The organism is Streptomyces sp. H27-C3 (genome assembly GCF_030063415.1).
GTDB lineage: Bacteria > Actinomycetota > Actinomycetes > Streptomycetales > Streptomycetaceae > Streptomyces.
On the sequence record NZ_JASITA010000019.1, the window covers coordinates 1 to 57051 of the forward strand.

The 57051-nt window shown below is 68.9% G+C and carries 50 protein-coding genes and 6 pseudogenes (1 of these 56 only partly in view); 24 read left to right on the forward strand and 32 right to left on the reverse strand.

Annotated elements, in window-relative coordinates; genetic code table 11:
• Window positions 1-7 precede the first annotated feature (7 nt).
• From QMK30_RS19995 to QMK30_RS20015, 5 genes are all read right to left on the reverse strand, one after another.
• Window positions 8-1096 (reverse strand): ornithine cyclodeaminase family protein, encoded by a 1089-nt coding sequence (locus QMK30_RS19995; protein ID WP_283519656.1) that lies wholly within the window; start codon window positions 1094-1096, stop codon window positions 8-10.
• Window positions 1097-1111: 15 nt separating this feature from the next.
• Window positions 1112-2887 carry an ABC transporter ATP-binding protein gene (locus QMK30_RS20000; protein ID WP_283519657.1) on the reverse strand — a complete coding sequence of 592 codons (1776 nt, stop codon included), beginning with the start codon at window positions 2885-2887 and terminating at the stop codon, window positions 1112-1114.
• Window positions 2888-2936: 49 nt separating this feature from the next.
• The gene (locus QMK30_RS20005; protein ID WP_283519658.1) at window positions 2937-4628 is read right to left on the reverse strand and encodes an ABC transporter transmembrane domain-containing protein; all 1692 of its coding nucleotides are present in this window, start codon (window positions 4626-4628) and stop codon (window positions 2937-2939) included.
• Between the two features lie 114 nt (window positions 4629-4742).
• Entirely contained in the window at window positions 4743-5444 is a 702-nt protein-coding gene (locus tag QMK30_RS20010; protein WP_283519659.1) for a thioesterase II family protein, read from the reverse strand.
• A 53-nt stretch (window positions 5445-5497) separates the two neighbouring features.
• Window positions 5498-6229 carry a thioesterase II family protein gene (locus QMK30_RS20015; RefSeq protein ID WP_283519660.1) on the reverse strand — a complete coding sequence of 244 codons (732 nt, stop codon included), beginning with the start codon at window positions 6227-6229 and terminating at the stop codon, window positions 5498-5500.
• 831 nt (window positions 6230-7060) lie between these two features.
• Between QMK30_RS20015 and QMK30_RS20020 the strand changes: the two genes are divergently transcribed.
• From QMK30_RS20020 to QMK30_RS20035, 4 genes are read left to right on the forward strand one after another with little or no spacing between them, the layout of a single operon-like run.
• On the forward strand, window positions 7061-7855 hold the full coding sequence (locus QMK30_RS20020; RefSeq protein WP_283519661.1) for an SDR family NAD(P)-dependent oxidoreductase: 795 nt from the start codon (window positions 7061-7063) through the stop codon (window positions 7853-7855).
• A gap of 4 nt (window positions 7856-7859) precedes the next feature.
• Window positions 7860-8357, forward strand: a complete 498-nt coding sequence (locus tag QMK30_RS20025) for a GNAT family N-acetyltransferase (RefSeq protein WP_283519662.1) — start codon at window positions 7860-7862, stop codon at window positions 8355-8357.
• A 59-nt stretch (window positions 8358-8416) separates the two neighbouring features.
• On the forward strand, window positions 8417-10108 hold the full coding sequence (locus QMK30_RS20030; RefSeq protein ID WP_283519663.1) for a carbamoyltransferase N-terminal domain-containing protein: 1692 nt from the start codon (window positions 8417-8419) through the stop codon (window positions 10106-10108).
• 8 nt (window positions 10109-10116) lie between these two features.
• Window positions 10117-10749 (forward strand): amino acid kinase family protein, encoded by a 633-nt coding sequence (locus tag QMK30_RS20035; RefSeq protein ID WP_283519664.1) that lies wholly within the window; start codon window positions 10117-10119, stop codon window positions 10747-10749.
• 97 nt (window positions 10750-10846) lie between these two features.
• Here QMK30_RS20035 and QMK30_RS20040 read toward each other — a convergent pair whose 3' ends face one another.
• Together QMK30_RS20040 and QMK30_RS38490 are read right to left on the reverse strand one after the other, a co-directional pair.
• Window positions 10847-12541 carry a DUF885 domain-containing protein gene (locus QMK30_RS20040; protein ID WP_283519763.1) on the reverse strand — a complete coding sequence of 565 codons (1695 nt, stop codon included), beginning with the start codon at window positions 12539-12541 and terminating at the stop codon, window positions 10847-10849.
• A gap of 123 nt (window positions 12542-12664) precedes the next feature.
• Window positions 12665-13078 (reverse strand): annotated as a pseudogene (locus tag QMK30_RS38490) (MFS transporter); the annotation flags it as partial.
• Here QMK30_RS38490 and QMK30_RS20045 point away from each other — a divergent pair.
• Window positions 12969-13637 carry an endo alpha-1,4 polygalactosaminidase gene (locus tag QMK30_RS20045; protein ID WP_502963173.1) on the forward strand — a complete coding sequence of 223 codons (669 nt, stop codon included), beginning with the start codon at window positions 12969-12971 and terminating at the stop codon, window positions 13635-13637. The pseudogene QMK30_RS38490 and the gene QMK30_RS20045 overlap by 110 nt on opposite strands.
• Window positions 13638-14552: 915 nt before the next feature.
• Here the strand turns inward: QMK30_RS20045 and QMK30_RS20050 are convergent.
• Genes QMK30_RS20050 through QMK30_RS20065 form a run of 4 tightly spaced genes read right to left on the reverse strand, consistent with a single transcriptional unit; the run spans window position 14553 to window position 16969 of the window.
• Window positions 14553-15065 (reverse strand): GNAT family N-acetyltransferase, encoded by a 513-nt coding sequence (locus QMK30_RS20050; protein WP_283519665.1) that lies wholly within the window; start codon window positions 15063-15065, stop codon window positions 14553-14555.
• Window positions 15062-15475, reverse strand: a complete 414-nt coding sequence (locus tag QMK30_RS20055; protein ID WP_283519666.1) for an arsenate reductase ArsC — start codon at window positions 15473-15475, stop codon at window positions 15062-15064. The genes QMK30_RS20050 and QMK30_RS20055 overlap by 4 nt, the downstream gene beginning before the upstream one ends.
• Window positions 15468-16580, reverse strand: coding sequence for an ACR3 family arsenite efflux transporter (arsB, locus tag QMK30_RS20060; RefSeq protein WP_502963174.1), 1113 nt, complete (start codon window positions 16578-16580; stop codon window positions 15468-15470). Before arsB ends, QMK30_RS20055 begins: the two co-directional genes overlap by 8 nt.
• A complete protein-coding gene (locus tag QMK30_RS20065) occupies window positions 16577-16969 on the reverse strand; it encodes an ArsR/SmtB family transcription factor (RefSeq protein ID WP_283519667.1) in 393 nt (130 codons plus the stop codon). The genes arsB and QMK30_RS20065 overlap by 4 nt, the downstream gene beginning before the upstream one ends.
• A gap of 79 nt (window positions 16970-17048) precedes the next feature.
• Here QMK30_RS20065 and QMK30_RS20070 point away from each other — a divergent pair, with 79 nt between their 5' ends.
• Entirely contained in the window at window positions 17049-17531 is a 483-nt protein-coding gene (locus tag QMK30_RS20070) for an ArsI/CadI family heavy metal resistance metalloenzyme (protein ID WP_283519668.1), read from the forward strand.
• Window positions 17532-17569: 38 nt separating this feature from the next.
• Window positions 17570-17722: a hypothetical protein gene (locus QMK30_RS20075; RefSeq protein ID WP_283519669.1), complete on the forward strand. Its 153-nt coding sequence runs from the start codon at window positions 17570-17572 to the stop codon at window positions 17720-17722.
• Between the two features lie 334 nt (window positions 17723-18056).
• Here the strand turns inward: QMK30_RS20075 and QMK30_RS20080 are convergent, their stop codons facing one another.
• On the reverse strand, window positions 18057-19322 hold the full coding sequence (locus QMK30_RS20080) for an APC family permease (protein WP_283519670.1): 1266 nt from the start codon (window positions 19320-19322) through the stop codon (window positions 18057-18059).
• Window positions 19323-19763: 441 nt separating this feature from the next.
• On the opposite strand from QMK30_RS20080, the gene QMK30_RS20085 reads away from it, so the two are divergent.
• Window positions 19764-20261 (forward strand): hypothetical protein, encoded by a 498-nt coding sequence (locus QMK30_RS20085; RefSeq protein ID WP_283519671.1) that lies wholly within the window; start codon window positions 19764-19766, stop codon window positions 20259-20261.
• Window positions 20262-21086: 825 nt separating this feature from the next.
• On the forward strand, window positions 21087-22661 hold the full coding sequence (locus tag QMK30_RS20090; RefSeq protein ID WP_283519672.1) for a substrate-binding domain-containing protein: 1575 nt from the start codon (window positions 21087-21089) through the stop codon (window positions 22659-22661).
• A gap of 72 nt (window positions 22662-22733) precedes the next feature.
• On the opposite strand, the gene QMK30_RS20095 is transcribed toward QMK30_RS20090, so the two are convergent.
• On the reverse strand, window positions 22734-23027 hold the full coding sequence (locus QMK30_RS20095) for a hypothetical protein (RefSeq protein ID WP_283519673.1): 294 nt from the start codon (window positions 23025-23027) through the stop codon (window positions 22734-22736).
• 119 nt (window positions 23028-23146) lie between these two features.
• Here QMK30_RS20095 and QMK30_RS20100 point away from each other — a divergent pair, with 119 nt between their 5' ends.
• On the forward strand, window positions 23147-25129 hold the full coding sequence (locus QMK30_RS20100; RefSeq protein ID WP_283519674.1) for an APC family permease: 1983 nt from the start codon (window positions 23147-23149) through the stop codon (window positions 25127-25129).
• A gap of 15 nt (window positions 25130-25144) precedes the next feature.
• On the opposite strand, the gene QMK30_RS20105 is transcribed toward QMK30_RS20100, so the two are convergent.
• Entirely contained in the window at window positions 25145-25684 is a 540-nt protein-coding gene (locus QMK30_RS20105; RefSeq protein WP_283519675.1) for a hypothetical protein, read from the reverse strand.
• Between the two features lie 187 nt (window positions 25685-25871).
• Between QMK30_RS20105 and QMK30_RS20110 the strand changes: the two are divergent.
• Window positions 25872-26096: pseudogene (locus tag QMK30_RS20110) on the forward strand (amino acid permease); the annotation flags it as partial.
• A gap of 105 nt (window positions 26097-26201) precedes the next feature.
• On the opposite strand, the gene QMK30_RS20115 reads toward QMK30_RS20110, so the two are convergent.
• From QMK30_RS20115 to QMK30_RS20135, 5 genes and pseudogenes are all read right to left on the reverse strand, one after another.
• On the reverse strand, window positions 26202-26666 hold the full coding sequence (locus QMK30_RS20115) for an SDR family NAD(P)-dependent oxidoreductase (protein ID WP_349362089.1): 465 nt from the start codon (window positions 26664-26666) through the stop codon (window positions 26202-26204).
• A 136-nt stretch (window positions 26667-26802) separates the two neighbouring features.
• Window positions 26803-27276, reverse strand: a pseudogene (locus QMK30_RS20120) (potassium-transporting ATPase subunit B); the annotation flags it as partial.
• Window positions 27249-27602 (reverse strand): hypothetical protein, encoded by a 354-nt coding sequence (locus QMK30_RS20125; RefSeq protein WP_283519676.1) that lies wholly within the window; start codon window positions 27600-27602, stop codon window positions 27249-27251. The pseudogene QMK30_RS20120 and the gene QMK30_RS20125, both read right to left, overlap by 28 nt.
• Before the next feature lie 579 nt (window positions 27603-28181).
• Window positions 28182-28349: a hypothetical protein gene (locus QMK30_RS20130; protein WP_283519677.1), complete on the reverse strand. Its 168-nt coding sequence runs from the start codon at window positions 28347-28349 to the stop codon at window positions 28182-28184.
• Window positions 28350-28389: 40 nt separating this feature from the next.
• A complete protein-coding gene (locus QMK30_RS20135) occupies window positions 28390-28986 on the reverse strand; it encodes a hypothetical protein (RefSeq protein ID WP_283519678.1) in 597 nt (198 codons plus the stop codon).
• A gap of 206 nt (window positions 28987-29192) precedes the next feature.
• Between QMK30_RS20135 and QMK30_RS20140 the strand changes: the two genes are divergently transcribed.
• The 3 genes and pseudogenes from QMK30_RS20140 to QMK30_RS20150 form a co-directional block, all read left to right on the forward strand.
• Window positions 29193-29816, forward strand: coding sequence for a TetR/AcrR family transcriptional regulator (locus tag QMK30_RS20140; RefSeq protein ID WP_283519679.1), 624 nt, complete (start codon window positions 29193-29195; stop codon window positions 29814-29816).
• Between the two features lie 51 nt (window positions 29817-29867).
• Entirely contained in the window at window positions 29868-30935 is a 1068-nt protein-coding gene (locus QMK30_RS20145; protein WP_283519680.1) for a questin oxidase family protein, read from the forward strand.
• Window positions 30936-30946: 11 nt separating this feature from the next.
• Window positions 30947-31151: pseudogene (locus tag QMK30_RS20150) on the forward strand (transposase); the annotation flags it as partial.
• Between the two features lie 40 nt (window positions 31152-31191).
• On the opposite strand, the gene QMK30_RS20155 reads toward QMK30_RS20150, so the two are convergent.
• The 4 genes from QMK30_RS20155 to QMK30_RS20170 form a co-directional block, all read right to left on the reverse strand.
• Window positions 31192-31632: a hypothetical protein gene (locus QMK30_RS20155; RefSeq protein ID WP_283519681.1), complete on the reverse strand. Its 441-nt coding sequence runs from the start codon at window positions 31630-31632 to the stop codon at window positions 31192-31194.
• Window positions 31633-31707: 75 nt separating this feature from the next.
• Entirely contained in the window at window positions 31708-32136 is a 429-nt protein-coding gene (locus QMK30_RS20160; RefSeq protein WP_283519682.1) for a cupredoxin domain-containing protein, read from the reverse strand.
• Between the two features lie 96 nt (window positions 32137-32232).
• A complete protein-coding gene (locus QMK30_RS20165) occupies window positions 32233-33066 on the reverse strand; it encodes a ferritin-like domain-containing protein (RefSeq protein WP_283519683.1) in 834 nt (277 codons plus the stop codon).
• Window positions 33063-33845, reverse strand: a complete 783-nt coding sequence (locus tag QMK30_RS20170) for a ferritin-like domain-containing protein (protein ID WP_283519684.1) — start codon at window positions 33843-33845, stop codon at window positions 33063-33065. The genes QMK30_RS20165 and QMK30_RS20170 overlap by 4 nt, the downstream gene beginning before the upstream one ends.
• Window positions 33846-34418: 573 nt before the next feature.
• Here QMK30_RS20170 and QMK30_RS20175 point away from each other — a divergent pair.
• From QMK30_RS20175 to QMK30_RS20205, 7 genes and pseudogenes are all read left to right on the forward strand, one after another.
• On the forward strand, window positions 34419-34637 hold the full coding sequence (locus QMK30_RS20175; RefSeq protein ID WP_283519685.1) for a hypothetical protein: 219 nt from the start codon (window positions 34419-34421) through the stop codon (window positions 34635-34637).
• Window positions 34638-34743: 106 nt separating this feature from the next.
• Entirely contained in the window at window positions 34744-35229 is a 486-nt protein-coding gene (locus QMK30_RS20180) for a peroxiredoxin (protein WP_283519686.1), read from the forward strand.
• 702 nt (window positions 35230-35931) lie between these two features.
• A complete protein-coding gene (locus tag QMK30_RS20185; protein ID WP_502963179.1) occupies window positions 35932-37443 on the forward strand; it encodes a DUF4331 domain-containing protein in 1512 nt (503 codons plus the stop codon).
• A 138-nt stretch (window positions 37444-37581) separates the two neighbouring features.
• A complete protein-coding gene (locus QMK30_RS20190; protein WP_283519688.1) occupies window positions 37582-38934 on the forward strand; it encodes a tetratricopeptide repeat protein in 1353 nt (450 codons plus the stop codon).
• Window positions 38931-40628 carry a nickel/cobalt transporter gene (locus tag QMK30_RS20195; RefSeq protein WP_283519689.1) on the forward strand — a complete coding sequence of 566 codons (1698 nt, stop codon included), beginning with the start codon at window positions 38931-38933 and terminating at the stop codon, window positions 40626-40628. Before QMK30_RS20190 ends, QMK30_RS20195 begins: the two co-directional genes overlap by 4 nt.
• Before the next feature lie 59 nt (window positions 40629-40687).
• Window positions 40688-40932: pseudogene (locus tag QMK30_RS20200) on the forward strand (hypothetical protein); the annotation flags it as partial.
• A complete protein-coding gene (locus QMK30_RS20205) occupies window positions 40857-41165 on the forward strand; it encodes a DF family (seleno)protein (RefSeq protein ID WP_283519690.1) in 309 nt (102 codons plus the stop codon). The pseudogene QMK30_RS20200 and the gene QMK30_RS20205, both read left to right, overlap by 76 nt.
• Before the next feature lie 65 nt (window positions 41166-41230).
• Here QMK30_RS20205 and QMK30_RS20210 read toward each other — a convergent pair whose 3' ends face one another.
• The 5 genes and pseudogenes from QMK30_RS20210 to QMK30_RS20230 all read right to left on the reverse strand — a co-directional run bounded on the left by QMK30_RS20210 (window position 41231) and on the right by QMK30_RS20230 (window position 47545).
• Window positions 41231-41488, reverse strand: a complete 258-nt coding sequence (locus QMK30_RS20210) for an AMP-binding enzyme (protein ID WP_283519691.1) — start codon at window positions 41486-41488, stop codon at window positions 41231-41233.
• A 13-nt stretch (window positions 41489-41501) separates the two neighbouring features.
• Window positions 41502-42920, reverse strand: coding sequence for a serine/threonine-protein kinase (locus tag QMK30_RS20215; RefSeq protein ID WP_283519692.1), 1419 nt, complete (start codon window positions 42918-42920; stop codon window positions 41502-41504).
• Complete coding sequence (locus QMK30_RS20220; protein ID WP_283519693.1) at window positions 42917-43729, reverse strand: FHA domain-containing protein; 813 nt, start codon at window positions 43727-43729, stop codon at window positions 42917-42919. Before QMK30_RS20220 ends, QMK30_RS20215 begins: the two co-directional genes overlap by 4 nt.
• A gap of 245 nt (window positions 43730-43974) precedes the next feature.
• Window positions 43975-46005 carry a DUF8189 domain-containing protein gene (locus QMK30_RS20225; RefSeq protein WP_283519765.1) on the reverse strand — a complete coding sequence of 677 codons (2031 nt, stop codon included), beginning with the start codon at window positions 46003-46005 and terminating at the stop codon, window positions 43975-43977.
• A 17-nt stretch (window positions 46006-46022) separates the two neighbouring features.
• A pseudogene (locus QMK30_RS20230) lies at window positions 46023-47545 on the reverse strand (DUF8189 domain-containing protein).
• A 309-nt stretch (window positions 47546-47854) separates the two neighbouring features.
• Between QMK30_RS20230 and QMK30_RS20235 the strand changes: the two are divergent.
• Both QMK30_RS20235 and QMK30_RS20240 read left to right on the forward strand, forming a co-directional pair.
• Window positions 47855-50242 carry a penicillin acylase family protein gene (locus QMK30_RS20235; RefSeq protein WP_502963175.1) on the forward strand — a complete coding sequence of 796 codons (2388 nt, stop codon included), beginning with the start codon at window positions 47855-47857 and terminating at the stop codon, window positions 50240-50242.
• Window positions 50243-50315: 73 nt separating this feature from the next.
• Window positions 50316-51359, forward strand: coding sequence for an alpha/beta hydrolase (locus QMK30_RS20240; protein WP_283519694.1), 1044 nt, complete (start codon window positions 50316-50318; stop codon window positions 51357-51359).
• A 108-nt stretch (window positions 51360-51467) separates the two neighbouring features.
• On the opposite strand, the gene QMK30_RS20245 is transcribed toward QMK30_RS20240, so the two are convergent.
• A complete protein-coding gene (locus tag QMK30_RS20245) occupies window positions 51468-53129 on the reverse strand; it encodes a PLL family lectin (RefSeq protein ID WP_283519695.1) in 1662 nt (553 codons plus the stop codon).
• A gap of 172 nt (window positions 53130-53301) precedes the next feature.
• Here QMK30_RS20245 and QMK30_RS20250 point away from each other — a divergent pair, with 172 nt between their 5' ends.
• Window positions 53302-53964 (forward strand): cutinase family protein, encoded by a 663-nt coding sequence (locus QMK30_RS20250; protein WP_283519696.1) that lies wholly within the window; start codon window positions 53302-53304, stop codon window positions 53962-53964.
• Here the strand turns inward: QMK30_RS20250 and QMK30_RS20255 are convergent, their stop codons facing one another.
• The 3 genes from QMK30_RS20255 to QMK30_RS20265 all read right to left on the reverse strand — a co-directional run.
• Complete coding sequence (locus tag QMK30_RS20255; RefSeq protein ID WP_283519697.1) at window positions 53965-55050, reverse strand: AfsR/SARP family transcriptional regulator; 1086 nt, start codon at window positions 55048-55050, stop codon at window positions 53965-53967.
• A gap of 329 nt (window positions 55051-55379) precedes the next feature.
• Complete coding sequence (locus QMK30_RS20260) at window positions 55380-56564, reverse strand: Rossmann-fold NAD(P)-binding domain-containing protein (RefSeq protein WP_283519698.1); 1185 nt, start codon at window positions 56562-56564, stop codon at window positions 55380-55382.
• Window positions 56565-56587: 23 nt separating this feature from the next.
• Window positions 56588-57051: the 3' end of a radical SAM protein gene (locus tag QMK30_RS20265; protein ID WP_283519699.1), read on the reverse strand. 1213 nt of this gene lie beyond the right edge of the window; only the last 464 of its 1677 coding nucleotides appear in the window; the start codon falls outside the window, past its right edge — the gene reads right to left on this strand; the stop codon is at window positions 56588-56590.

The window sequence follows — 57051 nt, forward strand, 5'->3', positions numbered from 1 at the left end:
GCTGGGGTCACGACCGTGACCCCAGCCGCGCGGCCCAGGAATGTGTGACCGCTCCGGGCAGGAACGAATAGGGGTCCTGCGGGTCGTCGGCCGTGGCCTCGATCGCGATGCGATGACCGACACCGAGTTCTCGCGCCAGTTCCTCGAACACCTCGACCATGACAAGGTCCTGCACCGCGAGGCCGGTCGAGTCATAGACGGTGGTGACCGGAGACAGCCTGCGGTGCGCGTCGGTGTCCTGGAGAATCTCGGAGAGCGGGGGCCCGATCTCCTCGGGAGCGAGCTGCTGGCAGTCGCCCTCGGCCCTCGCCTGTTCCAGGTGGTCGGGGACGACGACCGCCTTACGAAGGAGGTCCAGCGGCAGCTCCGTCTTTCCGGGCATGTCGGAGCCGATGGTGTTGACGTGCACCCATGGCTTGAGCGCGGTTCCGCGGATGACCGGGCCCTCGTGCGGAGCGACCGAGGTGGCGGTGCACAGCACGTCGGCCAGCTCCTCCACCTCGTGCAGCGCCGCGACCCGCACGACTCCCTCGGGCAGCCGGGCCCTGGCCGCGAAGGAATTCTCGGCCCGCACATCCGTGTCGCAGACCAGCACCTCGGCGAACGGGAAGACGCGCGAAAGGGCGTGCAACTGTGTGACGGCCTGCGCGCCACAGCCCACCAGCCCGAGCACGGCGGAGTCCGGCCGGGCGAGCACCCGGCTGGCCAGCGCGGATGCCGCGCCCGTGCGGATGGCCGTGGCGAAGGTCCCGTCGACGACCGCCCGCAAGTGGCCGCTGTCCGCGTCGAAGGCGCACAGGGTCGACAGGATGGTGGGGAGCTGGTTCTTGACGGGGTTGTGCGGGTTGTAGCCGACCATCTTGATGGAGACCGTGGCACCGTGCCGGACCGCGGGCATCCACTCCAGCAGACCCAACTGCGGAGTGGTCAGAAGGAATCCGTCCCGCTGTTTCATCTCCACTGTCGCGCCGGAGCCACCCGTGAGGACGGCGGCCATGCGCTCGATCGTCAGATCGTACAGCTGCCCAAGCCCCACCTTCGCGACAATGGCGGAGATGGCTTCGGCGTCGACTATGTGTGTGTGCTCACCATGCAAGGGTCTCTCCTGGCCTCAGTGTTCCGACTTGTCGGAGGTGTTCGAATGGGCTGAAGGGGCGCGTCCGTGCCAGGACTGCCACAGGCCGGCGTAGGCGCCGCCCGCTGAGACGAGTTCAGTGTGGGGCCCCTGCTCGGTGATGCGGCCTTCCTCCATCACGACTACGCGATCCGCGTCGTGGGCCGTGTGGAGTCGGTGGGCGATGGCGATGACGGTGCGTCCGCGCAGCACGGCGGCGAGCGAACGCTCCAGGTCGCGGGCGGCCCGCGGGTCCAGCAGGGAGGTGGCCTCGTCGAGTACCAGGGTGTGCGGGTCGGCCAGCACGAGCCGGGCCAGCGCCAGCTGCTGGGCCTGGCCGGGCGACACCGGGCTCTCCTCGGTGCCCAGCTCGGTGTCGAGACCGTTCGGCAGCGCGGTTACCCAGGCCACCGCGTCCACGGCGGCCAGGGCCGCTGTCACCTGTTCGTCGGTGGCGTCCGGCGAGGCCAGTGCGACGTTCTCGCGCACCGTGCCGAGGAACACATGGTGTTCCTGCGTGACCAGGGCCACGTGGCGCCGCAGTTCTTCCAACGGCAGTTCGTGGAGAGGTACGCCGCCCAGCGTGACCGACCCGGTGCGCGGCTCGTGGATCCCGGCGAGGATCCGGCCGAGGGTGGTCTTCCCGGCCCCCGAGGGGCCGACGATGGCGATGCGCTCACCGGGGCTGGTGCTGAGGCTCACGTCTTCCAGCACGTCGTGACCGTCGCGATAGGAATAGGTGATGCTCTCCGCGGCGAGCTGGTCGCCGTCGGGCCGCCGGGCGGAGTCGCCCCCCGGGGCGGGTGCGGCCCCGACGCCGATCAGGCGGGCCAGTGAGGCATCGCCGACCTGCAACTCGTCGAGCCAGCCGAGCAGTTCGTCCAGGGGGTCGATCACGGCGCGGGTGTAGAGGGTCGCGGCGGTCACCTCGCCGAGGCTCACCCAGCCCTCGATGTAGAAGAGTCCGCCGAACAGCAGCGTGGCGGCGACCGGCAGGATGTACCCGAAGTCCATCAGCGGGAACCAGACGCTGCGCAGGAACAGCGTGTGCCGCTCGGCCCCGTTCGAACGCTCGACGTCCTTGTCCGTGCGGCGAACGCGCGAGCCGGCCCGGCGCAGCGACTCGACCGTCCGGGCGCCGGTCACTGTCTCGGAGAGTCCCTGGGTGAGCTCGGAGTAACTGGCAGCCTCGGCCAGGTAAGCCTCCCGGGCGCGCGCCAGGTACCAGCGCGTCGAGAAGACGATGAGCGGTACGGCGACGAGGCACGGCAGCACCATGATCGGACTGGTCACGATCAGGGCGACCAGCGTCAGCGCCACCGAGAGGCTCGCCACCAGGATCGACGGCGCGCCCAAACGTACCGCCCGCGACAGCGAATCCACGTCGCGGGTACTGCGGGTCAGCAGGTCACCGGCGCCGGCCTTCTCCACGGTGGACATGGGCAGCGTCAGGACCCGCCGGATGAATCCTTCCCGGATGTCCGCCAGTACCAGTTCCCCGAGCCGGGCGCCCTGGAGCCGGGCGACGCGGGTGAACACACCCTGGATCAGGAGGAGTCCGGCGATCACCGCGACAGTGACATCCACCTCGGTGGTGGTGATGCCCTTCTCCACGTCCTCGACCAGAGCGCCAAGCAGGGCGGGAACGACCAGGCCGCATGCCGTGGCGAGGACGAACCAGAACACGGTGCGGGTCAGTAGGCCGGTATGACTGCGCACCAACTCCCGTACGTGACGGCGGACCGTCTTCGCATCGGCTACCGGAAGACTCACTGTGCACTCCTTTGGGGGCGGCTGTCGGAAGGGTCGGGGCAGGAGACGGTCACGTCTCCTCCCGCATGACGACGGCCGCGTACTGGGACGTCCCGGAAGCCAGTTCACGGTGTGTGCCGATCACGACGACCTTGCCGTCCTCGACGAAGGCGACCTCGTCGGCCTGGTCGAGCAGCAGCGGGCTGTTGCTCACGACCACGGTCGTGAGCCCCTCCCTGGAGCTGTGCAGCCGTTCGGCGATGATCGATTCGGTGTGCGCGTCCACGGCGCTGGTCGGGTCGACCAGGACGAGCACTCCGGGAACGGAGGCCAGGGCCCGCGTCAGCCGCAGGCGCTGCTGCTGGCCGCCCGAGAAGGTGGAGCCCCCCTCGGTGACGAGGGTGTCCATACCGTCCGGCAGGGCTTCGACGATGTCCTCCGCGTTGGCCGTGTGCAGAGCCTGGGTCCGCACCCGGTCCGAGGACCCGCCCAGTTCCTCGCTCAGGACTCCGGAGAACAGGGTGTCGTCGTTGCGGGCCACCAGTACGAGATCCCTCACCTGCTCCAGCGGCAGGGTCTCCAACGGAACGCCCCCGACGGTGACCTGGCCCTGGGCGTAGCGCCCGAGCCGGTCGGCGATTTCGGCGCCTTCCTCCGGTGTGGCGGCGGCGATCGCGGTCAGCAGCCCCGGCCGGATCCGCAGTCCCGATGCCGCGTCGTACAGGTCCGGCGCCTCGCTGAGGTCGACCCGGGGGGTGCCTGCGGTGGGGTCGGGCTCCAGGGCCAGTACCCGCACGACCCGCTCCGCGGCCACGCCGGCGCCGACGAACGACTGCACCGCCGAGGTGACGGTGCGCATCGGCATCATGAGGAACGCGGCGTATCCGTAGGCGGCGACGAGGTCACCGGCCGAGAGCCCGCCCCCGACGGCGAGACGTGCCCCGATCCAGACGACCGCCACCACGAAGATCCCGGGGAGCAGCACCTCGGCGGCGGGCAGCACCGATTCGACCTTCGCCACGCGCACTCCAGCGTGGCGCACCCGCTGCGAGTCCTTGCGGTAGCGCTCGCCGAACGAGGCCTCGCCGCCGATGCCGCGCAGGACACGCAGACCGGACACGATGTCGCTGGCCCGGGCGGTCAATTCGCCCTGGAGGTCGCGGTAGTTGCCGATTCGCTTGTGAAGTGGGCTGAGCAGCGGGCCCGTTCCGGCGAGCAGGGCGGGGACGCCGATCAGGACCAGTAGCCCCAGGGTGAGTGACGTGGAGAGCAGCACCGCGGCGACGAGCACGATGGTGACCGCGCTACCGACACCTCGGGCGACGGCTCCGGGCAGGGCTCCGATGCGGGCAATGTCCGCCGTACCGATGGCGACCACTTCGCCGGCGGAGACCCGCTTCGGCAGCCCGGCGCCCAGTCGCGCGGCCTGGGCGGCCACGAGACGGATCGTCAGGTAGTTGGCCTTGAGTCGGCCGATCGTGTCACAGCGGTGCCGGCACACGCTGCCGACGGTGGTCACCAGGGCGAGCCCGATGATGACCCCCGTCCAGACCAGTAGTCCGTCGGTGTCCTTGTCCGACATGGCGTCGATGGCCCGGCCGATGGCGAAGGGACTCAGGCCCATGCTGGCCATCCACAAACAGCCCCAGAACACTCCGAGGGACAGTGTGCTCGACTGCCTGCCGATGAGCCATCGGAGATAGCTCTTGGGTGAGCGGAGATCCGGATCTCCCAGCTCGGGCAGTGGATTGTTGCTCGGCAATGCGACTTCCTTCGGGTTGTCCCGACCTCCGGATGTCCGGGGTCGGGCGGGGTGGCTGAGAGGAGTGGAGGTGGGGCGTCGTGCGTCGGGGGGGACGCCCTGGGACGTCGTCGGTCAGCTACCCGGTCCCAGCTGGCCCGCGATGAAACTCCGCAGCTCAGAGGTCACCTTGTGGGGGTCGGCGAGATGGTAGAAGTGGTCTCCTGCGAACGTCCGTACCGTGCTGGTTCCGGTGGAGCACCTACTCCACCGGTGGACGTGATCTTCGGTCACACCCGTATCTTCCTGCCCTCTCCATGCGCTGATCGGACAGGGGAGGAGGGTGTCCGCGACGGGCGGTGTGTAGGAGTCGCACATCGTGATGTCACCGCGCAGGGGCCGTGCGATCGCCGCTGCCAGACGGCCGTTGGCCGCTACGGCCGCGGGCACGGCCCCGTCGGCGACCAGTTCCGCGACGAGCTGCTGATCGCTCAGTTCAACCGCGCGGGACGGGCCCCCCTGGGCATCCGGCGCCCGGGCCGCCGACGCGACGAATCCGCTCGGCCACCGGCTGTGTGCCCGGCCCAGGACACGGGCCAGCTCGTACCCGACCAGAGCTCCCATGCTGTGGCCGAACACCATGTAGGGCCGGTCGAGCCGTGCGGCGAGCGCCGGGGCCAGTTCGTCGAGCACCTCCGCCATGGTGGTCGCGGGCTCCTCCCGCCACCGGTTCTCCCGGCCCGGCAGTTGTACGGCCAGCAACGCCACGTCGGGACCGAGCAGTTCCTGCCACGGGCGGAACTGATAGGCGCCGGAACCGGCGTGGGGCAGACACACCAACAGAGCCCTCGCGCCGCGTGGCGGCTCCCACTCCACGAGCGGACCCGGCTTCACAGCCACTCCCGTACGTCGTCGGCGAGCCCGCCCAGGACCTCAGGCAGTGTGTCATCGGCGTAGAAGTGCCCACCGGGATGGCGGCGCATGCGGAAGATCCCCGTGGTTTCCACCTGCCAGGCCTGCAGTCCGGTGGTTCCCACATGGGCATCGGCCTCGCCCGCCATGACGGTGATCGGGCAGGCGAGCGGTGCGTCGGCCCGGTAAACATGGTTTTCCAGCCATGCGCAGTCGGCGCGCAGGACGGGCAGCACCAGCTCGTGCATCTGTGGTTCCGCCACTATCCAGGCCGGCATCCCGCCGAGGGCGACAGCCCAGGCGAGCAGGTCCGTGTCGGACAGTTGGGAGACGGTTGGGTCGGTGTGCGGTTTCGCGGCGGGATGCGCCGAGCCGGAGACGAACAGCCCGGCGAGAGCCGGCCCACTGTCTCTTGCGAGCAGCCGAGCGACCTCGAAGGCGAGCAGACCCCCCATGCTGTGCCCGAACAGCACGATGGACCGGTCCGGATGCGCGCTCAGGTCGGCCGCTACGGCGGCCGCCGTGTCCTCGGGGGAGACCGCCGAGGGCTCGGCCACCCGGTTCTCCCGGCCGGGCAGTTGCACCGCCACGACCTCCAACCAGGCGGGCAGATATGCGGACCAGTCGCGGTATGCCGAAGCGGCGCCACCCGCGTGGGGCAGGCAGTACAGGGTGGTGTGGGCGTCCGGGCGCGGTGCGGTGCGCACCATGCTGCGGGAAGCGCCTGTCGTCGATGCGTGGGGGGCAGTCATGGGCGCGGGGGCTCAGGAACGCACGCGGTCGGCCCGCACACAGAGGACTTCTGCCACCACAGCCCGGTCGGCGGCCAGTTCCTCCGGCTTGAGCCCGGGACTCTCCGGTCCGCCAGGAGCAGCGGAGTGGTGCCCCGGGTTCAAGTGTGGCCTGGTGTAACGCCGATGAGGCAAGGGCCGGGCGACGACGGACGCGCGAAGGTGACGTTTCTGAATGGCAGACACACTGTTTCCCTTGCGAGTCGAGAGTGACGTTCAGCGGCAGAGTGCGGTCCATGGCTCGGCAGCCGGACACGACATCAACGGCACACGCAGCACAGGGAGATGGTGGCACGGCTCGGCCGCACCTGCTGCTCGGACACAGCCGCAATCGTGAATTCGCATGCCCCCTACCCCGTCGCCAACATTCCTATCACGGAGCGCACTTCGACGGGCAAGAGATATATCTCGACCGTCCGTTGTGTCCGAGTCGGAGTCAAATAAGAGCATAGTCCTACTCGGTGATGGAGTATCAAGTCGATAGCGGTGTGCTGTACGTCACATGGCTGTGCTGTATCGGTGCATGATTCACTGGCACGGAATTTGTGGAGTGGAGGTCAAGTCGACCTGGGCTCCTTTCTGGTGCGGGTTGCTCGAAGTAAGCAGGAGTGGCTCTGGTTCAGTCAGCGCGCGCGGAGAACCCAATGCCGCTGGACAGGTGCCCGTATCTCACGCTCCGATCGGGGTGTGGGGTGACCGCGTGAAGTCTTCGTGGCGATACAGCGCGACGGGACCGAGGGGATGTGTGGAATGGCGCAGGACGAACGTGGCGTAGCCGTGGTTTCAGGTGCGTCGTCGGGATTCGGTGAGAGAATCGCGCAGTTGTTGTCCCGGCAGGGTTACTCGGTGGTTGCTTTGGCCCGCCGGGCGGACCGTCTGAAGGTCCTGGCGGAGCAGGACTCCACAGGGGCGATCCTGCCGGTGGTCGCCGATGTCCGGGACCGGGAGGGCCTGGCACGAGCCCTCGATGACCTGCCCCCGGATTTCCGCGACATCTCGGTCCTCATCAACAACGCCGGCCTGTCCCGGGGTTTCGGGCCTCTGCAATCGGGCAATCCTGAGTTCTGGCGCGAGATGATCGACACGAACATCTCCGGTCTGCTGAACGTCAGCGAGGTGCTGCTTCCGCGACTCGTGTCCCGCGGCTCCGGTCATGTGGTGAACATTGGCTCGATCGCTGCGAACTACCCCTACATGGGCGGGAATGTCTACGCTGCCACCAAGGCCTTCGTGCATCAACTGTCGCTGAACATGCGCGTCGACCTCCAGGGCACGGGCGTCCGAGTGAGCTGCGTGGCGCCCGGGATGGCGAAAACCGAGTTTGCCCAGGTCCGTTTCGACGGGGACGTGGAGCGGGCGGACGCGCTCTATGAGGGCATCGACCCGCTCACTGCCGACGACGTGGCGGAAGCGGTGGCCTGGTGTGTGTCAAGGCCGGCCCACGTCAACATAAACATGATCGAACTGATGCCGTCCGAACAGAATTTCGGGCTTGGGTTCGCCGGCAGCCGGACCACTCCAGCGGACGGTGCGGATGTTACGTGAGTCCGTGCGGGCCGCCTCCCGGGAAGGGAACGCGCGGGACGGCCTCGTCGCGAGACCCGCGCGCCCCGAGGACGCGGAGCAGATCTCGCTGCTCTCGGCACCCTTTGTCGAGGACGGACTGCTCATCGCTCGGCCTCCCGCAGAGTTGGCCGAAAAAGTGCATGAATTCCTGGTCGCCTCGCAAGGAGGCCGCCTGGTCGGCTGTGCGGGGACGACCCGATCGGGGAGGAGCCTGGTCGTCTACAACCTGTGCATCGCCGCAGAATGGCAAGGCCGGGGAATCGGCCGCGATCTGATCGAAGTTGCCGCCAGTACTGGCAGAGAACAGGGATATCACTCCTTGTTGGCCGTCTCCCGATACGGCGGAGAATGGTTCGAGACGCTGGGATTCTCGAAAATACCGGTGGGCGAGATCCGCGACGAATGGCACACGCTGTTCCGCCCCGGCCGAAAATCCAGCCTTTATCGGTTGAGACTGACCGCCGAGCGGTCCGGAGACTGATTCATGTCCGCGTGCATGCTCATGCCGACCGAGGAGTGACACAGTTGATAATCTGCGGGTTGAAACTCACGCACGACGGTGCCGTCGCCCTTCTTGACGACGAACGCCTGGTTTTCAGTGTGGAGATGGAGAAGCTGGGAAACGCTCTGCGCTACAGCACCGTTGGCGACTTCAGCCTCATCCCCGGGATCCTGGCCGACTTCGGCTACAAGCCGGAGGACGTGGACGAGTGGGTCATCGACGGCTGGGACGGCGACGTGTCCGGCACGGTGGCCCTGCTCGACCAGGGTAGGCCGACGGAGGTCGTGGTCGGTCCGTACCGGGAGTCGCAGGCCTGCCCGGCGCTGGACCGGCCCAGCGTCTCGGGCACCTACCCGATGGACGGCGAGAGCTATCCGTACACCAGTTACCCGCACGCGGCGGGACACGTGGCGAGCGCGTACGTCTCCAGCCCGTTCGCCCAACGGGGCGAGAGCTCCTTCGTCCTCGTCTGGGACGGCGGACTCTTCCCGCGCCTCTACTGGGTGGACCCGGACGCCGGTGTGGAGAACCTGGGAGAGCTCTTTCCTCTCCTCGGGCATGCCTACGCCATCGCGGGACACCACTTCGGGCCCTTCCGCAGGGATGTCCAGTCGAACATGGTCGATGACCTGTCGATCGCAGGCAAACTCATGGCCTACATCGCGCTGGGCCAGGTGGACAAGGGCGCATTGGCCATTTTGCGGGAGGAGTTCCATCGCGTTTTCGAGAGCGACGAACCGGCCGCTGTGGAGTACCGCGCGACGGTCGGCGGTTACGGCAGCCTCTTCGAGCAGTCGGTACCGCCGGTGCACGAGTTCTATTCGGCGGTACGCGCCAGGGTGGTGGACAACGGAGTCAGCGACGAGGACGCGCTGGCCAGTGTGCACGCCTTCTTCGAAGGCCTCCTAGTCGAACGGATAACCGCCAAGGTCCGCGGGGCGAAGGGCGACGGCCCATGGAATCTGTGCTTCGCCGGCGGCTGCGCGCTGAACATCAAGTGGAACAGTGCGCTGCGCGAGGCGCCGGACTTCAGTGATGTGTGGGTCCCGCCGTTCCCCAACGACTCGGGATCGGCCATCGGCGCGGCAGCCCTGGGACGGGCTCAGCACGCCGGTATGACGCCGATGGCCTGGAACCCCCGGCTCGGCCCGGCGCTTTCCCCTTCGCCCGAGCTGCCCGTCAACTGGTCTATGGCAGCCTGTACTCCGGAGGAACTCGCCCGGATCCTCCACGAGTCCGGAGAGCCCGTGGTGGTCCTGCACGGCCGCGCCGAACTCGGCCCCCGCGCACTCGGCGGCCGAAGCATTCTGGCGGCTCCGGTCATGGCGTCGATGAAGGACGAGCTGAACCGCGTCAAGGACCGTGAGCCCTACCGGCCCATCGCTCCCATCTGCCTGGAGGGCGAGGCCCCGGCGATCTTCTCGCCCGGTACGCCGGACCCGCACATGCTCTTCGACCACGAGGTGCGGGCGGACTGGCGCGAACGCATACCGGCGGTCATTCACCTCGACGGCACCGCACGACTGCAGACGGTCGGCCCGGAGGACGACAGCCTGCTCTTCACCGTACTGTCCGCCTATCACCGGCTCAGCGGTGTCCCCGTGCTGTGCAACACCAGCGCCAACCTCAATGGGCACGGCTTCTTCCCCAACGTGGCTTCCGCAGCGCAGTGGGGCCGGGTCTCCCGGATCTGGAGCGCCGGGACGCTGTACCAGAGGACGGACGGCTGAGCCGAACCGTGATCTCGCAGGATTCCCGCTCCGGCTCCGCGGCGGCGCACGGCGTGGCAGAGGCCCTCATCGGCATCCTGCCCCGCCTGCGGGAGCTCCATGGCCAGACAGTGGTCGTGGTGGCCGGACACTCCGTCCTCGCGGACGAGGGGCTCAGGCACGCGTTCTGCGGCGACATCGCTTTCCTGCGGTACAGCGGGATGAGGCCCGTCGTGGTGCACGACGGCGGGCCTCACCTTCTCACTCGGCCGGAAAACGACGCCGCCGCACTTCGCGGGTACGTCGCGGGATACGTCCAGCGGGAGCTGGTGGGCCTGCTCAACGACCGCACCCCGTTCGCCGTCGGCATCACCGGCGAGGACGGCCGGACCCTGACGGTCCGCGACGGGGCGGACCTGCTGGTCGACACGGGAGTGGTCCGCACGCTGCTCGACAGCGGCCGAATTCCGGTGGTGTCGAGTATCGCGTACGGCAGCGATGGTGGCATCCACCACCTCGAAGCGAGATCGGCGGCCGCCTCGCTCGCCTCCGCGCTCGGAGGGTCCCTGGTGCTCCCGGCCGGGTCCGGAAGCCCGACGGACGCAACGTTAATCGACATGTCGGTGCCCCACGCCGTGCTGAGGCACCTCCACTGTCTCTGATGACGGTAGTAACCGGCCCTGCTCGGGGCGCAATCCGTGCGAGCGCCAGGAGAACCGGAGTCCGATCCTGTCAGTCCTGGCCAGGAACAGCGCTCGGTCAGAGAGCGGAGAGTTCCTCGACGAGATCGTCCAGACCCAAGGAGCCCAGTGACAGGGCCGCCATGTGCCAGGCTTTCGCGTCGAAGGCATCGCCGTGTGCGCGGCGGGCGTTCTCGCGGCCCAGAAGCCAGGCCCGTTCGCCGAGTTTGTAGCCGATGGCCTGCCCCGGCATGGACAGGTAGCGGGTGAGTTCGCTCTCGATGAAATCCGCGGGGCGGCTGCTGTGCAGACCGAAGAATTCCTGGGCGAGCGCGGGAGTCCACCGCTCACCGGGGTGGAACGGCGAGTCGGTGGGGATCTCCAGCTCTAGGTGCATGCCGATGTCCACGACCACCCGGATGGCGCGCATCATCTGGGCGTCCAGATAGCCGAGCCTGCGCTCAGGGGTGGTGAGGTAGCCCAACTCGTCCATGAGGCGCTCCGCGTACAGCGCCCAGCCCTCACAGTTGGCGCTCACCGCACCGACGGTCGCCTGATAGCGGGAAAGACTCTCAGCGACGTGCACCCACTGCGCGAGTTGCAGGTGATGTCCTGGCACACCTTCGTGGTACCACGTCGAGAGCAGGTCGTACACGGGGAAGCGGGTGGCGCCCATCGTCGGTAGCCAGGTTCGGCCAGGGCGGGTGAAGTCCTCCGACGGCGATGTGTAGTACGGAGCAGCTGCGCCGCCCGGCGGGGCGATACGGGACTCCACCTTGCGTACCCGGTCGGCGAGTTCGAAGTGGGTGCCGTCGAGCGCGTCCGTCGCCTCGTCCATTACGGTCTGCAGCCAGGACTGGACGGCGTCGACGCCCTCGATGTGCTCGCCGTGCTCGTCGAGGTGCTTGAGCGCCTCCCACGGGGTGGTCGCACTGGGCAGCACCTTCTGGGCCTCGGTCTCCATCTCACCGAGGATGCGGTGGTATTCGGACCAGCCGTACGCGTAGGCCTCGTCCAGGTCCAGGTCCGCGCCGTTGTAATAGCGGGACCAGCGGGCGTACCGCTCGCGGCCGACCGCGTCCGGAGACCCCTTGATGGCAGGGGCGTACACCTCGCGCATCCAGTCGCGGAGGTCCACCACGGCTTGGGTCGCTCCCGCGCCGGCGGAATCGAGTTCACTGCGCAGCGATGCGGGACCGGGCTCGGTGAACTGCTCGAACCAGCACTTGTCCCCGGTGTCCCCGGCCCACGCCGAGAGTTGACCGATGAAGGTGGCTGTGGGGCGTGGTGAGGCGTGCAGCTCGCGTTCGAGGCCCAGCTCGAGCGCGGTGCGGTAACCGGCCAGCGCCGCCGGGACCGTGCGCAGCCGCTCAGCGATCACAGCCCAGTCCTGCTCCGTCTCCGCGGGCGTCACGGCGAAGATCTCGCGAATGGAATGCACGGGCCCACCGATGTTCGCCACGGCACGCAGATGCTCGTCGGCCGCGCTGATGGCGAGCCTGGCCTCGAGGCGCTCCCGCAACAGACGTCCGCAGCGGCGTTCCACGTCGGTGGCGGCGCCGGGCGCTCGCTCGGCCTCATCGAGCCGACCCAGGGTGGTCCGGGCCAGGCGGGCCAATGAGTCCCGGCCTCTGGGCGACAGATCGGGGAGCTTGGCGTGGCTGTCCTCGACGCCCAGATACGTCCCGGTGACGGGGTCCAGGACAACGAGTTCTTCGACGTAGGTGTCGGCGACTCGGCGGGGCAGGGGCTCTGTCGTGGGGGCGTCTGACATGCCTACATTCTGATACGCGGGCAGGAGGCTGTCACCCGGTTCGCTGATCTTCCGTTCGAGGCCCCGGCAACCGGCCCGGGGTTGCCACCTCCTGCTGGGTGCGTGGCGCCGTGGTGGGGAAATCCCGAAGGCGGCGAAGGGGGAGCACAGGAGAAGGCAGTTGGTGACGAGCACGGAACCGACGACGATCCACATTGTGGTGCGGGGACCCAGCAGCGTGTTCACGGCGCCGCCGATCACCGTGCCCAGCGGAATGGTGCTGTAGTTGAGAACCAGCGTGGTCGCGGTGACACGGCCCAACATGTCGGGCGGGCAGTAGGTCTGCCGGAAGCTGACGATGATGACGTTGCAGGCCACGACGCCGGCCAGGACCACGGTGGTCCCCAACACGAACAGAGACAGCCACGGGCCCGGATCAGCGAGGGGGATGAGCAGTCCGAAGGGCGTTGTCGTCAGCTGGATGGTCAGCAGGGCGCGCGCAGTGCCGAAGCGGCGCGCCAGCCGTCCGGCAGCGAGCCCTCCCAGTACACCTCCCAGGCCGCCGCAGGCGATCAGGACGCCGACCAGGCCGGGTTCGGCTCCCACACTCAGTCGTGACTACACCGCCTCGCCGACGGCGGGCCTGTATAACATCTGTTACGTCAACGCCTTCCAGGCCCAGCCAGGAGCCGCAGAGGAGTGGGGTGATCTGCTGCTGCGGGACGCGCGCGGGGACATCGTCTATGACGAGGACTGGGGCGAGGCCATCCTGGACGTCCGCACCGACAGTAAGCGGCAGCGGATCGCCGCCAAGGTGAACCCCTGGATCGACATCTGCGCGAGCAAGGGCTTCCAGGCTGTCGAGCCGGACAACCTGGATACCTTCGAGCGGACCGATCTGATCAGTGAGGCCAACGCCAAGGCGTTCATCAGACTGCTCTCCGATCACGCCCACTGGAAGAACCTGGCGATCGCGCAGAAGAACACCTTGAGCTTCTCCACCGCTCGTCAGGAGACGGGCCTCGACTTCGCCATCACGGAAGAGTGCGGCGAGTGGGACGAGTGCGGTGACTACACCGAGGGATTCGGTGACAACGTGATCGTGATCGAGGACTAGGAGCAGGCCTTCAGGAAGACCTGTTCCGGATTCGGTGACCGGATCAGTGTCGTTCTGCGTGATCTCGACGTCACCGCCCCGGGGAACAAGGAGTACGTCCGTCGGACCTGCTGATCCGATCCACCGGAGCGGCCCTGCGACCTCCGCCGGGCCAGCGCTGCTGCGCCGGTTTCTTCTGGCTCGACGCCCCTGCTGCCGTCGACCTCTGAGTCCGTTCCAGGGGGGCGTCCTCGATGGCGGCTGTACGGATCACATTTGCTCTGGCGGGTGCCCCGGCTGCCACGGCGGCGTGACGCCGGTTACCCGCCGGGCATCAAGACGTTCCTTCCCCGCTGCCCGCGCTTGCGCGCCCTGGTGATTCCGTCAGCGAGGATCCTGCTCATGCCGCGGTCGCTCGATGAGCCTTCCCTTTCCGGTCGTGGAGCCGGGCGCGCTGTTCACTGAGGGCGGCAGCGTGCGCCTGTGCGCCAGGTGGTGGTGACGTCGGCGATGACCGTGTCGAGTCTGTCCCGGGCGCTCGCCAGGTCGCTGATCTGCGTGTCGATGCGGTCCCGCTCGGCCGAGAGTGATGCGAGCAGCTCTGGCGTCGCTTCTCCTGTCTCGACGCACGGCAGCCCTATTAGGGCGGGTCCACCAGCTGTTCTGATGTTCTCTCCGCATCGTGGAGGCGTGGCAGCATCGGCAACTTCTGCCGTCTCGTTGTGGGTTGGATCGAGTTGGGCGATCAGGGGTTGCCCATGGGCGAAGGTCCTGGCCGAAGCAGATTTCCTTCTGCGGCCCAGGTCATGCCCGGGCCGCTGCAAGCCGGGGCCGGCCCGCGGGTCAGCGAAGCACTGGCATTCGTCGGTCGAGTGCAAGAGGGTTGTTGTGGCGGTCGAGTTGCTGTCGGCTGGAGGGGCATGGCCGTGGCCGCGCTCAGCCGATGGTCGGGCTGCGGCGTTCGACGAGGACGACGTCGCGCCACTGGCCGTGGTGGAGGCCGATGCGCTCGCGGGTGCCGATGATCCGGAACCCGGCCTTGTGGTGCAGGGCGAGGCTGGCTGTGTTCTCGGGGAAGATCCCGGATTGCACCGTCCAGATTCCGGCGGCGCCGGTAGAGGCCAACAGGGCGGTCAGGAGGGCGAGTCCCACGCCGCGGCTGCGGGCTTCGGGGCCGACGTAGACGGAGTGCTCGACCACTCCGGCATACGCGCAGCGGTCGGAGACCGGCACTACGGCAGCCCAACCCAGCACGCGTTGCTCCTCGTTGAGGGCGACCAGACGGTGTTCGGGCAGCTTGGTCGCGTCGAATCTCTTCCAGTCCGGGGCGGTGGTCTCGAAGGTGGCGTTGCCTTCTTCGATGCCGAGCTGATGGATCGCCAGGACCTGTTCCGCGTGCTCGGGTCGCATCGCTGTGATGTGCCCGCCTGCCGCCGCCGCGGCGGTCATGCGGTCTCGATGCCGAGTTCGGCGAGCAGGCCGCGGATGCGTCGCTCGATCTCGTCCCGGATGGGGCGGACCGCCTCGACGCCCTGGCCGGCGGGGTCGTCGAGCTTCCAGTCGAGGTACTGCTTGCCGGGGAAGACGGGGCAGGTGTCGCCGCAGCCCATGGTGATCACTACGTTGGACGCCTGCACAGCGTCGGCTGTCAGTACCTTCGGCGTCTCGGAGGACAGGTCGATACCGGCCTCTGCCATGGCCTGGACGGCAGCCGGGTTCACGGCGTCGGCCGGCGTCGACCCGGCGGAGCGGACCTCGATACGGCCCTGGGAGAGGTGGGTGAGGAAGGCGGCGGCCATCTGTGAGCGCCCGGCGTTGTGGACGCACACGAACAGCACGGACGGCCTGGTCTCAGACACGGGCGGAACCTTCCGTGGAGACGGCCGGTGGGGCCGATGGTGTGGGCTGGAGGAAGAAGCGGCGAGCGGCGAGGGCGACGTAGACGAGGCCGATGAGGACGGGGACCTCGATGAGCGGGCCGACGACTCCCGCGAGGGCCTGGCCGGAGGTGGCGCCGAAGGTGGCGATGGCGACCGCGATGGCGAGTTCGAAGTTGTTGCCCGCGGCGGTGAATGCCAGCGTCGTCGCCTTGGGGTAACCGAGTCCGGCCGCGCGGCCGGCGGCCATGGACCCGGCCCACATCACGGCGAAGTACACCAGTAGCGGCAGTGCGATCCGCACGACGTCCAGGGGCTTGGAGGTAATGGCCTCGCCCTGGAGGGCGCAGAGTACGACGATGGTGAAGAGCAGTCCGTACAGGGCGAATGGGCCGATGCGCGGGATCAGTTTCGTCTCGTACCAGGTGCGGCCCTTGGTCTTCTCGCCCAGGCGGCGGGTGAGGAACCCGGCCAGCAGCGGGATACCGAGGAAGATGAGAACGGAGCGGGCGATCTCCCACACGGACACATCGAGCGCCGTCTGCTCCAGGCCGAGCCAGCCGGGCAGCACGTTTAGGTAGAACCAGCCCAGCGCGGCGAACGCGATCACCTGGAACACGGAGTTCAGGGCAACGAGGTCGGCGGCGGCTTCGCGGTCGCCGCAGGCGAGGTCGTTCCAGATGATGACCATCGCGATGCAGCGGGCGAGGCCGACGATGATCAGGCCGGTGCGGTACTCGGGCAGGTCCGGCAGGAAGACCCAGGCGAGGGCGAACATCAGGGCCGGGCCGACGATCCAGTTCAGGATCAGGGACAAGGTGAGCAGGCGCCGGTCGTGGGTGACGGTGTCCAGGCGGTCGTATCGAACCTTGGCCAGGACCGGGTACATCATCACGAGCAGGCCGAGTGCGATCGGCAGTGAGACGTCGGTGACGGTGATCTTCGCGAGCCCGTCCCCCAGACCGGGGACAAGGCGGCCCAGGCCGAGGCCGGCGGCCATCGCGAACACAATCCACACGGCGAGGAACCGGTCCAGGAACGACAGTCGCCCGGCCACCGGCCCAGCCGTGGCAGTTGTCCCGCTCACGATGCGGCCCCGACACGTTCGGCGGCCGGGGCACCGGGGCGGGTCAGGACGGCGGCGAGTTTGTCGGTCGTTGCGGGGAGCAGCCGGTAGTACACCCAGGTCCCGCGCCGCTCGGAGTCGATGAGCCCGGCCTGCTTCAGCAGCTTGAGGTGGTGGGAGACCGTCGGCTGCGACAGCTCGAAGGCCGGGGTGAGGTCGCAGACGCAGACTTCCCCGCCCGCCCGGGAAGCGATCATCGACAGCAGTCGCAGCCGCACCGGGTCACCCAGGGCCTTGAACGCCTTCGCCAGATCGGCGGCCTTGCCCTCGTCCAGGGGAGCGGTCCGCAGGGCGGGGCAGCATCCGTCGGCAACGTCCTGGCCGAGTATCACAAGCTCTTGTTTCGACATGCTTCTATGTTGACGTTTTTCGATCCAAGGTGCAATCTTGAATCGACAGACATCAATACACCTGATCGGGGAGACCGTCATGTCCCGTGCCCAGCTCGCACTCAACGTCGCCGACCTCGAAGCGTCGGTCGCCTTCTACTCCAAGCTGTTCGGCGTCGAGCCGGCCAAGCGCCGCCCCGGCTACGCGAACTTCGCGATCACCACCCCGCCGCTCAAGCTCGTCCTCATCGAGGGCGAGCCGGGCCAGGAAACCCGCCTGGACCACCTCGGCGTCGAAGTCGACACCACCGAGGAAGTCACCGCAGCCACCACCCGGCTCAAGGACGCCGGGCTCGCCACCTTCGAGGAGAACGACACATCCTGCTGCTACGCCCTCCAGGACAAGGTGTGGGTGCACGGCCCCGGCAAGGAGCCGTGGGAGGTCTACGTCGTCAAGGCTGACGCCGACCAACTGGGCAAGAGCCCCGCGCTGGGCGGAGATGCCTGCTGTTCCGGGCAGAACGAGAGCGCCGGGACCGCCGCGCCCGCGACGGCGGCCACGGGCTGCGCCTGCGGCAGCTGAGACCGGGCGCGTCTACGCCTCGTCCCTCGCGGCACTTTGTGCGCCGACCGGATCCTGCGCTGATCCGCGCGGGCCGCGGCTCGCCGGGCCGCGGCCGGGTCGGCCGCGCCGGTGGCAAGGCGCAGGGCGTGGACGGCATGCGCGTCATCAGGTTCCGCGACGGGTCCGAGCTGTTCCAGGCCGGTGGCTGAGGAGCCGTGGCCTGGACGGTGAAGCCCATCCGGGCGAAGTGCAGCGCGTCGCGCACGTGCCCGGGGCCGAGTTCCAGGACGTCCCGGCTCCGCCGGACGGAAGATCCCGGCGGCATGGACGCCGGGGTCGGAGGGCCGTTCGCCGTACTTGCCGGGGCGAGCGGTGTGGGTGTGCTGCCAACGCCGACGCTGTGCCTGGGCCAGGTGGGGGTCCTGCTTGTGTCCCGTCACGGCTGCGTCTACCTCCACACGGTCCGGCCCGGTCGCCGGTCTACCGGCCACCCTGGATCCGGTGACGTGCTCCGCCCGCGCCAGGGGGCGAGGCGAGCGCGGGTCAGCTGCGGACGCCTGCCTTTCGCGCGCCGTGGACGGCGGCGCCGACGGCCAGGACAGCGGCTCCGGAGATGACCGAGTTCAGCGGCAGGGCGAAGGCGAGAACCGCGCAGCCGACCAGCCCGAGGACGGGAACGCCCCGCGGCGGGCGGCCCTCGGCCGGGGTGAGGGTGAGGGCGGCGGCGTTGGCGATTGCGTAGTAGGCCAGGACGCCGAAGGAGGAGAAGCCGATCGCGCCGCGCACGTCGACGGTGGCGGCGGCGATGGCGACGACCGCGCCAATAGCGAGTTCGGCGTGGTGCGGAACGCCGAAGCGCGGGTGGACCGCGGCCAGAGTGTGGGGCAGGTGCCGGTCGCGGGCCATGGCCAGGGTGGTGCGGGAGACGCCGAGGATCAGCGCGAGCAGGGAACCGAGAGCTGCGACGACCGCACCGACGCGCACGACGGGGGCCAGGGCGGGGGCGCCGGCCGCCCGTACCGCCTCGGTGAGCGGTTCGGATGCGTGGGCGAGCCGGACGGGCCCGAGCACCGACAGGGCCGCGACCGCGACGCAGGCGTAGACGACGAGGGTGATGGCCAGGGCGAGGGGAATCGCGCGGGGGATGGTGCGGGCCGGATCGCGGACCTCTTCTCCGAGGGTGGCGATGCGGGCGTAGCCGGCGAAGGCGAAGAACAGCAGACCGGCCGCCTGCAGAACACCGCCCGCCGTGGCGTCCGCGCCGATGTCCAGCCGCGCGGCCACGGCGGTGCCGCCGGTCAGGCAGGCGGTGACCACCGCGGCGAGGACCGCCAGGACCACCGTGACGATGACGCGGGTCAGCCGCGCGCTCTTCTGCACGCCGGTGTAGTTGAGGGCGGTCAGCGCCACCACGGCGGCGACCGCGACCGCGTGGGCCTGACCGGGCCAGGCGTAGGTGCCCACGGTCAGGGCCATGGCCGCGCAGGAGGCGGTCTTGCCGACGACGAACGCCCAGCCGGCCAGGTATCCCCAGAAGTCGCCGAGGCGTTCGCGGCCGTAGAGGTAGGTGCCGCCGGAGGCGGGGTAGCGGGCGGCCAGCCGCGCCGAGGACGTCGCGTTGCAGTACGCGACCACCGCCGCGAGAGTCAGCCCGAGCAGCAGCCCGGACCCGGCAGCCCGGGCCGCCGGAGCCAGTGCGGCGAAGATGCCGGCCCCGATCATCGACCCGAGACCGATCAGCACCGCGTCAGAGACGCCCAGGTACCGCTTCAACTCGCCGCCACCGGCCGGAGTTCCCACCGAGTCCATCGCCTGCTCCTTCGCGGCGGCCCGCCGCCGAATGCTTGCCACACACGATCTCGGCGAACCGTAGCGGAACGACGTGCGCGATGCTGCGAGCGCCTGTCTCCTTGAGGAGCCCGTGATCACGCACCAGATGATGCTCGGCGCCGGTCGGCACGGACAGCGGTACGCAGCAGCACCTTGGCGGTGGAGGCGGAAAGAGAGAGCTGTTCAGCGCCCTCGATGACGCCGTGCCATTGATGCACAAGTCCGCTGTACGTCTCGACCCCAGCAGGGCGGCGTTGGCCGCGATGAGGCAGAGGGCCTACGTCCTGGGATTCGGCGCCGCCATGGCTCTGTGAAGCCCGTGGATGCTCTGTACCGCTCGATCGGCTCGCTCGGCGCGCACCGCCACCGCCACCGGATGGAGTGACGGCCACATCGCCCGGGCCGGAAGGGGATTGCCGCATGGTCACGGTCGCCGTCGCCGTCACCGGTCACATGGACCTGGCCGCCGAGGCAGCCGGGCCGGTGCGCACGGCCCAGCACGAACTGCTGGCCGGCTTGCGCGGCGACGCGCTCGTGGGGCGTACCTGCCTGGCCCGCGGCGCTGACACCTTCTTCGCCGAGGAGATCCCGGCCCTCGGCGGCCGGCTGTCGGCGATCATCCGCTCCAGGGACTACCGGGACGCGGTGGTGGCCCCGGCGGACCTCGTCAGGTTCGATGCGCGGTGCGAGGCCGCCGACGAGGTGGTGATCATGCCGTACGAGCACGCGAGACGCGCGGCCTACGAAGCGGCCAACCTCCGCCCGCTCCAGGGCGCGGACCGTCTGCTGGCCGTCTGGGACGGCAGCGCGCCCACCGGCCGTGGCGGCGGCACGGCGGGCACCGTGGCAGCGGCCCGCTCGGCCGGACTGAGCGTCGATGTCGTATGGCCTCCCGGCGTGTGCAGATCCGGCGCCTGACACCACGCTCGGTTCCGGCCTCGCTTCCGAAGTCTTGTAGGAGGACAGCGATGATCCTCCGCCGGAGACCTTCGTCGGCGCCAGCCCGCTCAGCATCCTTTCCCTGACGACGCCGACGCCGAACGTGACGCTCGCGTGCTGCTGAGCGCGACGGCGATCGCCCTCACCGCGGGTGTCCTCCACCGGATGGACGGCATGTCCTTGCCCACGTCGATCTGGTGCGGAGGCTCGCCTTCACGGCGGTCGCGGGCCTCGGCCAATTGCTCGTCGGCCTCTACGTCCCCTCGGCCACGGCTGCTGCGATGGGTCTCCTGCACGCCCTCGCGACGTCGGTCTGATCGCCCAGTGCCCCAGAAGGTCCCCGTCCGTTCCCGAGCGGACGGGGACCTTGTCGTGCCGCCTGGGCCCCGCACATCCTTCTGCGGCACACCCGTCCTTCGCGCTCTGGGCAGCGGCGCGCAGGACGACACGGCTCGATCGTAGGGGCCGTGAGCAAGGACGCGATGGCTTCTACGGTGTCGCGCACGGTGCTCACGAGATGTGAGCGGTTGTCGTGGAGGTTGCGGGTGGCGCCCCGGGTGTTCGCGGATGACGAGCCGGAACGGCGGCTTCCCGGAGATCAACAAGAAGGAGAAGCTGTGCTGTCGGCACGGCCGCGCGGCTCACGAAGGGCTGATGCGGTAGCGAGAACCCACAAGTGAACTCCCGGCGTCTCCGGCGACGGGACGATGAACGGGACCGGAAGATTCACGGCAGGCGTGGCGACTGGGCCGAGGCGCTCGTAACTTTGGCGCACGTCCGCATCCGGATCGTCAGGAGTCGTCGGTGAACGGTTTTCCCTGGGAGTCGGCGATCGCGATGCTCGGCCTCGCCATTCCGCTGGCCGCCGCCGCATGGGAGTTCGCATTCGCCGGCCGTAAGCGTCTCGGCTACCGGATCCAGATGGACACCACCGCGCCGGACGCGGCCGAAGCCCTGCACGCCGGAGTGCTGCGGCAGATGCAGCGGGACAACGCCTCGCTGCGCGACCCGTCATTCGTGCTGCTGCGTATTGAGAACAGCGGCTGGACACTGATCGACTCGGGCGACTACGTCTCGCAGGGCTCCGAACATGCCGGTATAGAGGTGCGCTTCCCCGGTCGGCGCGTCGTCGGCATGGTCGCGACCGAGATGAGTCACGACTACCTGCGTCGCTCCTTCGTGAGCACTCACCGCGAGGGCGCCCCGGCCGGGGCTGCCCCCGGTCTGGAAGTGGTCGATGGCCGGATCACGCTCCCCAAGGTGACGCTCAATCGGGGCAACCACTACAAGGTCCTGGCGGTTCTCGAACGCGAACGGGACTTCGCCGGGGAGGAGTTCCCCGATCCTCAAGTCGTCGCCGGGATCAAGGGCGGGGTGCACGGCGGTTCGATCAGGAAGACAGCGAGCCACGTACTCGCCTCGAAACCCGTCATGACGTTCATCGCCATGCTGGTTCTGGTGGTCGCCGCCCAGTCCCTGACGACGTTCACCAGAGACGATGTCCGCGCAGCCCCACTGGACTGTGCGCAGGGGACGCTGGCCCTCTCCGGTTCCACCGCGTTCGCCCCAGTCGTGCGAGAAGCGGCGAAACAGTACGAGAAGACATGCCCGGACGCCCGTATTCCCATCACGGAGAACACGTTCAAGGGCAGCGTCGCCGGACTCGACACACTCGCCGCAGCGGACAAGGAAACCAAGGGCGGCAACGCGGGCTCTCCCGACCGGCTGGCTTTCACCGACGGGAAGAAGAGCATCAGACGCCCGCAACTGCTCCCCAGACCGGTTGCGTTGGCGCTCTTCACCCTGGTTGTCAGCAAGGACACCGGTGTCCAGGACCTCGACAAGAGTCAGGTCAGGCAAATCTACGCGGGGAGAGTCACCAACTGGCGGCAAGTGGGCGGCAACGACATTCCCATTCAGCTCATCAGCCGCAACCCGGGCTCCGGCACCCGCTCCACGCTCGTCCAACAGGTCCTTGGCGGCAAGGAGTTGATGGAGGTCACGCAAGGCGACTGCGCGGCGTTGGACACGGGCCGTCCCGGCCGCTGCGAGGTCGGTGACACCGGAACACTCCTGGACACCGTGTCAGCCACCCCCGGCGCTCTCGGCCACAGCGAGATCGGCGCCACGAACAACCGCGACGACCTGCAACAGGTACGGATCGACGGTTACGCAGCCACCCTGGAAGGCGTCGACGGAGGCGCATACCCGTACTGGCAGACGGAGTTCGCCTACACCTACGGGGAACCTCCCGCAGACTCGATCGCCGCGGGTTTCCTGCGCTACCTGGCGAACGAAGTCGGCAAGGACGTGCTCCGCTCCCAGGGACACCGGCCCTGCGCGGAACTGGCGAAGCCTCTGCTCTGCCGCCCCACCTGACCTGGCCCAAGGATGGTCTGGAAACGCTGGTCATGAGGGAGAGGACTTCCTCCACTTCGCGTGGCGCATGAGTCACTTCGCGTGGCGCATGAGTATGCGCGGCCTGGCCGAGACGTCGCGGGCGTCCAGGATCAGGAGGAGGGGACTGTCGACGTCCTCTTCGTCCCGCAGTTGAGGAGTGACGCGGTACTCGATGCTGACGGAGTCCTCGTGCGGGGTCACGGAGAGCAAAGAGCGCTGATTCCCCTGATGGATCGGTCCCATCCGGGTGTGGCTGGCCAGGCCGCCCCGGTGATCGGTGGATGTGACACCAGTCTCGCCGGACATGATCTGCCCGTCCCCATGACCGACGCGGATGGAAGCCATCTCGCACCCCCTGGAGGTGCTGCCGAACCGGAGACCGCATAATCAGTGATCGTCGCGGTGCCGCTTTGCGTGCCTGCGGTGACCGGCGCGCTGGGCAGGCAAGGAAGGCTTACGGGGATATGAAGGACACGAACGAACCGGCCGTGCCGGAAGTGGTGGAGAGCCCGGCTCTGCGCTCACAGCCGACCGGCAGCCTGGCACGGTGGCTGCTGCGCCATCAGGTGCAGCCCGTCGGTCCCGCGGCAGAGGAGGGCCACGCCGAACAGCATCCCTGGTGGAAGGTCATGTGCCTGACCGGGGTGGACTACTTCTCCAGCCTGGCCTACGTACCCGCGATCGCCGCGCTCGCCGCCGGGGCGGTGTCGCCCTTGGCAACGTTACTGATCGTGGCGTTGACCCTGGTGGGGATGCTGCCGATGTACCGGCGGGTGACCCGGGAGAGCCCGAACGGGGCCGGGTCGGTAGCGATGCTGGAGGACCTGCTGCCGTTCTGGTGGGGCAAGCTGTTCGTGCTGATCCTGCTCGGTTTCGTGGCCACGTCGTGGATCATCACGATCACCCTGTCCACTGCCGACGCTTCCGTGCACGTGGTGGAGAACCCCTACTTCCCTCAGGCCCTGCACGGCCACGAAGTCGCCCTCACCGTGGCGTTCCTGCTGGTGCTCGGAGGGGTTTTCCTGCTCGGGTTCAGCGAAGCGGTCAAGGTGGCCATCCCCCTGGTCGCGGTCTTCCTGGTGCTCAACGCGGTTGTCATCGCTGTTGGGGTGGCGCACGTGGTCACCACGCCAGGGGCGTTTTCGGCGTGGACGGACGCGCTCGTCGAGGGCGGCGGAGGCTTCGGCGACCTGATGGGGCCTGCCCTGCTTGCGTTCCCGCTGCTGGTGCTTGGTCTGTCCGGCTTCGAGACCGGGGTGAGCATGATGCCGCTCGTGGCCTCCGATGGTGACACCGCCGAGCAGCGGCTGCGCTCACGGATCCGCAACACCCGCCGGCTGCTGACGACCGCCGCGCTCATCATGAGCGTCTACCTGCTGGCCGCGAGCTTCGTCACCACCGTGCTCATTCCTCACAAGGAGTTCGAGCCGGGCGGCGCGGCCAACGGCCGGGCCCTGGCCTGGCTGGCTCACGAGCACGTAGGGGAAGCCTTCGGCACGGTCTACGACGTCAGCACCATCCTGATCCTGTGGTTCGCGGGTGCGTCGGCGATGGCGGGGCTGGTCAATATCGTCCCGAGGTACCTGCCCGACTACGGCATGGCGCCGGAGTGGGGCCGCGCGGTACGCCCGGTCGTCATGGTCTACACCGCGCTGTGCATCGCCATCACCATCGCGTTCGACGCCGACGTCGATGCCCAGGCCGGCGCCTACGCCACCGGCATCCTGGCCATGATGGTCTCGGGCGCCTTCGCCGTCACCGTCTCGGTCGTGCGCCGCCGCCGGCGCGCCAAGGCAACAGGCTTCGCCCTGCTCACCGCGGTGCTGCTCTACGCCCTGATCGCCAACATCGTCGACAAGCCCGACGGCATCGCCATCTCGGGCATGTTCATCGCCGGCATCATCGCCGTGTCACTGATCTCCCGGGTCTCGCGCACCACCGAGCTGCGCGCCGACCGCATCGTCTTCGATCCGGCCGCACGCCGGCTCATCACCGACACCATCGCCCACGACAACTCCATCAACATCATCGCCAACCGCCGCGAGACCGGCGACGCCGCCGAGTACGCCGACAAGGAACGCGAGCAGCGCGGCAGCAATCCCGTGCCCGGCCCCGCCGATGTGCTGTTCCTCGAAATCGACGTGGTCGACCCTTCCGACTTCAGCGAAACCCTTGACGTACGCGGCGTTGAGGTCGACGGCTACCGGATCCTCCGCGTCGAAGCGCCGGCCGCCCCCAACGCCATCGCCACGATCCTGCTCGCTCTGCGCGATGCCACGGGTGTCCGGCCGCACTGCTACTTCGCCTGGGCCGAAGGCAGCCCGCTGCGGCACATGTTCCGCTACTTCCTGCTCGGCCGCGGCGACACTGCCCCGGTCACCCGCGAGATCATCCGAAGCCACGAACCCGATCCCGACCGACGCCCCGGCATCCACGTCGGTGGCTGATCCCTCCGCCTCGCGCTAGCTCAGATCGGACACCTTGAAGACGGCTTGCGCGGTCTCACGGTCGATACGTGCCGACAACTGCCGCATTCCGGTCGCACCGCACAGGAGCGACCCGCGGGCGTGGGAGGCGCGAGCGTCCTCGTCGAGCAGCCGCCAGAGCGGCGGGTTGGTGACGAGGACCTCCGGATCGATCTCGACGCGGCCCCCGTCCGCGTCCCGCAGGACCAGTCGCCGCGCCACCCCGTCGGTCCAGCGCACCGACACCAGGCGGTCCGTGCGCACGATGTGCTCGCGCAGCAGACCCCGGGACGCCAGCAGGCCCGGACACGCGGAGACTCTCGGGGGGAGGAGCACGACGAACAGCAGGACGGCGAGTGCGGCCCACAGCCCGGCTCGCGATACCGTCAGACCGGCCGCGCCCGCGTCGATCAGCAGCAGCAGCCCGAGAAGCAGCAAAGCGCAGCCGACCGCGAACTTCGCGTTCGCGGCCCAGCCGCTGTCCCGCACCGCTGATGCACCGGGCGTGACGCTCCCGACGTCTTGGATACGTCTCATGACAGCGACGGTAGAGCCGAAGGCAGCCCGGTTGAGGAGAGATTGACGCGGTACTGACGGAACGCGAGCGGGTCATTGACGGCCGTCCCGTACTCCCGTCAGAGGTGCGTGAAGAAGACACGGATTCGCGCCAAGACCACGCCAGTGCTGATCCCCGGCGCCCGCACGCGCCCGCACGCTGATCCGCATGACCATCTTGACCTCGGAGAACGACGCGAAGTCCGGCGTCGAGGAGCCTCCAGATACAGACGCGCGGCACAAGCTCACAGCCGTCACCGGGCTTGCCGCCCTGTCCCTCGACGCGATGGCTTCCGTCGCCTATGGGCCGGAAGCGATCGTGCTCGTCCTCGCGGCGGCGGGTGGCCACGGCCTCGGATTCACCGTCCCCGTCACCCTCCTCATCGCCGCCCTCGCAGATGCCCGGGTGCATGCTCACCACTGTGCAGCCCTGCGGTGCCTCGGCTCGGGCGAAGACCGTCAGTGCGAGCTGGGACTGGGCGTAAGCGGCCAGCCTGGATTAGCGGCGGGTGCGGTTGATGTCATTCCAGGAAATGGATGCGGTGCGGTGCATCGACGACGACACGTTGACCACACGGCTGCCCGCTCGTGCGGTGAGCGGGCCTTTGAGGGCGCGGGTGAGGACGTAGGCGGCGAGGAAGTTGACCTGGAAGGTCAGTTCCACGCCGTCGGCGGTGATGGTGTGGCGCTCTGGGGCGGCGACGGCCGCGTTGTTGATCAGGATGTCGACGGCGGGGTGGTGGCGGGCCACCGACTGCGCCATGGAACGGACTTCGCCCAGTCGGGAGAAGTCGGCGACGGCCAGGTCGAGCTGGGTGATGGCCTCCTCGCCGGAGCTGTAGTCGCGTGCGTGGACAACGACATGGCAACCCTGCTTCCCGAGGAGCCGGGCGGTCTCCCAGCCGATGCCGGAGGTGGCTCCGGTCACGAAAGCGGTACGGCGGTCCGGCGATGCTGACGGCATGAGGTGTCCTTGGCCGATTGGATGGGAAACATGAACAGCGGTCTACGCCAGGACGACCGGTTCGCCTCATGCGATGTGGCTTCAAGAGGGACGAGATGTCCTTGATAAAGCCCTGATGAGGGTCCCGGCTGCGTACTCAGCCGAGGCCCGGCACTCTGGAGACCAAGAGGTCGATCAGCTTGATGCCGACGAATGGCAGAACGAGGCCGCCGAGGCCGTAGAGCGTGAGGTTGCGCCGTAGCAGGTCGTGGGCGGAGGCGGGGGTGTAGCGCACACCGCGCAGGGCGAGCGGGATGAGCGCGATGATGATCAGCGCGTTGAAGATGATCGCGGAAGTGATCGCCGAGGTGGGGCTGTGCAGCCCCATGATGTTCAGAGCTTCCAGCCCGGGGTGGGCGCCGGTGAACATGGCGGGGACGATCGCCAAGTGCTTCGCGACGTCGTTGGTGATGGAGAACGTCGTCAGCGCCCCCCGGGTGATCAGGAGCTGCTTGCCGATCTCGATGATCTCGATGAGCTTGGTCGGGTTGGAGTCCAGGTCCACCATGTTCCCGGCCTCCTTCGCGGCCGAGGTGCCGGTGTTCATGGCCACGCCGACGTCCGCCTGCGACCTTCGGCGACGGCTTCCGCGAGGTTGGCGAAGACGACGGTCAACCACAGCCAGCAGCTGATCACCCACGTGAATACCGACGGATGAATCACCGCGGAGAGCGTGGTGAGCACGGCGCCGGTGGCCACCACAAACTGCACAGGGTTTCTGGCGAGGTCGCGCGGATGCAGTTTGCGCAGCGCTTCGGGGAGGCCTTTCACCAACTGCGCGGGTTCGAAGAGGCCACCGGGCGCGCGCCGCTGCCCCGACGGCTGGGGGCCCAGGCCGGTTCGGGGCGTACGTGCCTTCGTGGACGTAGGGGCGAACGATGAAGCGGCGGGAAGCATGGCTGACGGCCTTCTGACGGGGTCGGCAAGGAATGAGTGGCTCCGCCGCCTGCCCGTATCTGTGCCCTGGCCCATGAGGAGGGGCTGCCGGGACGCGGCGACGTGATGACGGGCATGCCAACGCGTACTCATCCGCCGGGGAGGCGGGCGCAGTCGAACCTAAGCCCCCGTGGCGGTCCAAATGGCCTGGCTGAGCCGGTATTTGCGACTCTCATACGGACAGCAGGATTCGACCGTCAAGGCCGTATCAGGAGGCATCGAAAGAGCGTCAGTGGAGCATCAAAAGGGGGCGTTGATGATCGAAAGCGGTGCCAGACTGGCCGACGTGAGAGGGGGCGGGCGACCACCCGTGACGGAGGGGCGTAGCGCCTGGCGTGCAGTCGGACAGGCGCGACTGCACACCGCGTGCCGATTGCTCACGACACGCGGGTTGAACGGGTCCGCGACCAACGAGGGGGCGCGGACCCGTCCGGCGTTTCGGCCCAGGTCGGTCGGGCCAAGGGATCTCGGCCGCGCGTTTCACTCCGGGGCCGCGTCGCGCTTACCGGCCCGGAAAGATCTGGTCCCAGGCGGAGCGGCTCACGGCCGATAGATCATTTCGATCATGAATGCGGCGATCAGAGCCCAGACGCCGAGCCCCAGGAGCCACATCCGGTCCGTGAGCCCCCCAGCGGCGACCAGGGCGACGGCCGACAGCGTGAGGGCTATGACGATGCGGCGCATGCCGCTCTCCGGAGTGGATTTCATGCGTGGATCGCCAGGAGTGGCGCCACGGCACAACCGGTCGTTAGCCGGCGCAAGAGGTGCCTGGCCGGTCGAAGACGGACGGTCGTGGGCGCAGCCTAGCTGTCCGCCGGCACCACTGGGCGAGACATCGAGGCTTGTGGCTGCCGACCGAGTCCGGTGAAGCCGCCCAACTCATCGCTCCGGACGGACTCATTCCTCGATCTTGCCCGGAGGACAGAGATCCGCCGTCAAGAAACGAGACGACCTCGGCGATATAGCAGCGGTGCACCTCGCGCAGGTTGTGAGGCTTGGACAGGAGGCCGATCCGGTCCTGGAGGGTGTCGCCGGGCAAGAACCCGTGGGTGAACAGGCTGAGTTCGGACCCCGTGAGGAACACGATCTCGGCGCCCTGTGTGCGTAGCCGCTCGGCGCGTTCCGCGCAGTCGGCGAGGAAGGCGAGCAGTTCGTCGGTGGTCAGGCCGCAGGTGAAGGGGCAGAGCCACACCTCCAGGCCGGCGCCGGCGGCGTGGGTGGCGGCGATCTCGAGTCGGTCCGGGTCGCCGCCGGTGACACGCACCGCCGTGCAGTGCAGATCTTCGCGGATGACGCGCATCTCACGCTGGACGACTTCGGGGTCGAACGTCGTACGGGTGCTCACTCCGGCGTTGATGAAGCCGGTGTCGTACGTGATGCCTGCCTCGCATGCGTGACGCCCCTTTGCTGACGGACCCGTGCGGCCGGTTTGCAGAGCCGCAGACCAGGCGCCGAGAGTATACGGTACTCGACGTACCCTAAAGTTAGCGCTGGCCAAAGAAATGCGAACCCGGCCAAAGTACGAAGCGTACCTATGATGGGAGAGTGAGCATGGCTGATGATTCGACACCGCAGCCCGGCCCGACCCTGGCGCGGCGGCGCGGGGTCGAGCTGGAACAGGCGATCCTTCGCGCCGCGCTCGACGAGCTCATCGAATGCGGGTTTCCGGGGCTGACCATGGACAAGGTCGCCAGGCGTGCCGGCACCAACAAGAACGCGATCTACCGCCGATGGCCGAACCGCGCGGCTCTCGGTGTCGCCGCCTACCTGCAGATCGCCGACGCCCAGCTGCGCGTCCCCGACACGGGCGACCTGCGCGGGGACGTGCTGGCGCTACTGCGGCGGATCAACCGCGACCTGTCCTCACCGGGCGGCGACATCCTGCGCGGGCTGCTGTCGAGCATCGGCGACGAACCTGAACTGCTGGCGCAACTGCAAGAACAGGTCGGCGACAGCGGAGCAGGCCGCTGGCTGACCCTCCTGGGCCGCGCCGTGGCCCGCGGTGAAGCAGCGCCCGAGGCGCTCCACCCGCGGGTCGCCACCGTGGCCCTCGTCCTGCTGCGCAACGAATACGTCACCCGCGGGATTGCCACCGTTCCCGACAGCGTCCTCGTCGAGATCGTCGACGAGGTCTACCTGCCGCTGATACGCCAATGCGGCGTAACAACAAGCTGATCGACCCATTCCGAGCGAGCCTGGATTCGCACACGACAGGACGGCTGGACGATGAACATCGACGTACTGGACGAGGTCTACGAACGCCTGCATTCAGCCGGACCGGAGTTCGGCGGGGACGAGGAGGGAAACCACGGCCTGACCAACCACGGCCCCATGACTGCCGAGGTACTGGCCCGGCGCGGATACGCCGATCTGGTCCCCTCATGGGTGGATCGGTACATGCCGCGCCTGACCGAGATGCCACGGGCCGGCGAGCCGATCCGCGACACCGGCTGGCAAGAGGCCCTCGGCCGGGGCGAACGCGTCGGTGACTGGGCCGCCTATTTCGGTCGGCTGGTCGCCGAGCGACCGTGGGCGGATGTCCTGACCGAGTGGTGGCCCCGCCTCCTGCCCGGCATCGGTGCCGGCGCCACGCACGGCGTCATCCGCGTCGGACATGCCGTCCGTGCCCTCACCAACGGTGCGGTGAGCGACAGCACGCGGGCCGAACTGGCACACGGCCTGGCCTTCTGGGCCGCCCGCTCCCTTCCGATCCCGGGCGCCACCGCGCCCGCCGGCGACCTGAACGCCGCCCTGGCTCTTGCCGGGCTACCCCATCTGCAGGAGCAGAGCGGACTGCTCGCAGGACGACTCGGCCGACTCACCGGCGTACCCGGCTGGTCCGACGCTCAAGCCGCCCTGCGTCCCGCGGTCTCCGATGAACAGGCCGTCACCCTGCTGCGCCAGCTCGTCGACGCGGCAACGCTGCGGTACCTGACACACGGTCACGGAAGTCCCGTGCTGCTCGTTCACACCGCAACCGCACCCAACGCCGTACTCCACGTACTGCCCACCCTGCCGCGCCAGATGTGGGCGCCGAGCTTCGCCGCAGTATGGTCGGCCAGCGCCGCCCTCGTCTCGACGTACGAGCCGCGGCACGGCATTCCTCGCGGGGAACTACCCGAGCCGCCGAACTGCGACGACCCGATCGCCGAGGTCGTGCGACGGTCCGCCGAACACGGGGACGAGCACGTCATCAAGTTCACCGACACCGCCGTTGAGGTCTTCGAGCGCACCGGCAACCCGGACGCCCTCGCCGCGGCCACCCACATCGCCACCCTCGTGGAACCCACCTGAGATGCGTCACTGAAAGTGTCAACGCCCGGATCCGCAAGGCCGTGCGGGCCCGAGGGCATTTCCCCAACGATCAGGCCGCCCTCAAGTGCGTGTACTTGGCGTGATGAGCTCGGATCCCACCGGCACCGGCCGCAAGCGGTGGACCATGCGGTGGAAGGCCGCACTCCAAGCCTTCGACATCGCCTCGACGGCCGGCTCACCGCTGGACGCCGCTAGAGAAACCCGAACGAGTTCCACCGTTTGCTACACAGACCCCCTACATCGGCGCAGGAGTACGACTTTGTCGGCGGGCCAGGAGGGCGCCGCAGGCCAGGGTCGCGACGATTTGGCTGACGGCGCTGATGGTCTTTTGGGTGTACCAGACCGGCTCGTACATGTTGGGCAGCGGACCCAGTTTGCCCGGGTCGCTGTAGTGGTAAATGAGGACCGCAGCGAGTCCTCCCGCCGCGACCAGGAGGGCGAACGCCGGGGCGAGCCGGTTGCGTACGAACAGGACGAGCAGAGCGGCGAATGCCGCGAGGCCGGCTTCGATACGGAACAGGTCGCCCTGGCTGATGGTCGCGGTGTTGGCGTCGAAGCGCGGAGCGAGGTCGGCGTGCACGTAGGCGTCAACGGCGAGGGCTGCTGCCGCGATCAGGCGCAGAGCGAGTTCCAGGGGGCGTGGCCGGTCCGAAGCGTGGAGTGGGGTGTGGCGCATGGGGTGTACCCCCTGACGGTAGGGACGAGACGCGGCGGCGCCGGGCGGGTGTGGCGGCGCCGCCGGGCGGGGCTGTCAGCGCACGGTGAGGGTGCCGGTCATGGACGGGTGAATGCTGCACAGGAACGCGTACTCACCCTTGGTGCGTGGGGCGGTGATGGTCGCACGTTTGCCCTTGGCCAGGTTGCCGGTGTCGAACTCCTTGCCCTCCTCGGCGGTGAGGGTGTGGGGGCTGCTGTCCTGATTGATCACCGTGATCTTCTGGCCCGGGGCGACGGTGATCCGGGCGGGGCTGAACTTGAAATCTTTGATCGTTACGGTCATCGAGGTCGACGCGGTGGTCCCGGCGCTGCTTGAGGGCGCTACTTCGCTGCTGGAGGTGCTGGGGGAGGGCGGCGAAGAGTCGGAGCACCCTGTGGCGGCCATGGCCGCCACGAGGACCACGGCCAACAGGGCGCCCTGGGTGCGGGAGGTCTGCCCGTGGCGGAGAGGGGATGCGTACATGGCGGGCACCTTTACGAAAGCGGGCCCGCCGCGCGGGCTTTGGTCGGGGACCCCGGCTGCCCGGCAGCGCGTGTGGTGGCTGCCGGGCGGGGGTGTCTACACGGTCAGCTGGTCGGGGCTGACTGCCTTGTCGGTGGTGAAGAAATCGGCCGGTACGGGGTACTGGCCGAGTACGAAGTGGAGGATCGCGGCGTGCATGGCTTCTACAGGGGCGATCGTCGCAGCGGTCTTGATTCCGCCTTCGCTCTTCACGTTCGCCGCGGCGAACATGTACGTCTCCGTCGCCTGGTCCTCCAGTTGCAGGGCCAGCTTGGCTACTCCGGTGACGTCTTTGACCTTGCCGAGCGCGTCGACGACGGCTTGGTGACCGGAGAGCGGGACGCCGGAGATGGCTTTCTTCCCGGCCCCGGTCAGTACCGCGTTCCACGCTTTGGCGTGGTCGGCGTGCTGGCTCATGGCGGTCTTCGCGAAGGTGGCCACCGCGGGCGGAACCTTCCCGAGCTTGCCCGCCGCGGCGGCGTCCAACGCCGCTTTGTACGCCCCGACGGCCTGGTTCTCCAGCGCGGCAGCAAGCGCCACCACCTTGAAGTCACCGGTGTACATCGAGGAGGGAGAGCCGGACGGGGACCCGGAAGGCGCGCCCGCGGCCTTCACCGTCTTGTCGCTCGTACAGGCTGCCAGGGCCATCGCGGCTCCCACCCCGCCCAGGCCGAACAGCAGCCGGCGCCGGTCAAGACCTCGCGACAGGCCTCTGGCGGTTCCGGAAGGCTCGCCCGCGTCACCGGCAGCGTCCAGGGAGCGGATCTCCTCCGTCAGGTCGTCCGCGGAGGCGAGCATTCCCGGCATCGACTCACGATGGGCCTCATCCAGCTCACCGGTCAGTTTGTGCAGCTCGGACTCAGTGATGGGCAGCTCCCAATCACGGCTCATTTCAGTGCCCCTTCATCGATCGGGGATGCCTTGGACGTGGGGTAGAAGGCGTCGGGGAAGCCGACGCTGCCGGCCGCGGCCGGCAACTGATCCACCTTGGTGGGGATCGCGATGAGGTTCGCGGCCCCGCCCTTGAGGAGCGCCTGCACGGCCAGCAGCGTGGCCCTGTGCTGTGCTTCGACCGGGGCAACCGAGGCGAACAGGCTGCGCAGCTCCGCGTCGGAGACCTGCCCGATGTTCTTGGTGTAGGTCTGGGCCGCGACGTCTTCCAGGGTGATGGCGAGCGCGACAACATCGGCCGGGGTCTTCAGCGTGGGCAGCGCCTTCTTGACCACAGCGGCATACTTCGGATCCGGGCCCCTCTGCTCCTTGCCGCCGGCCTTGATCGCGGCCGCGTTGAACGCCTTGCCATGGGCCTGGTGCTGCGTCGTCGTCTTGGCGATGAAAGCCGCCACCGTCTTGTTGCCGTCCTTGATGAACGGCAACCCGGCGGCGGTCTGGTACACACTCACCGCCAGGTTCTCCAGCGACGCGGCTGTCTGCAGTGCCTTCACGTCGTCACTGGTGGCTGCCGCCGCCCGGCCGGCACCCATCGCGGCCGATACCCCGGCCAGACCGGCGGCCGCGCCCCAGCGCCACCAGCCCGAGCGGGACGCAGGCTGTTGTTCGGTGTAGTTGTCCAGAGCGGACCGTGTGATCCGCAACGCATCACTGTTGAGGTCCTCGGACTGCTCTGTCAGGTGTTGAAGCAGCCGAGAATCGATCTCTTCCCTGCTCATACGACCTCCTCTCGTGTTCGCGACTATCGCGACCAGCACAAGCCATCTGCTCACGAAGCACCGCTGACCGCCTGGGAGGCAGCGCCGAATGGCCGTCAAGTTCCTTCGAAGGGGCGACGCGCCGAACCCCTCCCTTGACCTCCTCGGCCAGTTCGGTGAGGGACGGCTATCCGGGGCTGGTCGAGAGGGACCCGGGTACGCGGGCACGGTGATGACGCTGGCAGGGGGACCGCCCGGTGCCTCTCCTGCTGCTGCTCTCCGAGCGGTCAGGACGCATTTGCTGAAGGGGCTCCAGTCCGGCTGGCAGAGAACCTCGTCTGGTCGCGTGCGAGGCCCATCCGCTGAGCCGCGGGTTCCGAATGGAGGGCGTGAGCATCATGGGTAGGGACTTGGCGCTCACCGCGCTCACCGGACCGCTGTCGCGATATGCGGCGCTGGCCTGTCGTCGAGCTGGATTTCGGCAGTCGTCCGGCCCGAGGCCGGTAACGGCGGTGGGCGGTGCGGCCATCGCCCTGGCGTCGGCACCAGGTCGATGGCGGGGAGTTCCGCAACTTCGATGAGAACGACTAGCTCATGCTGGAGCTGGGCACCCCACCATCGCCGAGCGAGGTCTACATGCTCATGCTGAAAGCCGTTTGCGGCCATGCCCCGAACGCCACCGCCGCCGTCTTCATCGTCCTGAAGTCCAAGGAATGGCGCGAGTTTTGCAGTGGCCCTGGCCAGGCCGCTGCGCACCCCGAAACTCGCGAGCGCAGCGGCCTTGTCATGAAGGCCGAGGATACAAAAGACTAAATCAGTCGGCTGTGGAGTACTGGATATGCGGAGGGGCGGCTTGATCGGCCTCGCCCCCTTGCCCCCTGTCCCACGGCATTCGTCACCAGCCCGATTGGAGTCCCCAGTGGCCGCAGTACCTGATGTCAACCAGCACGTGCCCGACTTCTCGCTCCCCGGCGGAGTCTTGGTGGGCGACTCCTTTGAGCGCCGTGACTACACCCTTTGCGAAAGGCGCGGTCACCCCTTGGTGCTCGCGTTCTACCCGGGCGACGACACGAGCGTGTGTACCAAGCAGCTGTGTTCCTACTCCTCAGGTCTCGACGTGTTCCGAGGTTTCGGGTGCGAAGTGTGGGCCATCAGCTCGCAGTCGGTTGACAGCCACGAGACACTCGCCAGGCGGCACGGCTTATGCGTGCCACTGCTGGCCGACACCGAACGTCAAGTAATCAAGGCGTTCGGAATTGCTGCTCCTGGCATCGGTCTGCGCCGGTCGGTGTTCCTCCTCCGGCCGGACGGCGTGCTGTACTGGAAACACTTAGCGCTGCTCGGCGCCGCTTACAAGGATGTGGGAACGCTGACGCGCCGCCTCTCGGAGCTCACCTCCACATGAGTCCGAGGCGAGGTCGGTCGCCCGGCTTTGTCCAGTCAGCTCCCGGGTGCACCAGATCTGCTCGGCCTGCTGGCGGATCAGAAAACATGGCCGGCCAGGCGACAGATCCCTGAGCTGCGGGCTGCCGTGCGAGGTCGTGGCCGGGTAGGAGCGACCATCGGTGCGACGACGCATGCCGACTGCTCCGAGGGCCTCTCGTGGATCCCCAGCGTATTTCGCTCGAAGGGGTTCTTCAGATTAGTGGTAGAACTCAAACGATGTTCGATAAACGCCTGTTGCGCATCATGTGCAATAACGTGGGCGTCACTCGTAAGAGGGCAATTCTCCAGGGAACATCGGAATGGATTTCTTCCCGTCCGCGCCTATGTGCGTCTACCGCTGACCTGCGGGTACGCAGCTTCCGGAGTTGCGCGTGAAGAGGGTCCCGTTTCCTGTTCGGCGTTTCGCTGGTGCTGTTCATGGTTTCCTGCAGGCTGCGCATGTATTTGCGTGGCGATATTGCCGACCGGCGAGAAGCTCTGTCCTTCTCGTGGAAGCCGCCCGGACGCTTTGATGTCCTGCCCGCTGGGTCGTCTCATTCGCCTCCCCACCGCATATCCATGTCCCGTTGCTCGGCAACGGGACATGGTGTGCCGACGAGAGGACCCGTTCGTGAAGAATCCATCTCCGCAGCCGCGCTCGCGCCGCAGGCTCGACCAGTCCATGGTGGTCCTGGGTGCAGGTGCGCTGGCCACATCTCTGGCCGTGCTGACGCTTGCCCCCGGCATCAGCGCAGCTTCCAGCCACCGTGAGGCTCCGCTGATCGCGGGGGACCCGCGGGCGGACAACACGGACGTGTACGCGTTCACCAGCCCGAACCGCGACGACACGGTCACGCTCGTCGCCAACTGGATCCCGTTCGAGGAGCCCAACGGCGGTCCGAACTTCTATGCGTTCGCGGACGACGCCCGCTACCACATCAAGATCGACAACACGGGTGACGGGCGCGCGGACGTCACGTACACCTGGCGCTTCAAGAACAAGATCCGGGACGCCGCCGACCAGTTCCTCTACAACACCGGCCCGGTCACCTCGCTGAACGATCCTGACCTGAACTTCCGTCAGGTCTACGACCTGACCGTCACCGACCGCGGCCGTACCCGCACCCTGCTCCACAACGCGCCCGTCGCGCCGTCGCGCACGGGTGAGGCGTCCATGCCCGATTACGGCGCTCTGCGCGGCATGGCCGTGCGCAAGGCTCCGGGTGGGGCGAAGGCGTTCGCCGGTCAGGCCGAGGACCCGTTCTTCGCCGACCTTCGGGTCTTCGACCTGCTGTACGGCGGTGATCTGAGCAAGCGCGGCCAGGACACCCTGGCCGGCTACAACGTAAACTCCGTCGCACTGCAGATCCCCAAGAAGCACCTCGCCCTGCGCGGCAGCACCACGCGCAACCCGGTCATCGGCGTGTGGTCGACCACCGAGCGCCGCGGGGCCGGTGTCACGGACTCCCGTTCCAAGACCCACACCGACTGGCGCCAGGTCTCTCGGCTGGGCAACCCGCTGGTCAACGAAGTCGTCGTACCCCTGAAGTACAAGGACGCCTTCAACACGATCTCCCCGAACCAGGACCGCACCGTGCAGCCGGTCGTGGACAAGGTCTACGACCCTATCCTGCCCAAGCTGATCGAGAAGGTGTACGGCATCCCGGCACCGGCGACGCCGCGCAATGACCTCGCGGAGATCTACCTGACCGGTATCTGCAAGGCCTGCGGACCGATCAAGGCCGACCTTAACGCGCACCAGCTGAACAAGGACGCCAACCGGCGCAAGATCGTCCCGGCCGAGGAGCTGCGCCTGAACATGGCCGTCCCCCCGACCGGCGAACCGCAGCGGCTCGGTGTCCTCGCGGGTGACCTGGCGGGCTTCCCCAACGGCCGCCGCCTGGCCGACGACGTCGTCGACATCTCCCTTCAGGCCGTCGAAGGCGCCGCTCAAAGCGGCGAACTCGTCCCCGCGCTGGCCGAAGGCGACAAGGTCGACACCAACGAGGTGCCCTTCGGAAACGGGTTCCCGTACCTGGCGCTGCCGCACACCAAGCACGTCAACAGCGGCACCGGCGAAGGCGTGCGGCAGTCGGCGCTGAAACCCGCCAACGCTGCCTCGATCGGCGGTGTGGGCGCCCTGCTGCTCGGCACGGGCATGTTCCGCCTGCGCCGCCGCCGCGCGACCCGCTGAACTGACTGAGCCGGTCCCTCGACTGTCTCGATGACCGGTCCCACAGGACCGGGCGGCTCCTCGACCCCGCCGCCCGGTCCCGCACCACCGCGCCCTCACCGCCTTGCCCTTACGGACCTCGCAGGAAGGCATCTCCGCGTGTCTGATCCCCCCGCGCTCCCTTCCAGGCTGCACAGCAGGCACCCACGGCTGCGCAGCGCGGTCATCGCCGTGGCGGCGGGTGCGACCCTGTTCGTGGTCGGTGCCATTGGCCTCGCTCCCACCAGTGCACCCTCCGGTGCCTCCTCCGTGCCCGGGGGCCGATCCGGGGCCGGCACAACTGCCGAGGGAGGCATCGAGGCGCTACGGGAGCGGCTGCGCCGACTGCCCGAGGATCACGACGGCTGGGCCGGCCTTGGCATGGCCTACGTACAGCAGGCGCGCACCACCGCCGATCCCGCCACCTACGCGAAAGCCGAGCAGGCCCTGCGCAAATCCATGGCGTTACAGTCGGGCGGCAACTACCCGGCGCAGGTCGGCATGGGGGCGCTGGCAGCCGCTCGGCACCAGTTCACCGCGGCACTGGAATGGGGCACCAAGGCGGCGGCCACCAACCCGCACGGTGTCGCGGCCCAGGGCGTCCTCGCCGACGCCTACACGCAACTGGGCCAGTACCAGGCCGCCTTCACAGCGGTGCAGCGCATGACCGACCTGCGGCCCGACAGCGCCTCACTGGCGCGCGCCTCCTACACATGGGAGCTTCGCGGAGACCCCCGGCAGGCCCGTTCCCTGATGGAACGTGCGCTGACCGCTGCCGCCACACCCGCCGACGCGGCCTTTGCCCAGGCCCATCTCGCCATCCTGGCTCTGGAGTCGGGGGATGCTGCGGGCGCCCTTGGCGAAGCCGAGAAGGGCCTCAAGGTCCTCCCTCAGGAGGCACCCCTTCTGGAAGCCCGGGCACGAGCCCACACGGCCCTCGGTGACACCCGGCAGGCGATCGCCGACTACACGAGGGCCATCGCGATCGCGCCGCTGCCGCAGTACCTCCTCGGCTTGGGAGAGCTGCAGCAGTCGCTCGGCCACACCGGCAAGGCCCGGGCGCAGTTCCGTCTCCTGGCCGCGCAGCAGCAGCTGCTCGAGGCCGGCGGGGCCGTACCCGACACCGACGCGATCCTCTACGAGGCCGACCACGGCAGTCCGGACCGCGCTCTCGCTCTGGCCCGCCCCGCCGTACGCAGCAGACCCTTCCTCGCCGTACAGGACGCCTACGCCTGGGCCCTGCACCGCACCGGCAACGACACGGACGCGCTCGAAGCCGCCGACAAGGCGCTCGCGCTGGGCACCCGCAGCGCGCTGTTCCACTACCACCGCGCGATGATCCGCCAGTCGCTCGGCGACACGAAGGCCGCCCGCCAGGACCTCACCCGGGCCCTGGCCATCGACCCCCACTTCCATCCCCTGCACGCCCCCGACGCGCGCGCCGCGCTTGAGCGAATCGACCACACCCGATGAACCACACAAAACTCCGCCGCCTCCAGGCCGCGGCGCTCGTGGCCGCTGCCGGCACCGCGCTCGTGGGGGTGAGCGCACCTGCGGCGTCCGCTCACCCCTTGGGGAATTTCACGGTCAACTACGCCACCAGCCTCACCCTGGAGACCGAACGAGTCCAGGCCCGTGTCGTGGTGGACCGCGCGGAAATCGCCGCCGCACAGGAACGCCCGAATGTCGATGCGAACAGCGACGGCATTATCAGCAGTGTTGAAGCCCTGGCCTACGCCCGGTCCCGCTGCGCCACGCTCGCCGCACAGCTCCGCGTCGATGTTGATGGCAGGCCCGTTGTCTGGAAGCCGACCGGTGCCGGGCTCACGTACCAACGGGGTGAGGCCGGGCTGAAAACCAGTCGCCTTGAGTGCGGCCTCACCGCCCCGGCCGACCTGCGTGCCCCCAGCGACATCGCCGTACGTACCACCTACGCCAGCGGACGCATCGGATGGCGCGAGATCATCGCACGCGGCCAGGGCATCGCCCTCACCGACTCGGACGTGCCGAAGGCATCGTCCACCGGCGAACTCCGCACGTATCCACAGGGTCCGCTCGCCACGCCCGTGGACGTGCGCACCGCGGCCCTGCGCACCGAACCGGGTCAGAGCACCGCTGTATCCTCCCTGCCCGACTTGCCGGGGGCCGGACCCGTCACTGCTGCACTCACCACGGTGACCGGCACGTTCAACGACCTTGTCGGATCGCGGGAGTTGACCCTTCCGGTCGGCCTGATGGCCCTCGTCCTCGCGATCATTCTCGGTGCCTCGCACGCGGCTATGCCGGGTCACGGAAAGACCATCATGGCCGCCTACCTCGCCGGTCGGCGCGGCACACCCAAGGACGCCGTCGCGGTCGGTGCCACCGTCACTCTCACCCACACCGCGGGGGTCCTTGTCCTCGGACTCCTTCTGCCCGTCGCCACCACTCTGGCCGGGGAGACCGTGCTGGCCTGGCTCGGCCTGACCAGCGGCCTCCTCGTCACCGGGATCGGCCTTTGGCTGCTCTGCACAGCCCTGCGTAAAGGCACACCGCACACCCACCAGCACCAGCACCATCACCACGGGCACGGGCACGGGCACCATCACCACAGCCATGATCACAGCCATGGCGATCAGCACCATCACGGCGAGAGGCCCGGTCAGGACGGCAGTGGTCGGCACCTGTACGGAACGCTGTCCCGCCTGCTGCCGGGCCGTCGCCTGCCCACCGCCGCACAGGACGCGAGACACGCGGGAACAGTCGTCGTCCTGACCAAGGGGCAGGACGACGAGCCGCTCCCCGCCACGAGCCCGGCCCCCGCCCCTGCCCCCTCACCCGAAAGGGCGTCACGCGGCGGTCTGATCGGCATGGGAATCGCCGGTGGCCTCGTCCCCAGCCCCTCAGCCCTTGTCGTACTCCTCGGAGCCGTCGCACTGGGGCGCACGGCATTCGGCGTGCTGCTCGTCATCGGCTACGGACTGGGCATGGCGGCAACACTCACCCTTGCCGGCCTCATCCTTGTACGCCTACGCGACCGCATCGAGGCGGGCAGCAGGCATGCCACCCAGTCCACCCGTTGGGTATGGGTTCGACGATGGACCCGATTCGGACCCATCGCGACGTCCTCCCTCGTGCTCCTCGTCGGCCTGGGACTTACCCTCCGAGCCGCAGCGGGCCCATGGTGAACCCACACGCAGGAAATTAGTTCAGTCAATAGGCCTCGCCGAAGCCAACGGGCGGTCTGCGCGGCTCGAACGAGAACACGAACGGCCTGCTACGGCAGAACTTTCCCAAGGCACCGACCTGGCCCGTTACAGCCGCGAAGACCTGGACGCCGCCGCTGCCGAACTCAACAGCCGCCCAGCTAATGATCACGACGCCGTGAACCGGCACGGCTGCCGCATCATGGGCACATGGAAATCGAACTGCTCTACTTCGACGGCTGCCCGAACTGGCACACCGCCGAAGAACGGCTCGCCGAAGCACTGACGCGGGCCGGACGTCCTGGCCAGAGCGTGAACCTTCGCGCCGTCGAAATGGACCAGGACGCCCAAGCCCAGCACTTCACCGGATCACCCACGATTCGAGTCGACGGCAACGACCTCTTCCCGCCCACGGCCGACACCTACGGACTGACCTGTCGCGTCTACGCGACCCCGGACGGACTGGCCGGGTCACCCACCGTCGACCAGCTCGTCCAGGCACTCAACTCCAAGGCCTAAGATCACGTCACACACCGTGTTGCGACGACCCCTGGAATTCGCCCACCTGAGCTTCCGCCCCTGTGCTAACGTCCTGCTGACGTTTGGCTGTCACGTCCCGCACCGGTAAGCAGCGCCCGCCGGTCGACCTTCCCCGTCGATGTCCTCGGCAGCGTGTCGTGGAACGCGAAATGGTGCGGGACCATGCAGTACGGCAGCCGCTCACGGCAAGTCCGCATGAGCCGGGCCACGTCCGCGGCATCGCACTCCCTCACGACCACGCACGCCAGCAGCCGGTTGGTGACGGCCTCGTCGGGGACGGGCACCACCGCGCACTCCGCCACCGCGGTCGGAACACTAGAGGCACTCCGGCAACTCCGGGCGTTCCTTGGTGCGTACGGCGGGGAGCCAGGCCGTGGGGAGCTTGGAGCCGGCCGGGAGGCGGACGCGGAACCAGCGGGTGGACCGCCGGTCCTCCTCGTCGATGATGGGCTCCCCGTCGGGCACCTGGCAGTCGGCAGTGAGAACGTCGCCGTGCCACACCCTGGTCGGTACGACGTTCTCCGCGGTGTAGGGCTGCACGGGATCGATCGCCATACCCAAGCTGCACCGCGGGTCCCGGTCGACCCGCTCCCGGCAGCCCCGCTCCGCGTTGTACACCCGGATTGTGCCGGGCGTCGTGGCGACCGCACGGCCGGGCGGCGTGACCGAGGTCGCCCGTACCGCGTCTGAGCACAGGGTCGCGCCGACGATCCCGCACAGCGCGGTGGCCAGGACGGCGGCGCGGGCCCGGCCGCCCAGCCGGCCCGCTCCCGCCTCGGGTGTCTCCTGGTGGGCGGCGATGCGGGCGAGCAGTCTCTCGGCGGTGTGGGGGGCGCGGGCCTCGTGGGTCGGGGCGAGGCAGTCGGCGGCCAGCGCGCGCCAGAACGGCGGCACGGCGTGGTCCATGCGCAGCGGCGCACGCCCCTCGCCGTACTCCTGGACCGCGGCGCCCCGCGCCACGGGTGTGGCCCCGGCGAACGGTGAGCCGCCGGAAGCGAACACCTCGTGGATGACGATGCCCAGCGCCCAGATGTCCGCGGTCGGCCGGACCCGCACGCCGAGTTCGCCGAGGGGCGCCCTCCAGCGCTCGGGCGGGAAGTAGTCCAGGGTGCCCATGGGCGGCGCGTACCCGTGTGTCCCCGTCAGCTCGGTGGCGAGGCCGAAGTCCGAGAGCTTCACGGAGCGGTCCCTGCCCAACAGGATGTTCTCCGGCTTGAGATCAGCGTGGACCCACCCTGACCGGTGGAGATGGGCGAGTCCGTCGCAGATGCCCGCGATCAGCCGGCCGCGATCGGCCTCGGGCACCCCCGCGTCGACCAGTTCCCGCAGGCTGCCGGCGGCCCGTTCCATGACCAGCACGATCGCGCCCTCCAGGGAGGGGCGGTCGGGTGCGGCGAGAACGAACGACTTCATGAGTCCGATCAGCCGGGGATGCCCGGCTCTGCGCCCGAGTTCGACCTCGCGGCGGGCGGATTCCACGATCCTGCGCGCCTGGCGTGGCGCGAGCCCGGCGGTCGGCATGATCTTGAGTGCGACGTCGGTGGGGCCCGGAGGCGTGGCGGCCTTGCCGGTTCGGTCCGGGTGCTCGTCGGCCGGTCGCGCCGCGTACACCGTGGACCAGCCCCCGGAACCGATCAGTTGGGTGACCACCCAGTTTCCGACCTGATAGCCGGGTGGGAGCAGGTCCGTCCGGTCGCATTCCGTGGTGCCCCCCAGGCCGTGCGACGGTCTCATCGTGCGGCCTGCCGCTCCCGCCCGCCGGCCCCTGCCAGGGGCGGCAACAGCGCGAGGTGCTCCTCCCGTACGAGCCCGAATCGCAGCGCCAGCCCGACGATCTCCTCCCGCTTGCCGTTGCGGCGGTCGCCCTTGCCGGGCTCGTGGACGTCCGGGACGCTGATGCGCAGTTTCTCCTCGGCGAGGTAGTCGATGTGCGAGCTGACCGCCCGCGCGGTCAGCTCGCCACAGGTGAGGTGCCCCCTGAGCCGCTCGACGATCTGGGGAGTGGTGGGGACCGCCACGCGCGACTGGTCGCGCAGGCGCGGTTCGCAGAGCGTGACCAGGACGAGGAAGTACCTGGCCGTCTCGTTTAGGGAGTACGCGGTGACCGTGCTGTTCCCCCAGGGGACACCCATGGCCTCCGGGTCCAGATAAATGTGGTCGGGAGCGAACACCTGGAAGGAGATCGTGACGTCACCGCGCGTGGGCAGTACGACACGCGAGAACTCGAACGGGATCGGCGCTCCGACCCGCCGCGGCGGAACCCTCAGGTATTCCCCCGCTCCCTCCGGGTTCTCCACGAGATAGCTGTGGGTGGTGCTGTGGTTCGTCAACTGCCAGTGGTCGTCGGTCACACGAATCTCCCCGGCGAGGCGGGAGATCGCCGGGTCGTCGAGGCGCAGCTCGACGGGGATCGTCTTGGAGCCGCCCCGTCCGAAGCGGGCGACCTCGCCGGGACCCAGCCGTAACGTCACCGCGTCACCGTGCGGTTCGCCGCCGACGGCGCCACCGCTTCCCTGCGGCAGATGGACGACTACGCCGCTCACCGTTCCCCCCGTTCCACGCGTCGCTGTCGGACCAGCGGAACGATACTCGTTTCTCAGGGGAGTTCACCGGCGTACTTCGGCCACATCGCCGGAACCGGCCGCCCGGGGCCGTGGATGCCTCGTTCCAGACCGCCCCCGGTGGGGAAGGTCACCGTACGGGGACGGCAGGAGCCCGGGGCAGGGGGAGGGGCGGCGCGCACGAAGCACCGAAGCCCCGTTTACATGGCGAGATTCGCATGCTCCGCTCAGAGTGCGGGGCTGCCCGACACAAGGGGCGCGACCGTGCGATCCCCGAAGGCCGTCCACGGCTGCCACCCGCCACTCGGCCGGGCCTGGACGCGGGTCCGTATCCCGCCCGCGACGGTGACGGCGAAGACGTGCAGCCGCCCGGCGGCGTCGAGCGCCGCCGTGGGCGTGGCGACGAGCCGGATGCCGGGCTCACCGAACTCCCCGCCGGGATGCGCGTCCCCGCCAGGAGCGACCTGCCAGCGGTGGCCGAGTCGGGCTCCGCCGGGCGTGAGGGAGAACGCCTCCAGTCGGCCGTCGGCGTTCACGGCGAACGCCGGGGCGGCGGCGCTCCAGCCGAACAGCGGCAGCCACTCGTCCCAGCCGCCGCTCGGCTCGGCCTGCCGCCGGACGAAGGTTCCCACGCCCGAAGGTCCGATCGCGGCGACGGTGAGACGGCCGCTGCCGTCCCAGGACACCCGAGGCGCGGCGCCGGCCGCGGTGCCGAATCGGTGCCATGACGCGGTCCAGGGGCCGCCGGCGGATTCCTGCCAACGGTGGTCGATGCCCGAGCCACCGGGGGCGAGGGCGAACACCTCCAACCGGCCGTCGGCGTTCGACGCGACAACCGGTGGCGCGCCCGCTGCCCCGCCGAATCCGGGCTCCCACGGGTCCCAGGCCGGGGACCCGGCCGACCTCTGCCGTCGCCGCGCGACGGAGGCGCCGCCGGGGCTCAGTGCGAAGACCTCCAGCCGACCGTAGGCGTCGCGGGCGACGGCAGGGGCGGCACCGGCCGGGCCGCCGAACTCCTCCCAGTCGTGCCAGCCGCCGTCCGGCCGCTGCACCCGGTGGTGCAGGTTGGCGCCGCCCGGGGCGAGCGAGAACACCTCGAGCCTGCTGTCGGTGGTGCGTCCGAGCGTGGGAACCGCACCGGCCGGCCCTCCGAAGGGCTCCCATTCCGACCAGCTGTCCGTGTGCGGGTCGAGCTGGACGCGCCGCAGCATCGCGCGGTCGGTGGCGTCGAGTGCGAATACCGTCAGGCGGCCGTCGACGTCGAGGCCGGCCACCGGGTTGTCGGGGCTCTGCCACGGCGGTGGCGTGTCCCGCCATGACAGGGGAGTCATGTACAGCCCGTTCCGGAACCAGCCCGCGGCGCTGGCGTACCAGGTCTCCCCGTCGCGGACCACCTCCACGGAGTGACCGGGCACATGCCCCGCGCTTCCGGCGAGCTCGAAATGGAACGGGTCCCGCGACGCGAGGACGTCGGTGCCCTCGTAGCCGTTGCGCGGACCGATGAACAGGTAGTACCAGCCGTCTCGTTCGACGACGCACGGCGACTCGGTGACCGAGACGGTCGCGTCCGTGCTCGCGTCGGTGAACGCGACACCCGGCTCGCCCCAGTGCAGCAGATCGGCGGAACGCCGGTAGGCCACGACATGGTGGCCGCCCGGTCCGGAGAGTTCGGTGTAATACATGACCCACTCGCCGCCGACCCGCAGCACCATCGGGTCACGCGCCGCGAGCCCCCGGAACAGCGGGCCGGACGGTTCGCGGGTCCAGGTGAACAGGTCGGTCGACGTGGCGAGGTTGATCGCCGCACCACTCGCGCCGCCCGCGGCGTAGAACATCCAGAACCTGCCGCCTGCCTCGACGACGTGCGGCGCCCACAGGTGATCCTCACCGATATAGGACGGGTCGACGATGAGCGCGTCGGGGTGGCTGGTCCACGGTCCGTGCGGGCTCGGCGCGGAGGCATGGGCGAAGGAGATCTCCGCCGCGCTGTCCGGAGATTCGCCGCGCGGCGCGCTGTTCCCGACGATGCCGAACAGGTGCCAGCGGCCCTGAGTCTCGATCAGCGTGTGATCGTTGAGATATCGCGGGCCTGCGGAGGTGGACGGGTCGTAGACGTGAGTGAAGGGTCCCGCGCCGACCCGGTGAGGGGGCGGGGCGTCCTGGGAGGTCGCGGCGACGGCCGGGCCGGCGCCCAGGAACGGGAGGGCGCCGGCGCCGGCCGCGCGGCGCAGCAGGCTCCGTCTGCTGATCGGAAGCATGAGTTCCTTCAGAGGGGTCAGTCGACGGCGGGGCCGGCGGAGTTGTTGAGCCAGATCCAGCCGGACCAGGTGGCGAAGCCGGTCTGCCATGTGTGGAAGGTACCGGCGTGGCTGGTACCGAAGACCTCGATGCGGCCGTCGGCGTTGCTGGCGGCGGTGACCTCGGTGCCGCCGGTACCGAAGGGCGCCCAGTCGCTGTAGGGGGCGTTCACGGCGGTCTGCCAGATGTGCATGACGGTGGTGCCGTTCATGGCGAAGACTTCGACGCGCCCGTCGGGGGTGCGTTCGCTGGTGAGCTGTGAGTGGCGGGGCCGCCCATGGGTTCCCACTCGGACCAACTGGAGGGGCCCGTCTGGTACTTGTGGAAGACGCCGACCGGGCCGGAGGCGAAGACCTCCAGGCGGCCGTCGGCGTTGTGGTCGACCGTCAGATCCTGGCCGCCTTCGCCGAATCCGGCCCACGAGGACCAGCCGCCATTGGGGGCGCTCTGGTACCGGTGCTGAAAGGTGCTGCCGTTCAGAGCGAAGACCTCCAGGCGCCCGTCGGGTGTCTTCCCCATCTCCACCCGGCTGTCGGCGGGGCCGCCGCCCGCGGACTCCCATTCCGACCAGCCGCCGTTTGGGGCGACTTGATACCGGTGGAAAAGCCCGGCCGGGCCTGACGCGTAGACCTCGATGCGGCCGTCGGCGTTGACACCGGCCGCGGTGTCCCGGCCGCCACCGCCGAAGGACTCCCATCCCGACCAGCCGCCGGACGGGCTCGATTGCCAGCGGTGCTGGAAGGTGTTCCCGTTGATGGCGAGCAGTTCCAGGCGGCCGTCGGCGTTCGGCGCGAGGGCGAGTTCGGCGTTGCCGGGCCCGCCGAGCGATTCCCACTCCGACCAGTTCCCGTTGACCTCCTGCTGCCAGGCGTGGTGGATGCCATCGGCTGCGGCGGCGAAGACCTCCAGGCGCCCGTCCGCCGACCGCGCCGACACGACCCGGCCAGACTCCGCCGGATACACCAGCGGTTGGGGCCGCGGACCGCTGCCCGGGGTGCAGGGCAGCACCACGCCGCGCTCCGCGAGGTAGACCTCGGGGTCGATACCGTAGGAGGTGGACCGGTCTCCCCAGATCCGCAGATGGAGGTGGGGACCGGTGGAGTTCCCCTCGGCGCCCATCAGGGCGATCTGCTGGCCGGCCACGACGCGGTCGCCTACGGAGACGTCCCGCCGGACCATGTGCCCGTACTCGGAGATCCTCCCGTCGGGGTGCAGGACCCGGATCCACTGGCCGTAGCCCGCCTCGTACCCGGAGATGGTCACCTCGCCGTCGCCCACGGCGTAGATCGGCGTCCCGACGTCGTTGGCGATGTCGACGCCGTTGTGGCCGCTGTGGAAGTGCTGGGACACGAAACCGGTGGCCGGGCAGGCCGCGGTGGCGGCGACGGCGGCGGTCCGGGCGGCCGCGGCCGGAGTCGCGGGCAGCAGCGTCGGCAGCAGCATGGCGGCTGTCGACGCGAGAACCCAGGTCAGTGCGCGTCGGGAAAGCCCTGGAAGCATGAGCCCTCCTCTCTTTAGCAGTCTCGGGGCGAGTGGGATGGACGGGTTGGGGCCGTGCGGACGGGCGGTATGGAAGCTAGCAACAGCGCGGGCCCGAAAGACCCCGGAAGGTTACGGACTGACAGGCGGGAGCACGTCGGCTAGGCGCCTGTTGTCGCTGGTCATCGAGATTTCATCGGTCCTCCTTAGCATGGCCGCGTTCAGACGACGGCCCGTACGACAGGGGGAAGGACGGCGATGGCACGGAGGAGATACAGAGCGAGGCTGCCGATGGCGGTCATGGCCGCTGTGGCGGTGATGAGCTCGCTGGTGGCCACCGGGTCGACGGCCACGAGGGCGGCCGCCGACGGACCGGGGCCGGACAAGCCGACGATCCGCTACACCGAGTACGGAATCCCGCACATCATCGCCTCGAACTGGGAGGGGCTTGGAACGGGCTACGGATACGCGGCGGCCAAGGACAACATCTGCACCCTGGCCGACACCTATCTGATGGTCAACGCCCAGAGGTCCCGCCACCTGGGGCCCGAGGGCAAGACGAGTCCCGGCCAGAACCAGAACACCACCACCAACCTCAACAGCGATCTGTACTTCCAGCGGATCAAGGACAACCAGGTGGTGGAGCGGCTCCTCGACAAGCCCGCTCCCGACGGGCCGGAGCCGGAGGTCAGAGAAGCCATTCGCGGCTATGTCCAGGGATACAACAGGTACCTGACCGAGACCGGCGTGAACAACATCACCGACCCGGCCTGCCGCGGTGCCGCCTGGGTGCGGCCGATCACGGAACTGGACGTCTACCGGCACGCGCATGCCGAGATCATCATGGGCAGCGCCGACGCGCTGCTGGACGGCCAGATGAACGCCGCACCCCCGGGGGCCTCGCCCGCCGCGCAGCCGGCGTCCTCACCCGCGAAGACCGCCGCGAAGATCCGCGACGCGATGGCGGCCAGCCGCCAACAGAGCATGGGCAGCAACGCGTTGGCCGTCGGCTCGCAGGGCGTGTCCGACGGCACCAGCATGCTGCTGGCCAACCCGCACTTCCCGTGGCAAGGCAAGAACCGGATGTGGCAGAGCCAGCTGACGATCCCGGGCAAGACCAACGTCTCCGGGGCCAGCCTGCTGGGATTCCCCGCGGTGAACATCGGCTACAACGAGAACGTGGCCTGGAGCCATACGATCGCCACGGTGGCCCCGTTCGGGCTGTTCGACGTACAGGTGGATCCGCTGAACCCCACCAAGTACCTGGTGGACGGCGTCTGGGAGCAGATGACCTCGCAGCGGGTCGGGGTCGACGTGCTGAAGCCGGACGGCTCCCTCTCCAAGGTCACCAGGACGTTGTGGTCCACCCGCTACGGCCCGATCACCACCTCGATGCAGGGCGTCGCGCTGCCCTGGGTGGTCAGCGCGCACGCGGTACGCGACGTGAACATGGACAACCTGCGGGCGCTGAACAGCTGGTTCCGGCTCAACCAGGCCAAGGATGTCCATGACGTGGTGAACACCCTGGAGACCACGCAGGGCGTCCCCTTCTTCAACACCGTCGCCTCCGACCGCAAGGGCAACGCGCTGTACGCGGACATCCAGGCCACCCCGAACATCACCGACGAGCACGCGCGATCGTGCCTCACCCAGACCGGTCAGCTGCTGTTCAACCAGTCACTACGGCTGCCGAACGTGCCGCCGATCTCCATCCTCGACGGCAAACGCAGCGCGTGCGACTGGCCCGAAGACCCGAACGCGGCCGCGCCGGGACTGCTGGACCCGAACAAGCAACCACGCCTGATCCGTTCCGACTTCGTGGGCAACGCCAACGACAGCGCCTGGCTGGCCAACCCCGAGCAACCGCTGACCTTCCCCCGGGTGATGGGCGACACCTCGGCGCCCCGATCGCTGCGTACCCAGGAACTCATCCTGACCGCGCAGAACCGGATCAACGGCACCGACGGCCTGCCTGGCAAGGGCTTCACACCGGAGACCATGAGGCAGTTGCTGTTCGCCGACAACAGCAGGGCGGCCGACCTGGCCCTCAACGCCACGGTGACGATGTGCCAGAACGCCCCCTTCGGGCTCATCCTGGTGGACGGCAACCTGGTCAACGTGAGCGAGGCATGTCCGATCCTGGCGGCCTGGAAGAACCACGACTACACGGCGGACAGCAGGGGGTCCTGGCTCTTCGCGAACTACTGGTCCCTCCTGCTCAATGGACAGGGAATCGAGAAGCTGCCGTGGCGGGTGCCTTTCGACCCCAAGGACCCGGTGCACACGCCCAATTCGCTGGACACCGGTAGCTCCGCCGTCCGTGAGGCGTTCGGGCGTGCCGTGCTCGCACTGCGCAAGGCGAACATTCCACTGAACGCCCCGCTGTCGGACATCCAGAAGGTCACCCGCGGTGGTGAGCAGATCCCGATCCACGGCTCGATCAGCCAACTCGGTGTGCTGAACGTGATCACTCCCGGCCAGGTCGACGGAAAACTGGACATCGTCTACGGGTCCAGCTTCATCCAGCAGGTGCGGTTCACCGCCGACGGTCCGCCGCAGGCGTCCTCCGTCATGGCCTACTCCCAGTCGGCCAACCCGAATTCGCCGCACTACGCCGACCAGACCAAGCTTTTCTCGGCCGGCAAGTGGGTGACCGAGCGGTTCACGGAGGGTCAGATCGCGGCTTCACCGGAATTGCAGACCAAGGTTCTGAACTGAGAATGCCGACAAGCTCACAGAGGGGAACGCAGTGACAAGGAGAGCGCATTGGCGGCGACTGGCGGTGGCGTGGATGCTCGCCGCCGTGGCCGTGGTCGCGCCGACGGGTTCGGTACAGGCCGCTGACGGAATCACCGCGCCGCCGCCGATGTCGAACGGTTTCGGCCTGACCCAGGTCGGCGCGGCGACAGGAAATGCCACCAACTTCTACCTCACCGTGACCACACCCGAGGTCGCGGGCGAGCAGCACATCAAGATAGTTCTGCCGAGCGGCTACTACGACGCCCCGGACCGGCGCTACCCGGTGCTGTACTTCCTGCACGGTTCGCCCGACGATCCGGTCCAGCAGACGTATCCGGCGCTGTCGATGTCGGACCAGATGATCACCGTCATACCGGACGGTGGCGCTCGGGGCTGGTACGCCAACTGGCTCAACCAGAAGACCGCGGCCGGTGCCCAGAACTGGGAGAACTTCCACCTCAAACAGGTGGTTCCGTTCATCGACGCGAACCTGCGGACCATCGCCACCAAGAAGGCCAGGGCCATCGCCGGCGTCTCCATGGGTGGGTTCGGCGCCTTCCACTACGCCCAGGCCCGTCCCGACCTGTTCAGCCACACCGCGTCCCTGTCAGGAGACATCGATCTGTCGGCCAGGTCCATGGACCTCCGGCTGGCCGTCGTCGCCACGCTCATCGACGCGTCGGGCGCGATCTGCGCATCGGCATCCGGAGCCTGCGACCCCAACGACTCTCCCTACAAGCCCGGTGTGGACAGCGACGCCGCGTTCGGCTCGCCCTACCCGGTGTTCAACGCCGACCGGCGGTGGAACGAGGTCGACCCGTCGCAGCACATGGACCGACTGGCCAAGGCCGGAGTCGGGGTTTCCGTCTACGTGGGCGACGGAGGCGGCTCGCCCCTCGAGATGGAGTTCTGGGTCGCGGGCGCGGCCAAGAACGTCAAGGCCGCCATGGACGCTCTGGGTATGTCCTACTACTACGTCAACTACGGCGACGGGGCCGCCTGGGGCACCCAGTGCAACGGCGGCCACAACGCCGGCTGCTGGGAACAGGATCTAAGGGACCTGATCCCCAGGCTGGAGAGGGAATTCGCCGTCTGACGGCAAGCGCCCGCCGTCGTCCCGCCCGCCGCTGGTGCGGTCTGCGGGACGACGGCGGGCGCGCGTTCCGGAGCTCTCATTCCCGGATCGGGTCCCCAGCCGCGACGGCTAGGTGATCGCAGGGCCGGAATCGTTCAGCCAAGCCCATTCCGACCAGGTGGTGAAGCCGGTCTGCCACCGGTGATAGACGCCGGCGTGGCTGGTGCCGAACACTTCGGTGCGACCGTCGGCGTTGCTGCTCGCACCGATCGACGTGCCACCGCCACCGAAGTTTTCCCACTGCGAGAACGCCGCGTTCGGGCCGGTCTGCCAGGCATGGCTCGCGGTGGTGGCGTTGATCGCGAACACTTCGACCCGCCCGTCGACCGTCCGCGACGTGGCCAGCTCGGCATTGGGGATCCCGCCGGTGGCGGCCCACGCCGACCATGAGGTCGGGCCGGTCTGCCAGCGATGGAACACACCCTCGGCGTTGGAGGCGAACACCTCGAGCCTGCCGTCCTGGTTGTAGCTGGCGGTGACGGCGCGTCCTCCGGTGCCGAAGTTCTCCCAGGCGGACCACCCGCCGTTGACGCCGGTCTGGTTCAGATGCTCGAACGTAGAGTCGGACAGCGCGAAGACCTCGAGTCGCCCATTGGGCGCGTTCTCCATGGCGAGTCGCGCGTTGGCCGGGCCGCCGTGGGTGCCTTCCCAGCCGGCCCAACCGCCGCCGGGCGCGGTCTGCCAGCGGTGGAACACACCGTCGGCGTTGGAGGCGAACACCTCGATCCGGCCGTCGGCGTTGTTGCCCGCCGCCAGCCGGTGCCCCCCGGTGCCGAAGTTCTCCCAGCCGGACCACCCGGAACTGGGCCCGGTCTGCCACATGTGATCGAACGTACTGTCCGACAGCGCGAACACTTCCAGTCGGCCGTCGGCGTTGGACGCCACCGCCAGCTGGGCGTTGCGCGGACCACCCGCCAACCGCCACGGCGACCAAGCGCCGTTCACCGCGGTCTGCCACGCGTGATACACGCCGTCGGAACCGGCGGCGAAAGCCTCAAGGCGTCCGTCCACGGACCGCCCGGACACGACCCGACCGGAGCCGTACGGGTGCTTGGGGCCGCCGCCCGTACCGGACCACAACGCGTTGGCGATCAGCGTGGCGTCGCCCGCCTCGATCCCGTACAGGTAGCGCAGGTCCTCTCTCGGTTGCTGCACCCGCCAGCACACATCGCCGATCGGCGCGTCGTTCCACGAGCCGCCCGGATACAGCTGTTCCATCGCGTCGAGGAAGGCGTTGGTGGCGTAGGCCGGGTTCAGACGCTGCTCCCGGGTGCCCCACCAGTCCTGCTGCTGGAACAGCCCGATGCTGGTGTGATCGACGGCCTGGGAGTAGTTGTTCATGCTGGTTTCCACGATGATCGTGGCGATGGCGATCGCCGCGGCTCTCGGGTTGAGCCCGCGGTCCTTCACCGCCTGCGTGACCATCCGCGCGCACGACATCTTGTACGCGTTCAGATAGCCGGCCATCTTCGCGTTGAGCTGCGGGTTGAGCTGGTCGGCCATGATGCCGTCGGTGGCCGACGGACCGGCCGGATCACACGGTGCGGTCGCAATGGCCATGCCTTGTGGGCCACTGAAATACCGGGAGACGCCGGACCGGTCGTCGCCCGGCCCTGGAACAGGTCCGGGTTGGGCGACGGCGACCGAGGCGGTCATCCCGATGACCAACGCCCAGATACCGGCTATCAAGGCCAGTCTGGTGAGTACGCGGTATAAGCCGCTTCTTGCCATGGTGTGCCTTTCGGTCGTGAACTCCGGTCGTTGGCGGCCGACAGTAGAAAGCACCGATGAAATACCGATGGAATCGGACTCCCCTCGCGTTGCGTCGGGGCGCGTTTCATCGGGATGTCATCGGCCACTGCCAATGTCGTGACGCGTAGGCAGACCACATGGGGAGGATCGAATGCGAGTGAAGAGGATGACGGCCGCGTTGGCCGGACTTCTGCTGACGGCAGGGCTTTCGGTGACACAGGCGTCCACGGCGCAAGCCGCAGCGGCTCCGTGCGAGGGCACCTACACGATCGTCGTCGGCGGCACGGGAAGCTCATGGAACAACGACGGCTTCACCGGCAACATCCAGCAGCACGTCGGGTACCCCACCCAGATTCCCAACGGCGCGAGCGCCCGGGCGGGCGTCAATGAGCTGAACCGGCTGGTGCGCGACCAACGTGCCGCGTGCCCGGGTCAGCACGTCAAGATGGGCGGGTACTCCTTGGGCGCCGCGGTGGTCCACACCTGGGTCACCGAGAACTGGCAGACCTTCGACAACGTCAACGCCATTCTCATCGCGGACCCCAAGCGCCAGGGCGACCCCGGCGCCAACGGGGGATCCGTGCCGTTCGGCGGCATCATCGGCGCTCCGCTCGCCGGCGCCGACAGGTTCTTCGGTAACGTACCGGTCAAGACGATCTGCCACTGGGACTACGTCTGCGACGAGTCCGCCGGCATCTGGACGTACCCGAACAACCACATCAGGAACTACCCCAACGATTTCAACATGGATCACCACAACGACGGCTCCAACGAGCAGTGGTACAACGGCGCCTGGTACCCCGCCGCCTGGTGATCACCGGCCGGTGACGGACCCGGCCCCGGGGGTGAGGCCGAGACCGGCTTCGTCACCGCGCAGAATCATCTGGTGCGCCCGCCGCAGCATCCGGCTCGGATGAACCCCGAGGCCGTCAGCGAGAAGGCGGCGGGCGCGCTCGAACACCCTCAAGGCGTCGGCCTGGCGTCCGTTCCGGTGCAGCGCCCGCATCAGCATCGCGGCCAACGGCTCGTTGAGGGGGTGCGCCGCCGACAGGGCGAACAGCTCGGCGATCGCCTCCGAATCCTGGCCAAGGCGCAGCTGCCACTCCAACTTCCGCTGCACGATGGCGATCCTGCGCTCGGTGAGCCGCAGCCGCTCCAGTTCGGCGAGCGGCCCCGGTAAACCGGCCAGGGGCTCCTCGCGAAACAGCTCCAGCGCCTGGGCACAGAGGCGGACCGTCTCGAGCGGTTCGCCCGCTCGATCGGCCTTCCCGATGCCGGTGACCAGCTCCTCCATGCGTGCCACGTCCACGTCGACCGCGCCGGAGACCAGTTGGTAACCACGGAGTCCGCGCTCGATGACCGAGTCCGGGCCGCCCCCGACGCGCAGGGCCTTGCGTAATCGGTAGATGTACACCGGCACCACGTTCGCGACCGGCGGCTCCATTCCCCATACGTCATCGAGCAGTTCCTGCTGACTGAGGGACCGCCCCGCGCCCAGCGCCAGGGCCGCCAGGACGGCTTGCTGGCGCAGATGTCCCAGGTTCAGGGGCCGCCCGTCCCGCCATGCCTGCAGCGGCCCGAGCAGGGAGATCCGTACCTTCGGTCCGGCCGCTCGCACGGCGATGGTCCGTGGAACCGGTCTCACCGACGGCGTGCGGGGGCCACGCCCGGGGACGACCAGACCGCAGTCGAAGGCGTGGACGATGGCCGCGGCCCGGTCGCGCAGACCGAGCTTCACCAGGATCCGCGCGAGGTACTCGGCCACGGCATCCTCGGGGATGGCGAGGGCGGCGGCGATCTCGTCGTCCCGCAGGCCGCAGCCGACCTCGGAGAGCACCTGTCGCTCCTGCTGCCTGAGCACGGTGGCGGTAGGGCGGTCGGTGGGGACGGTAGTCGGCATCGCTGCTCCCGGGCTCCGGACGGGTCGGCCTTGCGGGCGCCGTCGACAAGGTAGTGGGGGAGCGTCGGGCAAGGGCATCCGGAACGATCCGGAGCGACACGCGACCGCATGTCATCCTCAAGCGCGCGTCGGCTGGTGGCGGCTGGCCTGGGGCGTCCGCACAGTGGGTGAGTGGGCAGCAGGCTCCGAGGCCCGCGTGGCGGGGGCTGACGCGCAGGCGAACGCGGCGGTGGCCGTCGCGATGATCCAGGGGTTGCGCAGTGAGGCCGCGCACCAGCTGACCCTCGTCGACGCTAGGACGAGTGCATTGGGAGGGTATGTGACCACGCTTACCTACCGGCAGGCAGAAGCTCCGATTCGTCGGTGTACGCCGCGGTGAGCTGGTCGATCTGCTCGTAGCCGGTGCGCAGCAGGAAGGTGTTGAGGCGGCCGTAGGACTTGGCGCCCAGGATGAAGAAGTGCGGCTCGGGATTGCGGAGGGCCTCGATCCCGACGGACGGCTGGGCGAGGCAGTCCCCGCCCGCGGATCCGAGCAGGGCGGCGGAGAGGTTCATGGGGGCGCCGGTGGCGTAGCACTCGTGGACCTGCAACTGCCGGTACAGGAATGCGTCGCCGGTGTACCCGGTCAGCGCCACGACGTGGTCGCAGACGATCTCGCGCGGGCCTGCTGCGGTGGTGAGGGTGATGCGCACCCGGTCGCCGACGGGGCTCAGGTCCTGGACGTGGGCGCCCGTGTGAACGGTGAGCCGGTCGTTGGCGCCGTCCGCGAGGGCCCGGGAGGTGTCCACGAGGTGCTGACGGCCAGGCAGCGTGTCATCCGGTACGGCGCCCCATTCGGGCGCGGGGCTGCGGACCGCCCATTCGACGCGGGTGTCGGGCAGGGCGGCGAGGTCGCGGGCCGCGGTCTGGGCGGATTTCCCGGCACCGACGAGCAGGACGGTGCCGGTCCAGCGGTCGGGGTCGCCGGTGTCGGGGAGGGTGCGGGTGATGCGGTCGGCGAGGGTGCGTTCGCCGGGTGCGGGGATGCCGCCGGGGCCCAGGGTGTTGGGGTGGGAGTAGGTGCCGGTGCAGTCCAGGACGAGGTCCGCCTCGGCGGTGTCCTCACCGTCGGGGGTGTCCAGGAGGAGGGTGAAGGGAGCGGCGGCGCGGGTGTCGGTGCCGATCTGCTCGTGTTTGAGCAGGCCGGTGCGGGCGATGCCGGCGATGCGGGTGGACGGTCGGATGCGGCCTTGGAGAGCAGGCAGCGCGGCGAGCTGGTCGAGCAGGCGCGTCGCGAGCTCGGCTCCGGTGGGGCACTCGGGGCCGGCCGGGGCGTGCGGCAGATGGGTGCGCATCCGGCGGGAGACGTTGAGGTCCCATGGCGTGAAGAGGCGGGCATGGCCCCAGTCCCGTACGTGGGCGGCGACGGTGTCCCCGGCTTCGTAGACGGTGAACGGCCATCCGGCGTCGGCGCAGGCGAGAGCGGCGTCGAGGCCGACGGGTCCGGCGCCGAGGATCGCGACGTGTCGCTGCATGAGGGACTCCCCTTCTTTAAGGGTCAGATGGCGCAGTGGACGGGCCGGGGCAGGGTGCCATCGGTGAGGCGGGCGGCGAAGAACCGCTCGGTGACCAGCTGTTTGCCCGTGGCGAGCGGGGTTCCGGCGGGCGCGAGATGGAGATCGGGGCTGGTAGCGAGGTCGGCGCCGGCGGGGTGCCAGTGCAGTCCGTCGGCGGTGACGGTCAGTTCGGGGATGCTGGAGTCCTCGCCGATCTCCACTCCGGTCTCGGCGAAGCCGCGGCGCAGCAGCGGACGTACGGCGAAGTGGTCAGCGGGCAGGCCGAATCCGGCCAGCAGCTCGGCGACCGCGGGGACCTCGTGGGTGTTGTCCTCGGTTTCGGTGAGGGCGACGCGCGGAGGCAGTCCAAGGCCGATCAGCTGGCGGATGCCGTCGAGGGTGCGCTGCCAGGAACCAGCGCCGCGGTGGAGGTCGTGGGTGGCGGCGGTGGCGCCGTCCAGGGAAG

What these genes read in the sequence shown, in the direction of transcription:
- QMK30_RS20015 (WP_283519660.1), bottom strand. Translation starts at nt 6,229, where the DNA reads ATGGTGCGCACCGCACCGCGCCCGGACGCCCACACCACCCTGTACTGC.
- QMK30_RS20020 (WP_283519661.1), top strand. Translation starts at nt 7,061, where the DNA reads ATGGCGCAGGACGAACGTGGCGTAGCCGTGGTTTCAGGTGCGTCGTCG.
- QMK30_RS20040 (WP_283519763.1), bottom strand. Translation starts at nt 12,541, where the DNA reads ATGTCAGACGCCCCCACGACAGAGCCCCTGCCCCGCCGAGTCGCCGAC.
- QMK30_RS20045 (WP_502963173.1), top strand. Translation starts at nt 12,969, where the DNA reads ATGAGCAGTCCGAAGGGCGTTGTCGTCAGCTGGATGGTCAGCAGGGCG.
- QMK30_RS20050 (WP_283519665.1), bottom strand. Translation starts at nt 15,065, where the DNA reads ATGACCGCCGCGGCGGCGGCAGGCGGGCACATCACAGCGATGCGACCC.
- QMK30_RS20065 (WP_283519667.1), bottom strand. Translation starts at nt 16,969, where the DNA reads ATGTCGAAACAAGAGCTTGTGATACTCGGCCAGGACGTTGCCGACGGA.
- QMK30_RS20070 (WP_283519668.1), top strand. Translation starts at nt 17,049, where the DNA reads ATGTCCCGTGCCCAGCTCGCACTCAACGTCGCCGACCTCGAAGCGTCG.
- QMK30_RS20080 (WP_283519670.1), bottom strand. Translation starts at nt 19,322, where the DNA reads ATGGACTCGGTGGGAACTCCGGCCGGTGGCGGCGAGTTGAAGCGGTAC.
- QMK30_RS20085 (WP_283519671.1), top strand. Translation starts at nt 19,764, where the DNA reads ATGGTCACGGTCGCCGTCGCCGTCACCGGTCACATGGACCTGGCCGCC.
- QMK30_RS20095 (WP_283519673.1), bottom strand. Translation starts at nt 23,027, where the DNA reads ATGGCTTCCATCCGCGTCGGTCATGGGGACGGGCAGATCATGTCCGGC.
- QMK30_RS20100 (WP_283519674.1), top strand. Translation starts at nt 23,147, where the DNA reads ATGAAGGACACGAACGAACCGGCCGTGCCGGAAGTGGTGGAGAGCCCG.
- QMK30_RS20105 (WP_283519675.1), bottom strand. Translation starts at nt 25,684, where the DNA reads ATGAGACGTATCCAAGACGTCGGGAGCGTCACGCCCGGTGCATCAGCG.
- QMK30_RS20115 (WP_349362089.1), bottom strand. Translation starts at nt 26,666, where the DNA reads ATGCCGTCAGCATCGCCGGACCGCCGTACCGCTTTCGTGACCGGAGCC.
- QMK30_RS20125 (WP_283519676.1), bottom strand. Translation starts at nt 27,602, where the DNA reads ATGCTTCCCGCCGCTTCATCGTTCGCCCCTACGTCCACGAAGGCACGT.
- QMK30_RS20130 (WP_283519677.1), bottom strand. Translation starts at nt 28,349, where the DNA reads ATGAAATCCACTCCGGAGAGCGGCATGCGCCGCATCGTCATAGCCCTC.
- QMK30_RS20140 (WP_283519679.1), top strand. Translation starts at nt 29,193, where the DNA reads ATGGCTGATGATTCGACACCGCAGCCCGGCCCGACCCTGGCGCGGCGG.
- QMK30_RS20145 (WP_283519680.1), top strand. Translation starts at nt 29,868, where the DNA reads ATGAACATCGACGTACTGGACGAGGTCTACGAACGCCTGCATTCAGCC.
- QMK30_RS20155 (WP_283519681.1), bottom strand. Translation starts at nt 31,632, where the DNA reads ATGCGCCACACCCCACTCCACGCTTCGGACCGGCCACGCCCCCTGGAA.
- QMK30_RS20160 (WP_283519682.1), bottom strand. Translation starts at nt 32,136, where the DNA reads ATGTACGCATCCCCTCTCCGCCACGGGCAGACCTCCCGCACCCAGGGC.
- QMK30_RS20165 (WP_283519683.1), bottom strand. Translation starts at nt 33,066, where the DNA reads ATGAGCCGTGATTGGGAGCTGCCCATCACTGAGTCCGAGCTGCACAAA.
- QMK30_RS20170 (WP_283519684.1), bottom strand. Translation starts at nt 33,845, where the DNA reads ATGAGCAGGGAAGAGATCGATTCTCGGCTGCTTCAACACCTGACAGAG.
- QMK30_RS20175 (WP_283519685.1), top strand. Translation starts at nt 34,419, where the DNA reads ATGCTGGAGCTGGGCACCCCACCATCGCCGAGCGAGGTCTACATGCTC.
- QMK30_RS20185 (WP_502963179.1), top strand. Translation starts at nt 35,932, where the DNA reads ATGGTGGTCCTGGGTGCAGGTGCGCTGGCCACATCTCTGGCCGTGCTG.
- QMK30_RS20195 (WP_283519689.1), top strand. Translation starts at nt 38,931, where the DNA reads ATGAACCACACAAAACTCCGCCGCCTCCAGGCCGCGGCGCTCGTGGCC.
- QMK30_RS20205 (WP_283519690.1), top strand. Translation starts at nt 40,857, where the DNA reads ATGGAAATCGAACTGCTCTACTTCGACGGCTGCCCGAACTGGCACACC.
- QMK30_RS20215 (WP_283519692.1), bottom strand. Translation starts at nt 42,920, where the DNA reads ATGAGACCGTCGCACGGCCTGGGGGGCACCACGGAATGCGACCGGACG.
- QMK30_RS20225 (WP_283519765.1), bottom strand. Translation starts at nt 46,005, where the DNA reads ATGCTTCCGATCAGCAGACGGAGCCTGCTGCGCCGCGCGGCCGGCGCC.
- QMK30_RS20240 (WP_283519694.1), top strand. Translation starts at nt 50,316, where the DNA reads ATGCTCGCCGCCGTGGCCGTGGTCGCGCCGACGGGTTCGGTACAGGCC.
- QMK30_RS20245 (WP_283519695.1), bottom strand. Translation starts at nt 53,129, where the DNA reads ATGGCAAGAAGCGGCTTATACCGCGTACTCACCAGACTGGCCTTGATA.
- QMK30_RS20250 (WP_283519696.1), top strand. Translation starts at nt 53,302, where the DNA reads ATGCGAGTGAAGAGGATGACGGCCGCGTTGGCCGGACTTCTGCTGACG.
- QMK30_RS20255 (WP_283519697.1), bottom strand. Translation starts at nt 55,050, where the DNA reads ATGCCGACTACCGTCCCCACCGACCGCCCTACCGCCACCGTGCTCAGG.
- QMK30_RS20260 (WP_283519698.1), bottom strand. Translation starts at nt 56,564, where the DNA reads ATGCAGCGACACGTCGCGATCCTCGGCGCCGGACCCGTCGGCCTCGAC.